52 protein-coding genes, 1 tRNA gene, 2 pseudogenes and 1 riboswitch (2 of these 56 only partly in view) are annotated in these 57,228 nt (G+C 63.9%); of the genes and pseudogenes, 27 read left to right on the top strand and 28 right to left on the bottom strand.

Annotated features, from left to right (window positions below):
- Positions 1–596 carry the 5' end (the start) of a UbiA family prenyltransferase gene (locus EN851_RS01955; RefSeq protein ID WP_135928415.1) on the bottom strand. 838 nt of this gene lie to the left of the window's left edge, so 596 of the gene's 1,434 nt are visible here — the first part of the coding sequence; the start codon lies at positions 594–596; its stop codon lies beyond the left edge, outside the window.
- Positions 597–821: 225 nt separating this feature from the next.
- Positions 822–1,085, bottom strand: a complete 264-nt coding sequence (locus EN851_RS01950; RefSeq protein WP_127277681.1) for a hypothetical protein — start codon at positions 1,083–1,085, stop codon at positions 822–824.
- A 76-nt stretch (positions 1,086–1,161) separates the two neighbouring features.
- On the opposite strand from EN851_RS01950, the gene EN851_RS36125 reads away from it, so the two are divergent.
- Entirely contained in the window at positions 1,162–1,305 is a 144-nt protein-coding gene (locus EN851_RS36125) for a hypothetical protein (RefSeq protein WP_189343742.1), read from the top strand.
- On the opposite strand, the gene EN851_RS01945 is transcribed toward EN851_RS36125, so the two are convergent.
- Entirely contained in the window at positions 1,302–3,788 is a 2,487-nt protein-coding gene (locus EN851_RS01945; RefSeq protein ID WP_135928414.1) for a mechanosensitive ion channel family protein, read from the bottom strand. The two genes, EN851_RS36125 and EN851_RS01945, sit on opposite strands and share 4 nt — an antisense overlap.
- A gap of 189 nt (positions 3,789–3,977) precedes the next feature.
- Between EN851_RS01945 and EN851_RS01940 the strand changes: the two genes are divergently transcribed.
- The 5 genes from EN851_RS01940 to EN851_RS01920 all read left to right on the top strand — a co-directional run bounded on the left by EN851_RS01940 (position 3,978) and on the right by EN851_RS01920 (position 10,725).
- Positions 3,978–5,237, top strand: coding sequence for a sarcosine oxidase subunit beta (locus EN851_RS01940; RefSeq protein WP_135915698.1), 1,260 nt, complete (start codon positions 3,978–3,980; stop codon positions 5,235–5,237).
- A 9-nt stretch (positions 5,238–5,246) separates the two neighbouring features.
- Positions 5,247–5,543: a sarcosine oxidase subunit delta gene (locus EN851_RS01935; RefSeq protein WP_027145874.1), complete on the top strand. Its 297-nt coding sequence runs from the start codon at positions 5,247–5,249 to the stop codon at positions 5,541–5,543.
- Positions 5,540–8,533 carry a sarcosine oxidase subunit alpha gene (locus tag EN851_RS01930; RefSeq protein ID WP_135928413.1) on the top strand — a complete coding sequence of 998 codons (2,994 nt, stop codon included), beginning with the start codon at positions 5,540–5,542 and terminating at the stop codon, positions 8,531–8,533. Before EN851_RS01935 ends, EN851_RS01930 begins: the two co-directional genes overlap by 4 nt.
- Complete coding sequence (locus tag EN851_RS01925; protein ID WP_135928412.1) at positions 8,526–9,113, top strand: sarcosine oxidase subunit gamma; 588 nt, start codon at positions 8,526–8,528, stop codon at positions 9,111–9,113. The genes EN851_RS01930 and EN851_RS01925 overlap by 8 nt, the downstream gene beginning before the upstream one ends.
- Before the next feature lie 169 nt (positions 9,114–9,282).
- Positions 9,283–10,725 carry an MFS transporter gene (locus EN851_RS01920; protein WP_135928411.1) on the top strand — a complete coding sequence of 481 codons (1,443 nt, stop codon included), beginning with the start codon at positions 9,283–9,285 and terminating at the stop codon, positions 10,723–10,725.
- Positions 10,726–10,753: 28 nt separating this feature from the next.
- On the opposite strand, the gene EN851_RS01915 is transcribed toward EN851_RS01920, so the two are convergent.
- Positions 10,754–11,458, bottom strand: coding sequence for a nitroreductase (locus EN851_RS01915; protein ID WP_189521744.1), 705 nt, complete (start codon positions 11,456–11,458; stop codon positions 10,754–10,756).
- Positions 11,459–11,629: 171 nt separating this feature from the next.
- Here EN851_RS01915 and EN851_RS01910 point away from each other — a divergent pair, with 171 nt between their 5' ends.
- From EN851_RS01910 to EN851_RS01890, 5 genes are all read left to right on the top strand, one after another.
- Positions 11,630–12,226, top strand: coding sequence for an XRE family transcriptional regulator (locus EN851_RS01910; RefSeq protein ID WP_189521743.1), 597 nt, complete (start codon positions 11,630–11,632; stop codon positions 12,224–12,226).
- Between the two features lie 103 nt (positions 12,227–12,329).
- Entirely contained in the window at positions 12,330–14,783 is a 2,454-nt protein-coding gene (locus EN851_RS01905) for an FAD-dependent oxidoreductase (RefSeq protein WP_135928409.1), read from the top strand.
- Positions 14,780–15,685: a homocysteine S-methyltransferase family protein gene (locus EN851_RS01900; RefSeq protein WP_135928408.1), complete on the top strand. Its 906-nt coding sequence runs from the start codon at positions 14,780–14,782 to the stop codon at positions 15,683–15,685. The genes EN851_RS01905 and EN851_RS01900 overlap by 4 nt, the downstream gene beginning before the upstream one ends.
- Positions 15,678–16,859, top strand: coding sequence for a pyridoxal phosphate-dependent aminotransferase (locus EN851_RS01895; protein WP_127871551.1), 1,182 nt, complete (start codon positions 15,678–15,680; stop codon positions 16,857–16,859). The genes EN851_RS01900 and EN851_RS01895 overlap by 8 nt, the downstream gene beginning before the upstream one ends.
- A complete protein-coding gene (locus tag EN851_RS01890) occupies positions 16,856–19,306 on the top strand; it encodes an FAD-dependent oxidoreductase (RefSeq protein ID WP_127871552.1) in 2,451 nt (816 codons plus the stop codon). The genes EN851_RS01895 and EN851_RS01890 overlap by 4 nt, the downstream gene beginning before the upstream one ends.
- Positions 19,307–19,479: 173 nt before the next feature.
- Here the strand turns inward: EN851_RS01890 and EN851_RS01880 are convergent, their stop codons facing one another.
- Genes EN851_RS01880 through EN851_RS01850 form a run of 7 tightly spaced genes read right to left on the bottom strand, consistent with a single transcriptional unit; the run spans position 19,480 to position 26,033 of the window.
- A complete protein-coding gene (locus EN851_RS01880) occupies positions 19,480–20,067 on the bottom strand; it encodes an NAD(P)H-dependent oxidoreductase (protein ID WP_135928407.1) in 588 nt (195 codons plus the stop codon).
- Complete coding sequence (locus tag EN851_RS01875) at positions 20,067–20,648, bottom strand: NAD(P)H-dependent oxidoreductase (protein ID WP_167531380.1); 582 nt, start codon at positions 20,646–20,648, stop codon at positions 20,067–20,069. Before EN851_RS01875 ends, EN851_RS01880 begins: the two co-directional genes overlap by 1 nt.
- Positions 20,648–22,051, bottom strand: coding sequence for an FAD-binding oxidoreductase (locus tag EN851_RS01870; RefSeq protein WP_135929132.1), 1,404 nt, complete (start codon positions 22,049–22,051; stop codon positions 20,648–20,650). The genes EN851_RS01875 and EN851_RS01870 overlap by 1 nt, the downstream gene beginning before the upstream one ends.
- A complete protein-coding gene (locus EN851_RS01865) occupies positions 22,051–23,352 on the bottom strand; it encodes a cytosine deaminase (RefSeq protein WP_135928406.1) in 1,302 nt (433 codons plus the stop codon). The genes EN851_RS01870 and EN851_RS01865 overlap by 1 nt, the downstream gene beginning before the upstream one ends.
- 4 nt (positions 23,353–23,356) lie before the next feature.
- Positions 23,357–24,205, bottom strand: coding sequence for an ABC transporter permease (locus EN851_RS01860; protein ID WP_127871556.1), 849 nt, complete (start codon positions 24,203–24,205; stop codon positions 23,357–23,359).
- Entirely contained in the window at positions 24,192–25,016 is an 825-nt protein-coding gene (locus EN851_RS01855) for an ABC transporter ATP-binding protein (protein WP_135915686.1), read from the bottom strand. Before EN851_RS01855 ends, EN851_RS01860 begins: the two co-directional genes overlap by 14 nt.
- Positions 25,017–25,028: 12 nt before the next feature.
- The gene (locus EN851_RS01850; protein WP_127277990.1) at positions 25,029–26,033 is read right to left on the bottom strand and encodes an ABC transporter substrate-binding protein; all 1,005 of its coding nucleotides are present in this window, start codon (positions 26,031–26,033) and stop codon (positions 25,029–25,031) included.
- A gap of 267 nt (positions 26,034–26,300) precedes the next feature.
- Between EN851_RS01850 and EN851_RS01845 the strand changes: the two genes are divergently transcribed.
- On the top strand, positions 26,301–26,684 hold the full coding sequence (locus EN851_RS01845) for a RidA family protein (RefSeq protein ID WP_127277991.1): 384 nt from the start codon (positions 26,301–26,303) through the stop codon (positions 26,682–26,684).
- Positions 26,685–26,901: 217 nt separating this feature from the next.
- The gene (locus tag EN851_RS01840) at positions 26,902–27,705 is read left to right on the top strand and encodes a creatininase family protein (protein WP_135928405.1); all 804 of its coding nucleotides are present in this window, start codon (positions 26,902–26,904) and stop codon (positions 27,703–27,705) included.
- A 4-nt stretch (positions 27,706–27,709) separates the two neighbouring features.
- On the opposite strand, the gene EN851_RS01835 is transcribed toward EN851_RS01840, so the two are convergent.
- Together EN851_RS01835 and cobD are read right to left on the bottom strand one after the other, a co-directional pair.
- Positions 27,710–28,219, bottom strand: coding sequence for a tyrosine phosphatase family protein (locus EN851_RS01835; protein ID WP_127277993.1), 510 nt, complete (start codon positions 28,217–28,219; stop codon positions 27,710–27,712).
- Between the two features lie 5 nt (positions 28,220–28,224).
- On the bottom strand, positions 28,225–29,262 hold the full coding sequence (cobD, locus tag EN851_RS01830) for a threonine-phosphate decarboxylase CobD (RefSeq protein WP_135928404.1): 1,038 nt from the start codon (positions 29,260–29,262) through the stop codon (positions 28,225–28,227).
- On the opposite strand from cobD, the gene cbiB reads away from it, so the two are divergent.
- Positions 29,261–30,235, top strand: coding sequence for an adenosylcobinamide-phosphate synthase CbiB (gene cbiB / locus EN851_RS01825; RefSeq protein ID WP_135866615.1), 975 nt, complete (start codon positions 29,261–29,263; stop codon positions 30,233–30,235). The two genes, cobD and cbiB, sit on opposite strands and share 2 nt — an antisense overlap.
- Here the strand turns inward: cbiB and cobO are convergent.
- From cobO to EN851_RS01805, 4 genes are read right to left on the bottom strand one after another with little or no spacing between them, the layout of a single operon-like run.
- Positions 30,232–30,855: a cob(I)yrinic acid a,c-diamide adenosyltransferase gene (gene cobO / locus EN851_RS01820; RefSeq protein ID WP_127871562.1), complete on the bottom strand. Its 624-nt coding sequence runs from the start codon at positions 30,853–30,855 to the stop codon at positions 30,232–30,234. The two genes, cbiB and cobO, sit on opposite strands and share 4 nt — an antisense overlap.
- Position 30,856: 1 nt before the next feature.
- Positions 30,857–31,372 carry a bifunctional adenosylcobinamide kinase/adenosylcobinamide-phosphate guanylyltransferase gene (gene cobU / locus EN851_RS01815; protein ID WP_135928403.1) on the bottom strand — a complete coding sequence of 172 codons (516 nt, stop codon included), beginning with the start codon at positions 31,370–31,372 and terminating at the stop codon, positions 30,857–30,859.
- Positions 31,365–32,168 (bottom strand): CbtA family protein, encoded by an 804-nt coding sequence (locus tag EN851_RS01810; RefSeq protein WP_135928402.1) that lies wholly within the window; start codon positions 32,166–32,168, stop codon positions 31,365–31,367. Before EN851_RS01810 ends, cobU begins: the two co-directional genes overlap by 8 nt.
- A 15-nt stretch (positions 32,169–32,183) precedes the next feature.
- The gene (locus EN851_RS01805; protein ID WP_127280551.1) at positions 32,184–32,363 is read right to left on the bottom strand and encodes a CbtB domain-containing protein; all 180 of its coding nucleotides are present in this window, start codon (positions 32,361–32,363) and stop codon (positions 32,184–32,186) included.
- Between the two features lie 35 nt (positions 32,364–32,398).
- Positions 32,399–32,597: riboswitch (cobalamin riboswitch) on the bottom strand.
- 143 nt (positions 32,598–32,740) lie between these two features.
- Between EN851_RS01805 and EN851_RS01800 the strand changes: the two genes are divergently transcribed.
- The gene (locus EN851_RS01800; protein ID WP_135928401.1) at positions 32,741–33,907 is read left to right on the top strand and encodes an aromatic ring-hydroxylating dioxygenase subunit alpha; all 1,167 of its coding nucleotides are present in this window, start codon (positions 32,741–32,743) and stop codon (positions 33,905–33,907) included.
- A gap of 50 nt (positions 33,908–33,957) precedes the next feature.
- Here EN851_RS01800 and EN851_RS01795 read toward each other — a convergent pair whose 3' ends face one another.
- Entirely contained in the window at positions 33,958–35,157 is a 1,200-nt protein-coding gene (locus tag EN851_RS01795) for an MFS transporter (protein WP_135928400.1), read from the bottom strand.
- Positions 35,158–35,391: 234 nt separating this feature from the next.
- Between EN851_RS01795 and EN851_RS01790 the strand changes: the two genes are divergently transcribed.
- Positions 35,392–36,390: a DUF1624 domain-containing protein gene (locus EN851_RS01790; RefSeq protein ID WP_135928399.1), complete on the top strand. Its 999-nt coding sequence runs from the start codon at positions 35,392–35,394 to the stop codon at positions 36,388–36,390.
- Positions 36,387–36,857: an isoprenylcysteine carboxylmethyltransferase family protein gene (locus EN851_RS01785; protein ID WP_127280835.1), complete on the top strand. Its 471-nt coding sequence runs from the start codon at positions 36,387–36,389 to the stop codon at positions 36,855–36,857. The genes EN851_RS01790 and EN851_RS01785 overlap by 4 nt, the downstream gene beginning before the upstream one ends.
- 12 nt (positions 36,858–36,869) lie before the next feature.
- Here EN851_RS01785 and EN851_RS01780 read toward each other — a convergent pair whose 3' ends face one another.
- The 3 genes from EN851_RS01780 to mgtE all read right to left on the bottom strand — a co-directional run bounded on the left by EN851_RS01780 (position 36,870) and on the right by mgtE (position 39,396).
- Positions 36,870–37,382 carry an HXXEE domain-containing protein gene (locus tag EN851_RS01780; protein ID WP_127280836.1) on the bottom strand — a complete coding sequence of 171 codons (513 nt, stop codon included), beginning with the start codon at positions 37,380–37,382 and terminating at the stop codon, positions 36,870–36,872.
- A gap of 67 nt (positions 37,383–37,449) precedes the next feature.
- A complete protein-coding gene (locus tag EN851_RS01775) occupies positions 37,450–37,836 on the bottom strand; it encodes a MerR family DNA-binding transcriptional regulator (RefSeq protein ID WP_006203215.1) in 387 nt (128 codons plus the stop codon).
- A 141-nt stretch (positions 37,837–37,977) separates the two neighbouring features.
- Positions 37,978–39,396, bottom strand: coding sequence for a magnesium transporter (mgtE, locus tag EN851_RS01770; protein ID WP_135919208.1), 1,419 nt, complete (start codon positions 39,394–39,396; stop codon positions 37,978–37,980).
- 391 nt (positions 39,397–39,787) lie between these two features.
- On the opposite strand from mgtE, the gene EN851_RS01765 reads away from it, so the two are divergent.
- The 8 genes and pseudogenes from EN851_RS01765 to EN851_RS01730 all read left to right on the top strand — a co-directional run.
- Positions 39,788–40,459 (top strand): response regulator transcription factor, encoded by a 672-nt coding sequence (locus EN851_RS01765; RefSeq protein WP_135866598.1) that lies wholly within the window; start codon positions 39,788–39,790, stop codon positions 40,457–40,459.
- A 121-nt stretch (positions 40,460–40,580) separates the two neighbouring features.
- Complete coding sequence (locus tag EN851_RS01760) at positions 40,581–41,771, top strand: aminotransferase class V-fold PLP-dependent enzyme (protein ID WP_135928398.1); 1,191 nt, start codon at positions 40,581–40,583, stop codon at positions 41,769–41,771.
- A 10-nt stretch (positions 41,772–41,781) separates the two neighbouring features.
- The gene (locus tag EN851_RS01755) at positions 41,782–42,732 is read left to right on the top strand and encodes a CoA ester lyase (RefSeq protein ID WP_135928397.1); all 951 of its coding nucleotides are present in this window, start codon (positions 41,782–41,784) and stop codon (positions 42,730–42,732) included.
- A gap of 51 nt (positions 42,733–42,783) precedes the next feature.
- Positions 42,784–43,968 (top strand): malate--CoA ligase subunit beta, encoded by a 1,185-nt coding sequence (locus tag EN851_RS01750; protein ID WP_135928396.1) that lies wholly within the window; start codon positions 42,784–42,786, stop codon positions 43,966–43,968.
- Between the two features lie 14 nt (positions 43,969–43,982).
- On the top strand, positions 43,983–44,882 hold the full coding sequence (gene sucD / locus EN851_RS01745) for a succinate--CoA ligase subunit alpha (RefSeq protein ID WP_127871573.1): 900 nt from the start codon (positions 43,983–43,985) through the stop codon (positions 44,880–44,882).
- The gene (locus EN851_RS01740) at positions 44,879–47,563 is read left to right on the top strand and encodes a phosphoenolpyruvate carboxylase (protein WP_245520675.1); all 2,685 of its coding nucleotides are present in this window, start codon (positions 44,879–44,881) and stop codon (positions 47,561–47,563) included. The genes sucD and EN851_RS01740 overlap by 4 nt, the downstream gene beginning before the upstream one ends.
- A 59-nt stretch (positions 47,564–47,622) precedes the next feature.
- Positions 47,623–47,757 (top strand): annotated as a pseudogene (locus EN851_RS01735) (succinate--CoA ligase subunit alpha); the annotation flags it as partial.
- A 620-nt stretch (positions 47,758–48,377) separates the two neighbouring features.
- Positions 48,378–48,605 (top strand): annotated as a pseudogene (locus EN851_RS01730) (HAMP domain-containing sensor histidine kinase); the annotation flags it as partial.
- 86 nt (positions 48,606–48,691) lie between these two features.
- Here EN851_RS01730 and EN851_RS01725 read toward each other — a convergent pair.
- Positions 48,692–48,776 (bottom strand) — tRNA-Leu (locus tag EN851_RS01725).
- A 233-nt stretch (positions 48,777–49,009) separates the two neighbouring features.
- Between EN851_RS01725 and lipB the strand changes: the two genes are divergently transcribed.
- The gene (gene lipB / locus EN851_RS01720; protein ID WP_135928395.1) at positions 49,010–49,753 is read left to right on the top strand and encodes a lipoyl(octanoyl) transferase LipB; all 744 of its coding nucleotides are present in this window, start codon (positions 49,010–49,012) and stop codon (positions 49,751–49,753) included.
- Positions 49,754–49,832: 79 nt separating this feature from the next.
- Here the strand turns inward: lipB and EN851_RS01715 are convergent, their stop codons facing one another.
- From EN851_RS01715 to mce, 6 genes are all read right to left on the bottom strand, one after another.
- Positions 49,833–51,083, bottom strand: coding sequence for a site-2 protease family protein (locus EN851_RS01715; protein WP_135928394.1), 1,251 nt, complete (start codon positions 51,081–51,083; stop codon positions 49,833–49,835).
- 649 nt (positions 51,084–51,732) lie between these two features.
- Positions 51,733–52,413 carry an ABC transporter ATP-binding protein gene (locus EN851_RS01705; RefSeq protein WP_127279562.1) on the bottom strand — a complete coding sequence of 227 codons (681 nt, stop codon included), beginning with the start codon at positions 52,411–52,413 and terminating at the stop codon, positions 51,733–51,735.
- Positions 52,413–53,699: a lipoprotein-releasing ABC transporter permease subunit gene (locus EN851_RS01700; RefSeq protein ID WP_135928392.1), complete on the bottom strand. Its 1,287-nt coding sequence runs from the start codon at positions 53,697–53,699 to the stop codon at positions 52,413–52,415. Before EN851_RS01700 ends, EN851_RS01705 begins: the two co-directional genes overlap by 1 nt.
- Positions 53,696–55,024 carry a proline--tRNA ligase gene (gene proS, locus EN851_RS01695; RefSeq protein WP_135928391.1) on the bottom strand — a complete coding sequence of 443 codons (1,329 nt, stop codon included), beginning with the start codon at positions 55,022–55,024 and terminating at the stop codon, positions 53,696–53,698. The genes EN851_RS01700 and proS overlap by 4 nt, the downstream gene beginning before the upstream one ends.
- Positions 55,025–55,674: 650 nt before the next feature.
- Entirely contained in the window at positions 55,675–55,959 is a 285-nt protein-coding gene (locus tag EN851_RS01690) for a DUF1467 family protein (RefSeq protein WP_127276486.1), read from the bottom strand.
- Positions 55,956–56,360, bottom strand: coding sequence for a methylmalonyl-CoA epimerase (gene mce / locus EN851_RS01685; protein ID WP_127276488.1), 405 nt, complete (start codon positions 56,358–56,360; stop codon positions 55,956–55,958). The genes EN851_RS01690 and mce overlap by 4 nt, the downstream gene beginning before the upstream one ends.
- Between mce and EN851_RS01680 the strand changes: the two genes are divergently transcribed.
- Positions 56,359–57,228, top strand: partial view of an MBL fold metallo-hydrolase gene (locus EN851_RS01680; RefSeq protein WP_245520674.1) — the 5' portion only. 123 nt of this gene lie beyond the right edge of the window; 870 of the gene's 993 nt are visible here — the first part of the coding sequence; the start codon lies at positions 56,359–56,361; its stop codon lies off the right edge, out of view. The two genes, mce and EN851_RS01680, sit on opposite strands and share 2 nt — an antisense overlap.

Below are 57,228 nucleotides of genomic sequence, written 5' to 3'. Positions count from 1 at the left end.
TGGTGGACGCGCAGCATCTTGATGATGGTCCGCAATGTCGGCTTCGGAGCCGGCATCGTTTCGGCGCCATGCGCCGCCTGCCAGCGCGCGGCATGGCGGTCCGGCGCCACCACGATCGCGCTGCGCGCCGCGTCGAAGACCTGGAGGTCATGGCGGCTGTTGCCGGCATAGTCGAAACCGGCATCGCCATAGGCTGCGAGGAGCGAGGCGCGCTTCTTGCCCGAAGTGAGATTGTCGAGGCCGTCGGTGGCCAGCACCCGGTCGAAGATGCCGAGATGGACGGCAATGGCATCGGCGAACTTGCGCGGCGTGCCGGTGGCCAGCACGAGCTTGCGGCCTTCGGCGTGCTCGGTGCGGAGCCGGTCGAGCAGCGGCGCCCGATAGGGCAGCATGGCGGGGTCGATGTCGACGCGCTGGGCGATCGCCTGCTTCAGCCGCGCCGGTCCCCCGGCCGCCCAGAAAGGCACCAGGAAAAGATAGAGCGGGTTCTTCTTGAGGAGGATGAACAGTCCTTCCCACAACAGGTCGGTCGCGATCAGCGTGCCGTCGAGATCGACCGCAAGCGGTATTGCGTTCCTGTCCGACCGCGCGTCCATGCCCGTCCTGCCCTGCCAGCATATGATCCGGAAACCGGAACCCGTTGAGCGCCGTATTTCGGCGTCTTGGACAGTGGTATAGCGGGGGATCGCCTAGCGAACGTTAAAACGTACGGTTGCAGACGGCTGCCGCGGCGGTATTTCAGGCGTCACTGTTAAGCAACAGCTACCGGAAACGATAAAAGGCCGGACAAATGCCCGGCCTTTCCAACCATGCCACGGAGATTACTTGATGCGGGCGACGCCGCCGGAAATCTCGATGGTTTCCGAACCGGTCAGGGCTTCGAGGTCACCGTTCGGCAAGGTGACGAAGCAGCCGTTCTGGCAGAACTCGACGGTTTCACCGCCGGCCAGGGCAAGCTCGGTCTTGCTGCCGCCCTCGGTCACGACCAGCGTGCGGGTCTCGGCGTCCTTGTTGACCGCGCTGGCGGCATGGGCCGAGCCGCTCACGGCGAGCAAAGCCACGGCAGCGACGAGAGACTTCCACATTTGCAGTATCGGTGTTCCCACCGCCTCTGTTGCATTTCACAAGGCATTTTCGCCTTTGCATGGGAGCTTATATGAGATGAAAGCTGAACCGCAACTGAATGCCGCATTCATGCCGCAATTGGCTTTGGCTTTTGCCTACCCCGTTAATCTGGCCGCCCGGCACGAAATGAGCCGAAAGGCAGCGACGGGCGCCGCCCGGCAGGCCGGATCCCGGGCCTAGTCCGGATCGGGCTTCTTGGACTTGCGCGGCTTCGGCAGCTTTTTCGACTCCTCCTCGGCTTGCGCCTTGGCCTCTTCCTGCTCCGCGAAATCGGCCTCGATCTTGTCGTCATCGGTTGGCCAAGCCTGGTGCTTCTTGGCCTCGACGACCGCGCGCGGCGTGGAAGGGATTTCGATGTGCTGGTCGTCGAACTTCTCCAGCACGGTGAAGCGGACGTCGTTCTGCACGATGTTGCCGTTCATCACATCGGCCAGGAACACACGAATCTCGAATTCGAGCGCGGCGGGTCCGAAATTGGAAAACAGCACGAAAGGCTCGGGATTCTTCAACACCAGCGGATGGCTGCGCGCGATATCCAGCAGCACGGCGTGGACCTGCTTGACGTCGCTGCCATAGGCGACGCCGACCTTGATGTCGATGCGGCCGAGCTTGTTGCGGTGCGTCCAGTTGCCGACGGCGTTGTTGATCAGGTTGGAATTGGGCAGGATCACCGACTGCCGCTGGAAGGTCTCGATCTCCGTGGCGCGCACGCTGATCTTCTTGACCGTGCCGCTGACGTCGCCGGCCACGATCCAGTCGCCGACCTTGAAAGGGCGCTCGGCCAAAAGGATCAGGCCGGAGACGAAATTAGACACCACATTCTGCAGGCCGAAACCGATACCGAGGGAGAGAGCACCGGCGACCAGCGCCAGGCTGGAGAGGTCGATACCGGCGGCCGAGATGCCGACCAGCGCCGCCAAGGCGACGCCGGCATAGCCGACCGCCAGCCGGATCGAGTTGCGCACCCCGGTGTCGACCTTGCCGCGCGCCATGACCGAGCCGTCGAGCCAGCCCTGGAACCAGCGCGTCAGGAAATAGCCTATGACGAAGACGACGATGCCCGACAGGATGCCGGTGACCGAAATCGTCACCGAACCGATATTGATGCCGGTTGCGAGCTTATATGCCCACGCCTCGATATCGCCGGGCTGGAAGCCCCACATCAAGAGGATCAGCGGCAGGAACACCAGCACGATCATCAGGTTGATGGCGATGCTGACGACAAGGCCGAGCTGGTCGAGTGCGGTGTCCTCGTAGCTGGAATTGGCCGACAGCCAGCGCCCGACCGACGTGTTGGCGAAAGCGCCCTCCTCGCCGATCGCCTGCGCCGACAGGAAGCCGATATAGGCTGTTATCAGCGCGGTGCCGGTGACCACGACCTGCAGCGATACGAACAGAGCAAGGCCGATATAACCGAGCAGCGCCGCGATGATGGTGAAAAGCCCGAGCCCGAGCGAGGTGTAGCGCAACCATGCCGGCCATGGGCGCCAGCTGCCATCACGCGCCTTGAACGGCCTCAGCATCGCCATCAGGATCAGGATGACGCCGACGATGATGGTGGCGACGAAACTGCGCGCGATGGTCAGCGACAGCGGCGACCCCATCTTGTCGTTCACGATCGACAGGAAGGTGTTGAAGCTGATGACCACGGCCATGGCGGTGGTCAAGCGCACCAGCCAGCGCGCCGGCCCGGTTTCGACGGGGATGAGGCGCCAGTTGGGCAAACGCGGCTCGAGTGCCGCGTTGGTCAGCCGGTTGACGCAGAACACCACGCCGATGACGGCGGCCAACGCATTGAGGAAGAGGCCAATGTCGCCGCGCAAGACGTTGTAATAGTTGAAAAAGAAGATAGTCGAGCCGAGAAAGGCGGCGACCGCCAGCGTCGGCAGCAAGGTCGACCAGAAGGCGACCGAAAGACGGCTGAGATAGGATGGGTCCTCATTGCTGGGATCGGCCTCGAACACCCGCCCGAACAGGCGTCGCCCGCCGACCAGCAGCACCAGCGCCAGGCCGAGCGCCACGAAGGTTGCCGCCAGGATGGCCTGGAACTTGAACTTGATGGCGAAGCTCAGCCAGGACGACACAGCCTTGTAGAAATTGCCGAACTCGTCGCGCGCATCGGAAAACACCTGCGGACTCAAGGCGTCCGAGAGTACGTAGCGCTTGGTCAAAAGATTGCGGAACAGCGCGCTGCGCATGTTGCCGATCTTGTCGATCAGCCCGCTGATGCGGATCGACAGGTTCTGTGCGCTGGCGACGACCGCGTTGATCTCGGCCTTCTCCGACGCCAGCGCCTGGCGTTCGCCGGTCACTATGTCGGGCTCCTGCGGCTGGCCTGCCGCCGGCGGCGGGCCCAGCACCTCGATGCGATTGTTGATGTCGGTGAGGCGCGAACGGAATGCCAGCGCACTGGTGAGTGCCGACCGCGACAGATCCTCCAGTTGCAGACGGATATCCACGAGCGAGGCATCGTCCTCACCGTCCTGCTGTAATTTCTTCTCGAGATCATCGGTTTTGGCTGTCAGGCCCTGGATGACCTTCTGCTGATCGGTAACCAATCCGGCGGCGCCCTGGCCGAGCGCTTGCGCCATCGCCTCAAACGAAGGCGGCGCCGAAACGACAAGCGCGAGGATCAGGATGAGGCGAAGCAATCGAAAAAGCATGATCTGTTGGCGACTCACGGAGCGCAAAGGCAATTCAAAAAAAGCCTGTCCTTGATAAAGACGGCCATATCATGGGGCAAGCCGTCGCATCGAGGCGTCGGCCAGTCGAAAGGCCATGGCGCAATATTGGCTTTGCCGATGCGGCCTGCTCTATAGTCTGCCGCATCGCCCGCAACGGACACCTTACACATGGCAGAGTACTCGGCCCTTTCGCTGCTCGCGAACGCGCTCAAGGGAAACAAGGACTGGAAGCCGGCCTGGCGCAAGCCGGATCCGAAGGCCTCCTACGACGTCATCATCATCGGCGGCGGCGGTCACGGCCTGGCGACCGCCTACTATCTGGCCAAGGAACACGGCATCACCAATGTCGCGGTACTGGAGAAAGGCTGGCTGGGATCCGGCAATGTCGGCCGCAACACCACGGCCGTGCGCTCGAACTATCTGCTGCCGGCCAATACCCGCTTCTACGAGCATTCGATGAAGCTTTGGGAGGGCCTGTCGCACGAGCTCAATTACAACGTCATGTTCTCGCAGCGCGGCTGCCTGAACCTGGCGCACACGCCGGCTCAGTTCGACGACTACGCGAGGCGCGGCAACGCCATGCGCCATCTCGGCGTCGACGCGGAATTGATGACGCCAGCCGAGATCAAGCGCCTGATCCCGGCGCTCGATATCTCCAATGATGCACGCTTTCCCGTGGTTGGCGGCCTGATGCAGCGGCGCGCCGGCACCGCCCGGCACGATGCGGTTGCCTGGGGCTATGCGCGCGGCGCCGACCGCCGCGGCGTCGACATCATCGAGAATTGCGAGGTCACCGGCTTTCTGCGCGACGGCGACCGCATCACCGGCGTCACCACCTCGCGCGGCGATATCAGGGCCAAGAAAGTGGCGGTCGCGGTGGCCGGCAGCACCGGCCGCGTCATGCAACTGGCCGGCGTCGAGACGATGCCGATCGAAAGCCATGTGCTGCAGGCCTTCGTCACCGAATCGCTGAAACCTTTCATCGACACCGTCGTGACCTTCGGCATGGGCCATTTCTACATGTCGCAGTCCGACAAGGGCGGCCTTGTCTATGGCGGCGACATCGACGGCTACAACAGCTACGCCCAGCGCGGCAATCTGCCCATCGTCGACGAGGTGATGAGCGAGATGCTGGCGCTTTTCCCAGGCCTTGCCCGCGTGCGCATGCTGCGCTCCTGGGGCGGCGTCTGCGACATGTCGATGGATGGCTCGCCGATCATCGCCATCGGCCCCCTGCCCGGCATGTATCTCAATTGCGGCTGGTGCTATGGCGGCTTCAAGGCGACTCCTGCTTCCGGCTGGTGCTTTGCCTGGACCATCGCCAAGGACCAGCCGCACGATTTCAACGCCCCTTTCACGCTCGACCGCTTTCATCGCGGCCTGGTGATCGACGACAAGGGTCAGGGCGCGAACCCGCGGCTTCATTAGGAACATTCCGTGCTGATCACTTGCCCCTACTGCGGCCCGCGCGACGTCATCGAGTTCACCTATCAGGGCGACGGAAACCGCGAGCGTCCCGACCCCGCCTCGCAGAATTTCGAGGCCTGGAACGCCTATGTCTACGACCGGCTGAATCCGGCCGGCGACCACAACGAGATCTGGCAGCATTCCGGCGGCTGCCGGGCGCATCTGAGGGTTGTGCGCAACACGCTGACGCATGAGATTTCCAGTGTCGCCTTCGTGCGCGGCGATCACAGCTCGGCCGCGCGCCGCAAGGCGGAGGACAAGCCATGAGCCCGCGCCGCACCGACACCGGCGGCCGCATAGACCGGCTGAAGACGATCCGCTTCACTTTCGACGGCGTTGCCTATACCGGGCATGGCGGCGACACGCTGGCGTCCGCGCTGCTGGCCAATGGCGTCACGCTGTTCGGACGTTCCTTCAAATACCATCGGCCGCGCGGCCTGCTGAGCGCGGGCGTCGAGGAGCCCAACGCGCTGGTAACGGTGCTGAAGGGCGAAGTGCGCGAACCCAACATCCCGGCGACCATGGTCGAGATCCATGACGGGCTGAGTGCCGTCAGCCAGAACCGTTTCCCCTCGCTCACCTGGGACATCCATGCCGTCAACCAGCTCGGCGGCAAGATCCTGTCGGCCGGCTTCTACTACAAGACCTTCATGGGTCCGGTTATCGGCCCGCTGAAAGGCACGCGGTTCTGGATGTTCTGCGAGCATTTCATCCGCCGCGCCGCCGGCCTTGGCAGCGCCGGATCGGCAAAGGACCCGGCCCGCTATGAACGCATGAACGGTTTTTGCGACGTGCTTGTGGTCGGCTCCGGCCCGGGCGGGCTGATGGCCGCCAAGGCTGCCGCCGATCAAGGCGCACGCGTTGTCCTGGCCGATCTCGAGCCGCGTTTCGGCGGTTCGGGCAACTGGTCGGGCGAAACCATCGATGGCGCACCGGCGGCTGAATGGGTGCGGCGCACCGTCGCCCAGCTCGAGGCCCGCGACAATGTCCGGCTTCTGCCGCGCACCACGGTCTGGGGTTACTACGACAACAACACGCTTGCCGCGCTCGAGCGGGTCAGCGACCACAAGGCGCAGCCCGCCAAGGGTGAGCCGCGCCATCGCTACTGGGCGATCCGCGCCCGTTCCGTGGTGCTGGCCACCGGCGCCTTCGAAAGGCCACTGGTGTTTCCCGGCAATGACCGGCCCGGCGTGATGCTGGCGCACGCGGCGGAGCGCTACGCCAGCGAATTCGGCGTGCTGCCGGGGCAGCGGGTCGTGGTGTTCACCAACAATGACAGCGCCTACCGGTCGGCGCTGGCGCTGAAGCAGGCTGGTGCTACGATCGTTGCCATCGTCGACGTGCGCCCGCAACCGTCCGCCGAGATGAGCTCCCTGGCCGGCGAAGCCGAGGCGGAATTGCTATCCGGTCATGCGGTGGTCGCCACGGAAGGTGGCAAGGCCATGTCCGGCCTCAAGGTCCAGCGGTTCGACATGGTCGCCGGTGCGCTGAGCGGCGATGCGCGCAGCGTCCATGCCGATTGCCTGCTGATGTCGGGCGGCTGGTCGCCGACCATCCATCTGGCCAGCCAGGCCGGCGCCAAAGCGGAATGGAACGCCGCCCGGCAGGCCTTCCTGCCGCCCAAGCCGACACAAAACTGGATTGGCGCCGGCGCCTTCACCGGCAGCTTTTCGACGGTCGAGGCGATCGCCGAAGGCCGCGCCGCAGGCCTTGCCGCGGCCGGAGGAACAGGCACGCCGGCGGCGCTGCCCACTGTCGAGGCAACTCCTGGAGACCAGGATCCCGCGCCTGTGTTCGAGATCAAGGGCAGCGGCAAGAGCTTTGTCGACTTCCAGCACGACGTCACGGCGGAGGATGTCCGCCTGGCGCATCGCGAAGGCTTCGTCTCAGTCGAGCACCTGAAGCGCTACACCACGCTCGGCATGGCCACCGACCAGGGCAAGAGCTCCAATGTTCCCGGCCTTGCCATCATGGCGGAAGCGCTCGGCAAGCCGATCCCGGAAGTCGGCACGACCCGCTTCCGGCCACCCTTCGCGCCGGTGTCGATCGGCTCGCTGGCAGCCGAACGTTTCGGTGATCTCAAGCCCGAGCGGCTGACGCCGATGCATGACTGGCATCTCGCCAATGGCGCGACCATGTACTCCGCCGGCCTCTGGTACCGGCCGATGATCTACGGGCTTTCAGGCGAGACTGTCGAACAGGCCTATGTGCGAGAAGCCAAGGCGACGCGCGAAAGTGCGGGCATGGTCGATGTCTCGACACTGGGCAAGATCGCCGTGCAGGGCCCCGACGCGGCCGCGTTCCTCGACCGCGTCTATACCAACCTGTTCTCGACGCTCGCCGTCGGCAAGGCACGCTACGGGCTGATGCTGCGCGAGGACGGTTTTGCCTTCGACGACGGCACCACCTGGCGGCTCGGCGAACAGGATTTCCTGATGACCACCACCACGGCCAATGCCGGCAAGGTGATGCAGCATCTGGAATATTTCCTCGACGTGATCTGGCCGGAACTCAAGGTCCATGTCACCTCGGTGACCGACGAATGGGCGGGAGCCGCGATCGGCGGTCCGAAAGCGAGGCAGATTCTGGCCGCCTGCGTCACCGGCACGGATGTCGACAATGCGACCCTGCCCTTCATGGGCATCGTGCACGGTGAGATATCAGGTGTGCCGGTGATGATTTGCCGGCTATCCTTCTCCGGCGAAATGGCCTTCGAAGTCTATTCCGGCGCCGGCCACGGCACCCATGTCTGGGAAGCCTTGGTCGAGGCCGGCAAGCCGTTCGGGCTGGTGACCTACGGGCTCGAGGCGCTGGGCACGATGCGCATCGAGAAGGGTCATGTCACCGGCGCCGAGATCGATGGCCGCACCACGGCGCGCGACCTGCATCTCGACTGGATGCTGTCGAAGAAGAAGCCGTTCATCGGCTCCGCGATGATGGACCGGGAAGGCCTCGTCGCGTCCGAGCGGCTGGAACTGGTCGGCCTGATCGCGCTCGACAACCGGCCGCTCAATGGCGGCGCGCATATTGTCGAGGAAGTCGACGAAGCCAATCCGCACGGCTCGATCGGGCACATCACCGCCTGCTGTTATTCGCCGGCGCTCGGCAAGCATATCGCGCTGGCGCTGGTCAAGGGCGGCAAGGCCAGGCACGGCACGCGTGCCCATGTCTCCGACCCCTTGCGCAACCGCTTCGGGCCCGTGGAGATCGTCTCCAACCACTTCTACGATCCGGAAGGGACCCGCATGCATGGCTGAGCGTCAATCGCCCCTCGAGCCTGAATTCCAAGTCGGCTCGCACGGCAATTTCGAACATGGCGTCGAGATCCTGCTCACCGAAACCAGGCCGGGCTCGATCGTGCAACTCGCGGCATGGCCTGGCGAAGAGAAGAAACTGATGGCAGCGATCCGCGCCGTCAGCGGGCTCGCTCTGCCGGACGGCGCCGGCGGCGGCTTGAGCGACGGCGCGAAGTCGGTGTTCGGTTTCGCACCGGGAAAATTCACCGTGGCCGATGAGGCCGAAGGATTGGCCGCGGCCTTCGCCAAGACGGTGACGCCGGCCATCGGCACGGTGACGGATCTGTCGCATGGCCGCACCGCCATCCGCATTGCCGGGCCGAAAGCCGAATGGGTGCTGTCGAAATTCTTCGCCATCGATTTCGCCCTGCCCGCCTTTCCGGTCGGCGCCGGCCGCTCGACAACGCATCACGATGTCTTCGCCCAGATCCAGCGCACCGGCACCGACCAGTTCGACATCTATGTCTTCCGCTCTTTCGCCCGCTCGTTCTGGAAGGCGCTCTGCCATGCCAGCGAGGAAGTCGGCTACGAGGTGCAGTAGGCAGTGCGGCCGGATGTGCCCATTGCCGCTGCTTCTGGCCTCAATACCGGCCGGTTCTGCCGCTAGAGAATCCTGCCGCGGGCGCCCATGATGCAAAACATGGCCGCCCACGGTCCAAGGGATATGAAAATCCCGTCTCAAAGTCGGCATATTTGGTTCGAACATCCCCATGACCGCTGAACTATCCGCCGGCGCCACCGATCGCGCCGATGTGCCGGCCAGAGCCTTGCTCCTGCTGCCGCTGACGGTCGCCTGCGGCGTGTTCATGACCAGCCTCGACCAGAATGTCGTGGTGACGGCGCTGCCGGGCATCAGCCAAAGCCTTGGCCGTCCGCCGAGCCAGCTCGGCCTGCTGATCACCGTCTACGTCGCCAGCCTGATCATCTCCATGCCGCTCGGCGGCTGGGCGGCCGATCGTTTCGGCCTGCGCAACGTCTATTGCTTCGCCTTGCTGGTGTTTGCCGCTTCATCGGCTCTGTGCGGGCTCTCGAACGACATCTGGATGCTGGTCGGCGCCCGCGCGCTGCAGGGTTTCGGTGGCGCACTGATGGGCACGCTCGGCCAGGTCGTCATCCTGTCGACCTTCCCGCGCAGCCGGACCTTGAAGATCAACATGTATATCTCGCTGGCCGGCCAGTCCGGGCCGCTGGTCGGTCCGCTCGTCGGCGGCGCGCTGACCACCTACATCTCCTGGCGCTGGATTTTCTTCATCAACGTGCCGTTCGCGCTCGCCGCCGCAATCCTTGCCGCCTCACTGTTCCCGACAATGACCAAGCCCGTGCGCACGCGGTTCGATTTTCCAGGCTTTGTGCTGGTCGGCAGCGGCATGGTGCTGCTGGTCTTCGGCATGGACTCCCTTGCGGCGAAAGACGCCGCCACCGGCATGATCGCGGCCGAGCTTGCGCTGGCGCTCATCATCCTGACGGCCGCCTCCTTCTACTGCCTGCGCGTGCGCAATCCCCTGCTCGATCTCAAGCTCCTGCGCATCCGCACCTTCCGCATCTCCTTCCTTACCGGAGGCGGCCTCGACACGATCGGTCTCAGCTCCGTCGTCTTCCTGCTGCCGCTGATGTTTCAGCTCGGCTTCGGCATGAGCGCGGTGCAGGCAGGATCGCTGACCTTCGTGGCGGCGGTCGGCTCGGTGGGTATGCGTTTCTTCATGCCACGCCTTCTCAACCGTTTCGGTTTTCGCCGCGTGCTGGTCTTCAACACGCCCGTGGTTGCCGCCATGGTCGCGGGCTTCGCCTTGATCCAAGCAACGACCCCGGTCTGGATCACGCTCACCTACATCTTCGTCTTTGGCGTCTTCCGCTCGGTGCAATGGGCTTCGACCGGCAATCTAGCCTATTCCGACATCGCGCCCGAGCAGCTCGCCCGCTTCAGCGCGCTCTATTACATCCTGTGGCAGCTGGCGGTCGCCATCAGCGTCGGCCTCGCGGCCGCGATGCTGTCGTTTCTCGCCGGCGGCGGGCCGGCCGTCGCCAGCGATTTCCGGATCCTGTTCGTGATCGAGGGCATCATCACGCTCTGCGCGCTGCTTGCCTATCTCAAGCTGACGCCGCAGGATGGCGCCCATGTCAGCGGCCACGGCGCGCACATGAATACGGAATAGCGGCCCTGCCCCGGTTGGCGGCCGAGACCTATTCGCTGAACGTCACCCATTCCTCGAGCGGCTCACGATCGGTGCGGAAGGCGTTCTCGGGCTTGGAAGTGTCTTCATAGCCGAGCGCCATGCCGCAGACGACGATCTCCTCGTCGGGAATGCCGAGCACCGGCCGGATCTGCCGGTGATAGGGCGCGAAGGCCGCTTGCGGACAGGTATGCAGACCCCTGCCCCGCGCCGCGACCATGATGTTTTGCAGGAACATGCCGTAATCGATCCACGAACCCTGGTTGAGCCGGCGGTCGATGGTGAAGATCATGCCGATCGGCGCATCGAAGAAGACGAAGTTGCGGTCGTGCTGGGCGCGCATCTTGTCGACCTCCCGGCGGCCTATGCCGAGTGCGCCATAAAGGCCGAACCCGTTGGCACGGCGGCGGGTGAGATAAGGCTCGAAGAACTGGGTGGGATAATAGCGATATTCGTCCCAGTCGGCTTTTTCCGCGCGGATGCCGGAATTCATGATGGCATCCGTGATCCGCCGCTTGGTCCCGCCCTTGGTAACGTAGACTCGCCACGGCTGCATATTGGTGCCGGAGGGAGCGCGCGCCGCAACAGTCAGTATGTCACGGATCGTCTCGTCATCGATCATGTCGGGCAGAAATGCACGCACCGAACGGCGCGACATGATCGCGTCGTCGACGATCTCGGCATCAACCGTGATTCGAGCCTTCTTTTCCAGCATGGGCCGTCCCTTAGCCGTTGTGTCGATCGGACGTCCCCACTCGCCGCTCGCGGCGGAGCCTTTGCATGAACCGTCAAAATCCTGCAAGCAAATCTTGAGCATTGGTGAAAATCTACTTGATTTTTTCATGAGCTTGATTTCTCATGAAATTCGGCTGAAAATTTTCATGAAGTGAGCGATTTGGTCTCCCCTAGCGCACGAACATTACAGGGACCTGACGAGCGCGTCCTGGCCGGCGATATCAGGGCCTTGCGCCGGGTGCGCGGACTGACGCTGGCCGAGATCGCGCTGAAGCTCGGCCGTTCGGTCGGCTGGGTCAGCCAGGTCGAACGCGGCCTGTCGACGCCATCGCTCAGTGATCTCCGGGCCTTTGCCGACCTGTTCGGCGTGCCGATCAGCCTGTTCTTCAGCCATGACGTGCCCGTGGAGAGCGAGCGCGGCGTGGTGGTGCGCGCCGGCAAGCGCCGCACGCTTGGCACCAGCGAATCCGGTCTTGTGGAGGAGCTTCTGTCACCGGACCTCGGTGGTAGCTTCGAGATGGTGCGGTCGGTCTTCGCGCCGGGAGCGGAGTTGAAGAACGAGGCCCGCCGGCCGACCGAGGAGGCCGGATACATCGCGTCCGGCCAGTTCGACATCGAAATAGCCGGGGTCTGGCACCGGCTTGGCGAAGGCGACTCCTTCCGCTTCGAAGGCAAGCCTTACCGCTGGCGCAATCCGGGTAGCGAACCGGCTGTTGTCATCTGGGTGGTTTCGCCACCGGTCTATTGATTGATGAATGCATGTCGTCCGGAACCGTGCAGCGGTTTTGCGATAGCGACACGCATAAAAACAAAAAGAAAAGCGCGGCGCGCTTGAAGATTGGGAGAAGAACATGGCGGGTTTGCCAAGCACGGCGAGCGTGGTGATCATCGGAGGTGGCGTTGTCGGCACCTCCTCGCTCTATCATCTGGCCAAGGCCGGCTGGACCGACTGCGTGCTCCTGGAAAAGAACGAGCTGACCTCCGGCTCGACCTGGCATGCCGCCGGCAATGTGCCGACCTTCTCCTCCTCCTGGTCGCTGATGAACATGCAGCGCTATTCGACCGAGCTCTATCGTGGCCTCGCCGACGCGGTCGACTATCCCATGAACTACCATGTCACCGGTTCGCTCAGGCTCGCCCACACAAAGGAGCGCATGCAGGAGTTCCAGCGCGCCAAGGGCATGGGCCGCTATCAGGGCATGGACATCGACGTGGTCGGGCTCGACGAGATCAAGCGCCGCTATCCATTCCTCGAAACGCATGAATTGAAGGGCGCGCTCTACGATCCGAGCGACGGCGACATCGACCCGGCGCAGTTGACGCAGGCGCTGGCCAAGGGCGCGCGTGACATGGGCGCGAAAATCATCCGCTTCTGCCCTGTCACCGGCGTGCGCCGTGAGAAGGACGAATGGGTGGTCGAGACGCCGCAGGGCGAGATCCGCTGCGAGATCGTCGTCAATGCTGCCGGCTACCGTGCCGCCGAAGTCGGCAGGATGTTCGGCCGCGAAGTGCCGATGATGGTGATGAGCCACCAGTACATATTGTTCGAGGAAATCCCCGAACTTGCCGCCTGGTCGAAGGAACAGGGCAAGAAGTTGCCGCTGCTGCGCGACGTCGACACTTCATATTATTTGCGCCAGGAAAAGGCCGGCATGAATCTCGGCCCCTATGAGCGTAATTGCCGCGCGCATTGGGCCACCCACAACGATCCCATGCCGGACGACTTTTCGTTCCAGCTCTTCCCCGACGATCTCGATCGGCTGGAGCATTATCTGGCCGACGCGGTCGCCCGCGTGCCGATCCTGGGCACCGCCGGCCTGTCCAAGGTCATCAACGGACCGATCCCCTATGCGCCCGACGGCAATCCGCTGATCGGGCCGATGCCGGGCGTTCCCAACGCCTTCGAGGCTTGCGTCTTCACCTTCGGCATCGCCCAGGGCGGCGGCGCCGGCAAGGTGTTGGCCGAATGGGTGACGCAAGGCCAGACCGAATGGGACATGTGGTCGTGCGATCCGCGCCGCTTCACCTCCTTTGCTTCCGCGCCGGACTATTGCGTGGCCAAGGGCATGGAAATCTACGGCAACGAATACGCCATCCAGTTCCCGCGTCACGCCTGGCCGGAAGGCCGCGACAGGAAACTGTCGCCGATCCACGATCGCATCAAGGCGCTGGGCGCCCGCTTCGATGCCTATAATGGCTGGGAACGCGCCACCTGGTACGCGCAGGACGGCGACGACATCTCCGAGGAAGCCACGCTGACCTTCCGCCGCGAGGGGCCCTGGCAGCAACGAGTCCGCGAAGAGTGTCTCGCGGTCCGCGACGCCGCCGGCATCCTCGACCTGCCCGGCTTCTCGCGCTTCAATCTCGAAGGCCCTGGCGCCGCCGAATGGCTGAGCCGGCAGGTAACCGGCCTGGTGCCGAAGCCCGGTCGCATCGGCCTGGTCTATTTCTCCGACGACAAGGGCCGCATCGTCACCGAAATGTCGGTGGTGCGCCATGGCGAGGAGTCCATGACGCTGATCACCGCGGCGGTGGCGCAGTGGCACGACTTCGAATGGCTGAAGTCGCACATGCCCGGGGATGCCGCGTTCAAGCTGATCGACCGGACAGAGGAATTCTCCACGCAGATCCTGGCCGGCCCCAATTCGCGAAAAATCCTTGCCGATGTCTGTGAGGCCGACCTGACCTTGCCATGGCTGACGCATCAGGAGACCAGGATCGCCGGCCGCTGGGCCAAGCTGGTTCGCGTCTCCTTCGCGGGCGAGCTCGGCTGGGAGATCCACACCAGGGTCGACGACACCGCCGCCATCTTCGATGCGATCTGTGCCGCCGGGCAGCACCACGGACTGAAGCCGTTCGGCATGTACGCGCTGGATTCGCTGCGCCTGGAAAAGGGCTACCGCACCTGGAAAGGCGACCTGTCGACCGACTATTCGATCCTGCAGGGCGGGCTCGAGCGCTTCGTCAAATGGGAAAAGCCCGACTTCCGCGGCAAGGCGGCACTCCAGAACGAGAACCAGCAAGGCGTGAAGAAGCGCTTCGTCACGCTGGTGGTCGAAAATCCCGGCGATTGCGACGCGCCCTACATGTCGACGCTCTGGCACGACGGCCAGATCGTCGGTGAGACGACATCGGGTGGCTGGGGTCATCGTGTCGACAAATCGATCGCGCTCGGCATGCTGCGCGCCGACCTGAGCGAACCCGGCACCTCTGTCGAGGTCGAGATCTTCGGCGACCGTTTCAAGGCGGTCGTGCAGCAGGACGAGCCGTTGTGGGATCCCAAGAACGAAAGGCTGCGCGCATGAAGCCGGTTATCCTCACCGATGGCGGCATGGGCCAGGAGCTGGTGCGGCGCAGCAAGTCCGAGCCGACGCCGCTGTGGTCGGCCAGGGTGCTGATCGACGAACCGGACCTCGTGCGCGGCCTGCATGCCGAATTCATCCGCGCCGGCGCCCGGGTCATCACCATCAACACCTATTCGGCGACGCCCGAACGCCTGGCGCGCGAGGGCGCGGAAGACCTGTTCAAGCCGTTGCAGAAGCGCGGCATCGACCTCGCCAGGCAAGCCCGCGACGAGGCCGGCGACGCTGCGATCGCCGGCTGCCTGTCACCGCTTTTCGGCAGCTACGCGCCGGCGCTGACGATCTCTTACCGGGACACACTCGACATCTACCGCCGCATCGTCGCCGAGCAGGCTGATGGCGTCGACCTGTTCCTGTGCGAGACCATGGCCTCTGCCGAAGAGGCACGCGCGGCGGTCACCGCCGCATCGGAAAGCGGCAAGCCCGTCTGGGTGTCATGGACGCTGGCCGATCACGGCACGCCACGCTTGCGCAGCGGCGAGACGATTGCGTCGGCAGCGGATGCGCTCGGAGGTCTGCCGGTGGCGGCGCGGCTGCTCAACTGCTGTCGCCCGGAAGCCATCGCGGCGGCCTTGCCGGAACTGGTCGAGCTCGGCGGCCCGGTCGGCGCCTATGCCAATGGCTTCACCTCCACCGAAGCACTCAAGCATGGCGGCACCGTGGACGTGCTGCATGCCCGCCACGACCTCGGTCCGGATGCTTACGCCGATCAGGCTGTCGGCTGGGTGGAAGCTGGAGCGGACATCGTCGGCGGTTGCTGCGAGGTCGGTCCCGCCCATATCGCCGCCTTGCGCGACCGGCTGCAACAGAACGGTTACGCGATCACGGGAGTCTTACATGCCTAAACCATCATCGCGCATTACCGGCATCGTGCCATCGGGCAAGGATGGCTGGGAGGTCCATTTCGCCGCCTGGAACCGCAAGGAGGCCGGCGAGGACATCATCATGCTGTCGGTCGGCGACCACGATTTCGACACGCCGTCGCAGACGATCGAAGCTTGTGTGGCAGCGGTCCGTGGCAGCAACCATCACTACACGCCGCTGCCCGGCCTGCCGCGCCTGCGCAAGGCCATGGCGGCGGCCTCCAGCGCCTGCACCGGCGTCGAGACGAGGCCGGAAGAGGTCATCGCCACGCCGGGCGGCCAGGCAGCACTTTACGCTGCCGTGCAAGCCGTGCTCGATCAGGGCGACCACGCCATCGTGGTGGCGCCCTACTATGCCACCTACCCCAACACGTTCAGTGCCGCCGGCGCCAGTTTCACCGTGGTCGAGACGCCGGCCGAGGATGGGTTCCAACCCCGCACGGACATGATCCGTGCGGCACTCAAGCCCAACACGCGCGCCATCCTGATCAACACGCCGAACAATCCGACCGGAGCGGTCTACTCGCGCGAGCGGCTGGAACAACTGGCAGAACTCTGCCGCGAGCACGACCTCTGGCTGCTTTCCGACGAGGTTTACTGGACTCTGGGCGGCGGCGAGCATGTCTCGCCGCGCTCGCTGCCCGGCATGGCCGAGCGCACGCTGGTCATCAATTCGATGTCCAAGAGCCACGGCATGACCGGCTGGCGCATGGGCTGGCTGACGGGTCCGGAGGAGATGATCACGCTGCTGACCAACCTCAACCTGGTGACAACCTACGGCCTGCCGGCCTTCATCTCGATCGCTTGCGCCGAGGCGCTGGAGCAGCACTATGGCGTCAAGGACATCGCCGAACGCTACGCCGCACGCCGCACCGTCCTGCTCGACGCGGTGCGCGGCATGAACGATGTCACCGTGCGCGGTTCCGAAGGCGGCATGTATGTCATGCTCGACATATCGGATGTCGAACCCGACGACGAGAAGTTCGCCTTCGCCTTTCTCGACAAGGAGAAGGTCGGCGTCATGCCCGGTTCCAGCTTCGGCGAAGCCGCGGCCGGCCATATCAGGATAAGCCTGTGCCAGCCCGAACCGGTACTGCGGGAAGCAGCCGCCCGGCTGCGCCGTTTTGTTTCCAGCTACCGTCGTGAGGCCGCATGACCGTCAAGACCATTCCCACCAAGGCGCGGGCCGTCATCATCGGCGGCGGCGTCTCCGGCTGCTCGGTCGCCTACCACCTGGCCAAGCTCGGCTGGACCGACATCGTGCTTTTGGAGCGCAAGCAGCTGACCTCGGGCACGACATGGCATGCCGCCGGCCTGATCGGACAGTTGCGCGGTTCGCAGAACATGACCCGGCTGGCGAAATATTCGGCCGACCTCTACGTGAAGCTGGAGGCCGAGACCGAGGTCGGCACCGGCATGCGCCAGGTCGGCTCGATCACCGTCGCGCTGACCGAGGAGCGCAAGCACGAGATCTACCGGCAGGCATCGCTCGCCCGCGCCTTCGATGTCGATGTGCGCGAGATTTCTCCCAATGAAGTCAAGCAGATGTATCCGCATCTCAACGTCTCCGACGTGGTCGGCGCCGTGCATCTGCCGCTCGACGGTCAATGCGACCCGGCCAACATCGCCATGGCGCTGGCCAAGGGCGCGCGCCAGCGCGGCGCCACCATTGTCGAGAATGTGAAGGTGACGAAGGTCCATACAAAAAATGGCCGCGTCACCGGCGTGTCCTGGGCGCAGGGCGAAGAGCAAGGCACCATCGAGGCCGACATCGTCGTCAACTGCGCCGGCATGTGGGCGCGCGAACTCGGTGCCCGGAACGGCGTCACCATCCCGCTGCATGCCTGCGAGCATTTCTATCTCGTCACCGAACCGATCCCCGGCCTCGGCAGGCTGCCGGTGCTGCGCGTGCCCGACGAATGCGCCTACTACAAGGAAGACGCCGGCAAGATGATGCTCGGCGCCTTCGAGCCAGTGGCCAAGCCATGGGGCATGGACGGCATACGCGAAGACTTCTGCTTCGACCAGTTGCCGGAGGACATGGACCATTTCGAGCCGATCCTCGAAATGGGCGTCAACCGCATGCCGATGCTGGCCACCGCCGGCATCCACACTTTCTTCAACGGCCCCGAAAGTTTCACCCCCGACGACCGCTACTATCTAGGCGAGGCGCCGGAGCTGCGCGGCTACTGGATGGCGACCGGCTACAACTCGATCGGCATCGTCTCGTCCGGCGGCGCCGGCATGGCGCTGGCGCAGTGGATCAACGATGGCGAAGCGCCGTTCGACCTGTGGGAAGTCGACATCCGCCGCACCCAGCCGTTCCAGAAGAACCGCCGCTATCTCAAGGAGCGCGTCTCCGAAACGCTCGGCCTGCTCTATGCCGACCATTTTCCCTACCGGCAGATGGCGACATCGCGTGGCGTGCGCCGCTCGCCCTTGCATGAACATCTGAAGGCGCGTGGCGCCGTGTTCGGCGAGGTTGCCGGCTGGGAGCGCGCCAACTGGTTCGCGCGCGAAGGCCAGGAGCGCGAATATCGCTATTCCTGGAAGCGGCAGAACTGGTTCGACAATCAGCGTGAGGAGCATCTGGCGGTCCGCAACAAGGTCGGTCTGTTCGACATGACCTCGTTCGGCAAGATCCGAGTCGAGGGTCGCGACGCTCAGCGTTTCCTGCAAAGGCTCTGCGCCAACGACATGGATGTGGCGCCGGGCAAGATCGTCTACACGCAAATGCTCAACCAGCGCGGCGGCATCGAGAGCGACCTCACCGTCTCTCGCCTCTCAGATACGGCCTATTTCCTCGTCGTGCCAGGGGCCACGCTGCAACGCGACCTCGCCTGGCTGCGCCGGCATGTCGGTGAGGCGTTCGTCGTCATCACCGATGTCACCGCGGCCGAAAGCGTGCTCTGCCTGATGGGTCCGGATGCGCGAAAACTGATCCAGAAGGTCAGCCCCAACGACTTCTCCAACGAGAACAATCCGTTCGGCACCTTCCAGGAGATCGAGATTGGCATGGGGCTCGCCCGGGCGCACCGCGTCACCTATGTCGGCGAACTCGGCTGGGAACTCTACGTCTCGACCGAACAGGCCGCGCATGTCTTCGAGGCGATCGACGAGGCCGGCGCGGATGTCGGGCTAAAGCTGTGCGGCCTGCACACGCTGGATTCCTGCCGCATCGAAAAGGCTTTCCGCCATTTCGGTCACGATATCACCGATGAGGACAATGTGCTGGAAGCAGGCCTTGGCTTCGCGGTGAAGACAGCCAAGGGCGATTTCATCGGCCGCGACGCCGTGCTGAAGAAGAAGGAGGCCGGGTTGAACCGCCGGCTGGTCCAGTTCCGGCTGAAGGACCCGCAGCCGCTGCTCTTCCATAACGAGGCGATCCTGCGCGACGGCAAGATCGTCGGTCCGGTCACCTCCGGCAATTACGGCCATCATCTCGGCGGCGCCATCGGCCTTGGCTATGTGCCATGCCAGGGCGAAAGCGAGGCGGATGTGCTCGCTTCATCTTATGAGATCGAGATCGCCGGCGAACGGTTTGCCGCCGAATCATCGCTGAAGCCGATGTATGATCCGAGGTCGGAACGGGTGAGGATGTAGCGCGGCGCCTCTTCCTTCTCCCCTTGTGGGAGAAGGTGGATCGGCGCGCAGCGCCGAGACGGATGAGGGGTGTTCCAGCGGAGTGAGGCGTTGGCGTTCCCTGGAGCACCCCTCATCCGACCTCGCTTCGCGAGGCCACCTTCTCCCACAAGGGGAGAAGGCAAGTGCTGCTCTCAAAAACGCTCCAGCTTCGCCCGCACCTTGACCAGAAACGCCGCTCTCGTCGCCGGCGTCGAGGCATCCATCAAATAATGCGCCAGGAAAAACGTCTTGCAGCGTCTGGCGCACAGCGCCCGCATGCCGCGCAGCAAGGTCTTGCGTCCGGGCTGGCCGACGACGACGCTCCACCAGGTTGGCGCACCACAGGTGGTGATGACGCCGACCTTGGTGACATGCGTCATCAGCGACTTGATCCTGCCCTTGCCCGCCGGCAGCTTGAAGGCGATGTCGGTCGCCCACACCCGGTCGAGCCAGCCTTTCAGCATCGCCGGCAGCCCATACCACCAGGTCGGATAGACGAATAGGATCGCCTCGGCCCAATTGAGCAGTTCGAAATGCGGCTTCAGCGCCGGATCCTGCGGCGCATGGTCGTTGTAACTGCGCCGCTCCTCGCAGCTCATCACCGGATCGAATTTCTCGGCATAGAGGTCGAGCAGCCGCACGTCCCAGCCTCGACGCGTCAGCACGTCCACGGCGGTGTCGCGGATCGCGGCGCAAAAGCTCTCCGGCACCGGATGGCAATAGACGACAAGCGCACGCATCAGAAGGCATCCATGCTGGCCGCGACCTTCGTCATGAAGGACTTGCGCGTTTCGTCGGTCGACAGGTTCATCGCATAATGGGCGAGATAGGAGACGGGAGCGCCGGGCTTGATCGTGGCGCGCAGCATGCGCTTCACGACCTTGCGCGGCGGATCGCCCATCACCATCGCCCGGAACCGGCTGCCGCCATAGGTGGTGACAGCCGCCAGCTTGCGGATGTTGTGCAGCGTCGGCTGCACTTTGCCATCGACCAACTTGAACGACACGCCGGGCAGGAAGACGCGGTCGAAAAATCCTTTCAGGATCGCCGGATAGCCGTAGTTCCAGACCGGAAATGACAGCACCAGGGCCTCGGCCGCCTGCAGCCTCTGAATGTAGCCGGCAACCGCATCCCCTGGTCCACGCGGGTCGTGATAGCCAAGCCGTTCCGCCCGCGTCAGGCGCGGGTCGAAATTCTCTGCGTAGAGGTCGCAGTTGTCGACTGTATGACCCGCCGCCGTCAGCCGCTCGACGATCATCCGGTGCAGGCCGGCATTGAAGCTGGTCTCGACCGGATGGGCGTAGAGCACGAGGATGTTCATCAGCCTGCCTTTTGCAGCCCCTTGAACAGAAAAGTCCGGCCCGAACGGTAGTCGTAGTCCGGGTTTTCCCAGGCGATCATCTTGCCGGGATTGAGCAGGCCTTGCGGATCGGTCTCGCGCTTGAAGGCCAACTGCACGGCGTCGGTCTGCTTCATGCCGCCCTCTTCCAGTGTGTAGCGGTGCGGGTTGAAGATCGGGCAGCCATTGTCCTCATGCAGGCGGATGATTTCGTCGAGCCTCGCCTCGGTGGTGAACTTGACCAGCGGCAGCCCGAAGCAGGTGATGTTGCCGTCCAGCCGGACGAATTCGAGATGCGAGAACACCTCGCCAGGGAACATTGCATCCATCTTCTCGACCAGCGCCAACTGGTCGGGAAAGGGATAGAGCGATTGCAGATAGGTAATCGACGGATCGACCCGCAGTGCCCTGAGCGTGGTGTGGTTCCAGGCCAGCTCGTAGGCCGGCGGCAGGCCCTTTTTCACCTCCGGCGCGGCAAGGGCAGCGTTGAAGATCACGTCGCCCCCGGCGCGGCGCGTAAAGGCCAGGAAGGCGTCCAGCCCATGCCGAGCCACCATGACGACGCAGATGCTTTGCCCTTCCCTGAAAAATTTCTGGTGCCGCTTGAAGTAGAGTTGCGGCACGGGTGCCGCGATCGGCGTGATCAGCTTGGTCAGGATGCCGTCCTGGCAGGCGAGCGCGTTTCCATAACGGGCTGCTTCCATGAAGGCGTCGAAACCGACGATGACATCGATCCAGTCATAGGCTGCCGTCAGCGGCATCTCGACCTCGGATATGATGCCATTGGTGCCATAGGCGTGGGTCACCTTGTGCAGGTTCTCGCCTGTCAGTTCGAGCACCTTCGGCTCGGCCTCCATCGTCACCACGCGCAGCCGCAGCACGTTGCCGAAGTCGCGCAATCCGCCGAAATTGATCGAGCCGACACCGCCAGAACCACCGGCGATGAAGCCGCCGATGGAGGCGGTGTTGTAGGTCGAGGGCGACAGCCTCAGTTCCTGGCCGGAATGCGCCCGCGTCGCCTTGTCGATGTCGGCCAGCACCGCGCCGGGTCCGGTCACCACGCGGCCTGGGCCGATCAACTTGATCTCGTTCACCTCGGCGAGGTTGAGTACCACCCCGCCCGACAGCGGCATTGCCTGGCCGTAATTGCCGGTGCCGCTGCCGCGCGGCGTCACCGGCACGCCACGGCGGTGACAGGCGGCAAGCACGCGGATCAGTTCGGCCTCGGTCTTCGGCGTCACGATGAGGTCGCCGGTGACGTGGTCGAGCTGCCGTTTCAGCACCGGGCTGTACCAGTAAAAGTCGCGGCTCTTCTGCTGGACGATCGCCGGATTGTCGTCGAGTTTTATTCCGTCGAGATCGCGTTTGAGCGCCGAAACATCCATCATTCCACCATCAGCTCGTCGAGTTCGGCATAGTCGGGCAATCGCCGGTCGATCGCGCGTCCGGCGCGCACGACGATGCGATCCGATTCGGGCCGCGACAGCAATTCCGTCCAGCTTCGACCTTTGAACAGGATGAAGTCGGCGTCGCCGCCGGCGGCAAGCATGCCGAAGCCATCGAGCCGCATCACCTTGGCCGGTGTCGCGGTCACCGCCTGCGGCCAGTCGGCGACCGGATGATCGAAATGCAGGATGCGCGTCGCCATGCGATAGACTTCCAGCATGTCGAGATCACCATAGGCGTAGAAGGGGTCGCGGGTGTTGTCGGAAGCGACGGCCACCGGAATGCCCCTCGCCTTCATCTCGTGCAGCAGAGTCACGCCACGCCAGCGCGGCGTGGTGCCGTCGCTCCGTCGATCCTGCAAATAAAGATTGCACATCGGCAGCGACACGATGGCGAGCCCGGCCTTCGCCACCTTGTCCAGCGTGTCCAGCACCTCGAGATCTGGCTGCCGCGCCAGCGAGCAGCAATGGCCGACGAGGATCTTGCCCTCGAATCCGTTCCACAGGGCTGCCTCGGCGATCTTCTTCAGCGAGATCGCGGCGACATCGTTGGTCTCGTCGGCGTGAAAATCGAGGTCGAGCCCGTGCTTGGTCGCCTGCGCGAAGACGTGGTCGAGCAGTTCCTCCAGGTCCGGCACCATATAGGTGACCACACCCAGCACGCCCCTGGCGGCGGCCACTCGTTTGGCCAGCCTGTCGAACCATTTTCTGTCGCGCACGCCCTCGATGCCGAGCAGGCAGGCACCCTGCAATTCGATGCGGCCGCGCCATGCCTCGCGCATCGTCTCGAACACTGGCCAGGAGATTTCCTCCTGAGGGGCGACGCTGTCGATATGGGTTCTCAGCGCCCTGGTGCCATGCGCGTAGGCCGAGCGCAGCGAGAAATCCATGCGCTTCGCCACGTCCTCGGCGCTCCAGCGCGCCATGCGGTCGGCGCCGGTGGCGTTCAGCGCACCCATGAAGCTGCCGTCGGGATTGGGCTTTCGCGGCCAAATATGGCCCTTGTCGATATGCGTGTGGCAATCGACGAAACACGGCAGCACGATACGGCCGCCAAGATCGATGGCGCCGGCCGGCACTTTCGATGCGGCATGCGCCGCGATGCTGGAAATCTTGCCATCGGCGACGGTGATGTCGGCCAGCGCAAAACCATCTCTGTCGAAGACCGAGGCAAAGCCCGGCGTCAGCGACGCGTGAAGCCGGACATTGGTTAAGTGGTAGGGACCTGAGGCTGGTATCAAGGCACTAGCGCTCCTGCTTCAACGCGCTCTCGTGCCAGCGCCGCAATATAAGATGCGAAATCAGCGACAGCACGAGGAAGATCAGAATGCCGGTGAGCGAAATCAAAAACAGCGCCGCGAACAGCCTTGGCGCATTCAGCCGGTAGCCGGCTTCGATGATGCGCGAGGCGAGCCCCGACGACTGGCCGGTGGCGCCGGCGACGAACTCGGCCACCACCGCGCCGATCAGCGACAGGCCGCCGGCAATCTTCAGCCCGCCGAGAAAATACGGCATCGCCGCCGGCAGTCTGAGATAGCGCAGCTGCTGCCAACGCGTCGCGCCATTGAGCTTGAACAGGTCGCGCAGATTGCGGTCGACGGAGTTGAGGCCGAGCGTGGTGTTGGACAGGATCGGAAAAAAGGCGACGATCCAGGCGCAGAGCAGAAGCTTGGTCGTCTGGTTGTCGACATAGATGTTGATCAGCGGAAAGATCGCCACGATCGGCGTCACCTGCAGCACGATGGCGAAGGGGAAGAACGACATCTCCACCCATTTCGACTGCGCGAACAAGACCGCCAGGCCGACGCCGCCGACAACCGCGAGGAGCAGGCTGAGGAAGGTGATGCGCAGGGTGACCAGCAGCGCGGAGAACAGCAGGCCGGCATCGTTGTAGAGCGTCCACAGCACCACGCCGGGTCGCGGCAGGATGTACTGCGGAATCTCGTTCCAGACGCAGATGCGGTCCCACAGCCAGATCGCCAGGATCATGATCGCCAGCGGCAGCACCCAGCGGCCGATCCGCTCGAGCCGCTCCTGGCGCACGCGCCGCGCTTCCTCGGGGTCGAGTTTCAACGTGCCGTCAATGACCGTCATGATGCGAGCCCGCCGTTGAGTTGATGGCATTGACCAGAACGTCGGAGGCCTGCCGGCACAGGGCTGCATAATCCGGCGACGTGCGGAAAGCCTCGTCGCGCGGATAGGATGCCTCGATGGCGAGTTCGTCGAACACCCTGCCCGGCCGCGCCGCCATGACGACGACGCGGTTGGACAGAAACACGCTTTCGAACACACTGTGGGTGACGAAGACGACGGTGAAGCGCTCGTCCTGCCACAGTTCCAGCAGGTCGTTGTTGAGCTTGAAGCGAGTGATCTCGTCAAGCGCGGCGAACGGCTCGTCCATCAACAGCACGCGCGGCTTGGTCACCATGGCGCGTGCGATCGAGACACGCATCTTCATCCCGCCGGACAGCTCGCGCGGCACCGCGTCCTCGAACCCGGTGAGGTGAACCCGCGCCAGCATTTCCGTTATTGCCGGTGCGGCCTTGGCGCGAGAAATGCCTTTCAGCCTGAGCGGCAGCCAGACATTGTCGAAGACGCTGGCCCAGGGCAGCAGCGTCGGCTCCTGGAAGACGAAGCCGATATTGGCGCGGTCGAGCGAGCCCCCGCCGCGCCAGTCGAGCACGCCGGAGGTCGGCGTCGACAGGCCGGCGATCAGCCGCAACGCCGTCGACTTGCCGCAGCCCGATGGCCCGAGCAGGCTAAGGAAGTCGCCTTCCCGGATCGTCAGGTCGACATCGCTGAGCGCCGTCACGCCATTGGAAAACACCTTGCCGACGCCACGCAGCGCCAACAAGGTCGGAGCGACGTCCAAGGCCGGCGCTTGCGCCACCTTCTCCCTCTTCATGCCGGGACCGGCCTATTTCTTCAGCTCGAGCCCGACGCCCTTGTTGACGAAGGCCAGCGTGTAGGCCTTCGTGATGTCGATGCCTGCAGGCGTGACCTTGGCCTTGACCATCTTGTCGTAGAAACTCTTGATCCGCGCATCGGTCATGGCGCCGATGCCGAGCTTCTCGGTGTCGCCGGAATCGGCAAGGCCGAACTTCTTCATCTGCTCGATCGAGAAGGCGATCTGCTCGTCGCTCATGTCGGGATTATCTTTCTTGATCATGTCGTTGGCGGCCTTGTTGTCGCCGTAGAGGTATTTGTACCAGCCCTTGGCCGAGCCATCGACGAAGCACTGGACCACCTCGGGCTTCTTGTCGATCGTGTCCTGCATCACCTCGATCGTGGTCGAATAGGTGTCCCAGCCATAGTCGGCGAGCAGGAACTGGTTCGGCACGAAGCCGCCTTCCTTCTTGACCGCGAACGGCTCCGAGGTGACGTAGCCCTGCTGGATCGACTTCTTGTTGGCGAGGAAAGGAGCGGTGTTGTAGGTGTAGGGCGCGCGCTTTGAAGCATCGAAGCCGAGCTCGATGACCATCCACTGGAAGAAGGTCTGCGCACCTTCATCGCCCAGAATGTACTGCTCGGCGTTCTTCAGGTCTTCCCATTTATCGAGCCCCTCGCCGGGGTGGGACATGATGACCTGTGGATCCTTCTGGAAATCCGCCGCCACCACGCGCATCGGAATGCCTTGCTGGACGGCATCGAAGGCCGACAGCAAATTGCCGCCCATGTAGAAATCGATCTTGCCGGCGAGCAGCATCGGCCGGCCGCTGACCTGCGGGCCGCCCTGCATGATCGTGACATCGAGGCCGCAGGCGGCATAGGTGCCATCCGCCACGGCCTGGTAATAGCCGCCATGCTCCGGCTCGGCGAGCCAGTTGGTGCCGAAAGTGACTTTTTCATTCGCCGCCGCGCCCAGCGTGCTGGCCGCAAGCAGAGCCACGACAGCCACCGAAATCTTCTGTTTCACGTACATTGACACCGCCCTTTATTTGCACCGGCGCGTTGCGCGCCGTGCTTGACACCAAAGATTCAAGAAGCAAGACACATGCCACCGGCGTCGCGCGCCGGGACCCGCCCGCCTGCACCACAGCCATCTGCGAAAGCCGGAAAGGTCGTGCTGCACCGAAGGGCATCGTGCCTATTTTTTGAACGCCTGTCCACAATCGCACGGGCGACATGCACCGCCATCTTGATGGTGCAATGCATCCGGCCTTAGGCTGACGATATCCAGGAGATTGCCATGTTCAAGTTTCTCACCCCGAAGTCGATCAAGCCGCCCTTTGCCCGTTACAGCCACGGCGTCGAGGTGCCGGCCGGCAAGCGCCTGGTGCTGTGCTCGGGCCAGGTCGCCATCACGGCGGACGACCAGATACCGGAAGACGCCGGCGCGCAGGCCGAACTCTGCTTCAAGAACATCGCGGCGATCCTGGGCGAAGCCGGGCTGGGGTTGCCTGATATCGTTCGCATCAACGCTTACGTCACCGACCGTGCGCATCTGCGGCCCTATATGGAGGTCCGTGACCGTATGTTCTCCAGCCCGGCGCCGGCCTCGACGCTGATGATCGTTTCCGGCTTTGCCAGGCCCGAATTCAAGGTCGAGGTCGAGGTCATCGCGGCCGGGTAAGAAGCGCCAGTGAAACCCTACGAATCGACAGTCCAATCGTCTAAAGTCACGCGAAGTTGGCGCTGCCCCTCATCCGCCTGCCGGCACCTTCTCCCCGTATAGAGACGGGGAGAAGGGAAGCGCTCCGAGGCTGGCGATCCCCTCTCCCCGTCCTTACGGGGAGAGGGTAAGGGTGAGGGGCAGCGCCGACGCCAAATCAGTTCCGTTGAGGCACAAAATGAACGAGACAAAAAGACGCGTCTGGTGGGGCGACTACCGGACATCAGAATATGCCTCGATCGATCCCGAGGCGACGATAGCGGTGTTGCCGCTGGGGGCGATCGAGCAGCATGGGCCGCATCTTCCTGTGTCGACCGACACCTCGATCATGAACGGCATGCTCGACACGGTGATCGCACGCCTGCCCGAGGACCTCGACATCCGTATCCTGCCGGTCCAGGCGGTGGGCAAGTCGAATGAGCATCTCCATGCGCCGGGCACATTGACCCTGCCGGCAACGACACTGATCGAGGCGTGGACCGAGCTTGGCCTGTCGATCGCGCGCGCCGGCGTGCGCAAGCTCATCGTCGTCAACTCGCATGGCGGCAATGAGGAGATCATGGGCATCGTCACGCGCGAACTGCGCGTGCGCGAAAAGATGCTGGCGGTGAAGACCAGCTGGCAGCGCTTTGGCCGCCCGGCCGGCATGTACACCGAGCTCGAGGACCGTCACGGCATCCATGGCGGCGATGTCGAGACCTCTTTGATGCTGCATTTCCGGCCGGATCTCGTCGACATGGGCAAGGCCGACAATTTCATTTCCAACGTCGCCAAGGCCGAGAAGGACTTCACGCTGCTGCGTCACACCGGCACGCATGCCTTCGCCTGGATCGCTGGGGATCTCAACCCCAACGGCGTGGTCGGCGACGCCAGCATTGCAACGGCAGAGAAAGGCCGATTGACTGCGCAATATCAGGCCGACGGCTTCATCAACCTGCTGCGGGACATGCGCAAGGCAAAGCTCGCGGAGTGGCTGAAATAGCCGCCTAAATATCGATCTTGAGCGCGAACGGCGTGCCTTCGAAGGCGTCGGCCCCTCGCCCGATCGACTCGATCGCCTCAATCATGCGGCCCTTGCGCTCGAGCAGCGTGTCGGCCACCGCGATCAGTCGCGGATTGGGCGTCGCCGAAGGAGACAGCGCGCGCAACGTCTGCGCCAGTTCCAGCTCATTGCGCTTAGGCGCCAGCGCCGCGGTGATGATGTAGGCCGAAGCCGTCGAACGGCTGATGCCGGCATAGCAGTGAACCACCATCGGCCTTGCCCGGTCCCAGCGGCGCGCGAAATCGAGCAGACTGCGCACATGCTCCTCGCCAGGCATGGTCATGCCGTCCTGCGCCACCGCAATGTCATGCATGACCAGATGCAGGTGGTTTTCCCTAGGGATCGAGGCCGGACGCACCACATCCGTCCCGGCCGCAAGCAGCGATAGCATGCGGTCGGCGCCTGTCCTGGCCACCGTTTCCTCGATCTTCGCCAGCGAGCAGACATGGATCATTGTTTCTAACCTTTCGACCGATCCTCGCGCCGCGACGCCCAATCGGCAAGCGCGGATTCGAGCCTGCGCCATTCCACCTCGCTCCCCGGCAGGCCGGCGCGCAGGACATGCGGCCGGCCGGAGAAATGCCGGAGCAGAATGCCGCTCTCGCCAAGCGCGGAAAACAGGCCGCCGGCATCGGGGAGGCTGAGATAGCGGAACAATGTGGTGCCGCCAGCGACGCGAACGCCGAAACGGCCGAACAGCGCATCGAGGCGCGCCGACGCATCCACCAGCGACGCCCGCATCGCATCCTGCCACCCGAGATCGGCGAGCGCGCGGATGCCATATTCCAACGCCGGTCCGGCGACGGCCCACGGCCCGAACTGCGTGTCCAACCGTTCAGCCGTTGGCGCATCGGCAAGCGCGAACCCAAGCCGCAGTCCGGCCAGACCAAAGAACTTGCCGAACGAACGCAGCACAACGATGCCGCCCTGGCCGACATCGCCGGCGAGACTGTGTTCGCGCGGGCCGACATCCATGAACGCCTCGTCGACGACCAGCAACCCGCCCCTGGCGCGCAACCTGGCGGCCAGCGCCAGCAGCCGGTCGCGCTCGATGATGCGCCCATCCGGATTGTTCGGATTGACGATGATGGCGAGGTCGGCTTCGGCCAGCGCGGCGAAATCGCCGACCCCGGCCACCACGTGCCCGGCGATTGCCGCCGCCCTGGCGTGTTCCGCATAGGTCGGCGCCAGCACCAATGCCTTGCCGGGCCGCACCAGCGATGCCACGCGCGGCAGCAGAATCTGCGTACCAGGCGCCGCCACGACGTTGCCCGCTGAAGGCGCGCCATAGGTTTGGGCCGCAATCTCTATCAGCTCGCACCCACGCGCGGCCTCCGGCAATCGCCACAGGGCGGTGGCGGGCAGGTCGAAAAGCGGGTAGGAGTGCGGATTGATACCGGTCGAGAGGTCGACGAACGGCAGCACGGCATTGGGGAAAAGCGCCCTTGCCCGGCCAAGACTTCCACCATGGTCCACCGCTCCTTCAAGAAGCTTCATGTCAGTCCTGATCGCTTTCCTGTCATTGGTTGTCGAATTCGCCCTCGGTTATCCCGACTGGCTGTTTCGCGCCATCGGCCATCCGGTGACGTGGTTCGGAAGGCTGATATCCTTTCTCGACTTGAGGCTCAACCGCGCCACTGATCCCGACGCGCTGCGTCGCCAACGTGGTGTCCAGGCGCTTCTCGTCATCGTGCTGGTGCCGGCGGCAGCAGGTCTTTGCGTGCAGCTTGTCCTGCTCTGGTTCGTCCCCTTGGGATTGATCATTGCCGTCCTTCTGGCGACATCGCTTCTGTCGCAGAAAAGCCTTTACGAACACGTCGAAGCCGTCGCCGACGCGCTCGACAGCGGAGGCCTCGACATGGGCCGAGCCGCCGTCTCGCGAATCGTTGGCCGCGATCCCGAAACGCTGGACCGCGCCGGCGTCTGCCGGGCGGCGATCGAGAGCCTGGCGGAGAATTTCTCCGACGGCATCGTCGCCCCCGCCTTCTGGACCGGTGTCGGCGGGCTGGCCGGCGGCGCCGCCTACAAGGCCGCCAACACCGCCGATTCGATGATCGGCCACCGCACCCCACGCCATGAGGCCTTCGGCTGGGCGGCGGCACGCTTCGACGATTGGATCAACCTGCCGGCATCACGGCTGACGGCGGTGCTGATTGTGCTGGCCGCTTTCCTGGTCAAGGGCACCGACCCCGGCAATGCCTGGCAGGCGGTACGGCGCGACGCGAAAAAACACCGCTCGCCCAATGCCGGCTGGCCGGAAGCGGCCATGGCCGGCGCACTTGGCCTCGCGCTCGCCGGGCCGCGCAGCTATGGCGGCGTCGTGGTCGACGACGTCTTCATGGGCGAAGGCGGACGACGCGATGTCGACAGCGGCGACATCCGGCGGGCGCTCCAACTTTATCGTGTCGCCGACTATTTGCTGATTGGCCTGTTTGGGCTGATCGCGGTGATCGCAATCCTGGTGTTCTAGAACTCGATGCCCTGCTGCGCTTTTACGCCGGCGGAAAAATGGTGTTTCGTCAGCCCCATCTCGGTGACCAGGTCCGCCGCCTCGACCAGCGCCGGCTTCGCGTTGCGACCGGTGACGACAACGTGCAGGCCCTCGCGGCGAGCCTTGAGCGCGGCAACCACCTTGTCGAGATCGAGATAATCGTAGCGCAGCGCGATGTTGAGTTCATCGAGCACGACAAGGCTGATCGAGGGGTCGCCAATCAATTCCACGGCCTTGGCCCAGGCGGCTTCGGCGGCCGCGATGTCGCGCTTCAGATCCTGCGTTTCCCAGGTGAACCCCTCGCCCATCGCATGCCAGACGACCCGGTCGCCGAAGGCGGCGAAAGCGTCCTTCTCGCCGGTGTGCCATTTGCCTTTGATGAACTGGACGACGCCGACGCGCTTGCCGTAGCCGAGCATCCGCAGTGCGAGACCGAAGGCGGCCGTGGTCTTGCCCTTGCCGGGGCCGGTGTTGACGATCAGCAACCCCTTCTCGATCGTCTTGCCCGCGACCTCGGCGTCCTGCACCGCCTTGCGCTTGGCCATCTTGGCGCGATGGCGTTCTTCATCCCGGTCTTTGGAGCCCTTGTCTTCGGTCATTTCATTTCACCTTGAGCGGTAGCCCCGCCACCATCAGGAGCACCGTATCGGCGACCGCGGCGACCCGCTGGTTGAGCCGACCGGCGTCGTCGCGAAAACGCCGCGCCAGCGCATTGTCGGGCACGATGCCTTGCCCGACCTCGTTCGACACCACGAACCACGGCCCGCGCGGCCGCGACAGAACGTCCGCCAGCCGTCGGCACACGGCCTCGACGTCGTGATCCGCCAGCATGTGATTGGTCAGCCACAGCGTCAGGCAGTCGACAAGCACCGGTTGACCATCCGGCAACGCCTCTAGCACTTCGGCAAGGTCGAGTGGCACATCGATGGTCGACCAGCCCTCGCCGCGCCGCGAACGATGCAGCGCGATGCGCTCGTGCATCTCGTCGTCATAGGCTTGCGCCGTGGCGATATAGGCCCATGGCGGGGGCAATGCCGTCACCAGGGTTTCGGCGTGCGCGCTCTTGCCGGAGCGCGCACCACCGATGATGAAGGTCAGCTTGCCCAGATCAGGCAAAGCTGTCGCGCAGGCTGGTCGCCGGGCCGGTGAAGCGCCCGCGAACCACGCCGACGACCGCGCCGAGCAACAGCCAGAACACCAGATTTGTCACCGTCACCGCCACCACGAACTGATGATGCAGGCCTTCCGGGATCGGTGTCTCGAAGCTGTCGGGCTGCGGCGCGCCGACAATGTGCGGCGCGACGATCAGCAAGACCGCGAGGATGGTCAACGGCAGCGATCTGCGAAACACGATCAGGCCAAGGCCGATAGCGGTTGCCGCCACCGTTGCCGACCACCAGATCTGGCGCGGCAGGAGATCGGCCGCCGGCATTGCAGGCAACTCCGGCTGCAGGCCGAGGCCAGGCGCCAGTGTGAACACGGCAAAGCCGGCCAGACCCCAGAAAACGCCCTGGCGCCAGTTGCCGACGCCGCCTGCGAATTCCGAAACCGCGACCAGGACCAATGCGAAGCCGATGCCGGTGACGATATTGGCAAGCACGCTGAAGGCGAAACGCTCGAAGCCGTCGGCCGGCGCCCAGCCTTCATCCTCCGCTGCCGGAGCAGCTGCTTCCGCTGCCGGCGCGGCGGAACTCATGGCATTGCCTGCCGGAGCGGCCGTGCTCACGGCGCTGGTATCGGTCGCGGCGGGTGCCGCGCCATGATCGTGGTGATGGCCGCCGCCGGCCTGTTCGTAGACTTCCGCTTTCAGGATCAGCGGAACGGTCGCATAGGCCTGCATGCAGGCAAGAACGACACCGGCCACGAGCCCCGCGATCGCCGCGACGAACACGACGTTGCGAAAAAGGTTCATGATGTCAGATCCCAGTTAGTGGCAGGGAAACGCCATCGAGTGGCGATAGTCGTGGGCGGCGTTGTGGACCGCATCGATGTGTGAGAAGCCGACAAAACCAACGACGAAGATGCCGAGCAGCGCCGCGAGCGCGAGCTGCATGAAGCGCGACTGCGAGGAGACGGAGGCGCCGAGGGAGACGGTAGCGGTAGTCATGTCTTGTCCTTTCACCCTCCACCCGAGGGCATCGAAGTCAGTTTCCTGTCGCCGGCAGGTCTCCTGGCTCGCGGATAAGCGCCCTTCCCCACCTTCCCGAAGGAAAACCTTCAGTGGCATATGGAGAGGACTACCGCACACAGTTGCGGGGGCAGCCACGGCATTGGGCGAAACCTCGCCCGCACCGCATTCCCTCTTGGCTCCCAAAAAGGAACCGACGACGTTGGTGACTATAGGGAAATTCGCCGCGCGCGGCAAACCAAATTCCGACAGCCGCCAGCGCAGGAGCGTCGTGTCGGCAAAGCCGCTCCCATCCCGTCCTGATTGACAAAGTTCATGGCCGGGTGTCGGCTGGCAAGCCTCACAGGAAGCCAGCCATGCAGCCCAATGCCAGCGAGCGCGATCCTTATAACGGGCTGACCCGTACCGAGCCGACGCTGCCCTCATCGGCATATTGGGACCAGGAGAGCTATAAGCGTGATCTCGACGCCATCTGGTACAGAGACTGGCTGCTCGTCTGCCGCGAGGCCGATCTGGCGCAGCCGCTAGCCTTCCGCCGATTCCGCATCGGCACGCAGGACATCCTCGTGCTGCGCGACGACACAGGTGAGCTGCGCGCCTTCCACAACACCTGCCGCCATCGCGGCTCGCAGCTTTGCCAGGAGAGCGAGGGCCGCCTGAAAGCGCGGCTGATAACCTGCCCGTATCACGCCTGGTCCTACTCGCTGCGCGGCGAGCTGGTGCGCGTGCCGTCGAAATCACTGCCTGACGGCTTCGACAAGGCCGATCACCCGCTTTATCGCGTCGCGCTCTCGGTGTGGCGGGGCTTCGTCTTCGTCAATCTTGCTGAAGATGCCGCCGGCTCGGCGCAATCCTCCTTCGATCCCGCGTCCGGCAACCTCGGCAACTGGCCGCTCGAAACGCTGGTATCGGGCCATATGCTGCGCAAGGTCATGAACTGCAACTGGAAGATCTTTTGGGAAAACTTCAACGAGTGCCTGCACTGTCCGGGCGTCCACAAGGATTTGTCGCGGCTGGTGCCGATCTATGGCCGCGGCCTGATGAGCCGGCATGACGATCCCGAATGGCTCCGCCACGCCGACAATGACGCGCCGGAATTTTCCGGCGGCTTGCGCGCAGGCGCCCAGACCTGGTCGCGCGACGGCCAGACGCACGGCCCGGTCTTCTCAGGGCTGAAGCCGGCGGAACGCAGCGCCGGCCAGACTTATGCCACCAGCCTGCCCTCGATGTTCATCGTCGGCCATGTCGACTATGTCAGGACCGTGCACCTGGTGCCGCTCGGTCCCGAACAGACCGAGCTTGTCGCGGAGTGGCTGTTCGCGCCCGAGGCCCTCGCCGAGACCGATATCGACAACATCATCGCCTTTGGCACACAGGTGCTGGAGGAGGACGCCGCCATCTGCGAGGTCAACCAGAAGGGCTTGCGCTCGATGCGCCACACAGCCGGCGTGCTGATGCCCGAGGAATATGATCTGCACCGCTTCCACAATTGGGTGCGCGAGCGCCATGCGGCGGTGACATGAGGGTATGTCGAGATTCAGGTCAGGCCGGCATCACCTGAATATCGACATACCTACAGGGACTTCGGCAGGTAGCGCCAGGTCATGAAGCCGCAAAACGCCGCCAGCAGGCTGAGGGTGACGAACACCGATCCCAGGCCGAAGAACGCCAGCACCACCGAATAGACCAGCGGCGGCGTCAGTTCGGAAAAATCGAGATAGGTGCGGTAGACCGCCGCCATCTGCGCCCGCTCATAGGAGCGTACCGAGCGCATGAAGGCGGTCGAACCCAGGGCGTCGAGCGCGATGGTGAAGAAGGCGCCGCACAACAGGAAGGCGCCGGTCAGCAACGGTGCTGTCGCTCCGATCGTGCCGGCGGCCAGCAGCGATGCCGACATGGCGAAATAGGCAAACGTCATGGTGCGCCGGCCGCCAAAGCGCTTTCCTGCCTTGCCCCAGAAGATAGCCATGAACAAAAGCGCGTTGCCGGCCGAGACCAGCAGGCCGCCGGCGATATCGCCCTGCCCGGTGATGACCATGAACAGCGGCCCATAGACGAAGAACGTCGTCCAGAAGCAGCAGCGGCCGAAGGCGATCAGCCAGGCGAGTCTGAGCCTCGGCTGCGCCACGAAGCGGCCGATATTGGCGAGCGGATTGGCCGGCCGCGTCTTACCCGGGCGGATCGACGGGTTGTCACCCAGCCGGTAGGTCCAGAACAGCGCCAGCAAGGCCAGGGCGAACACCGCCACCGCACCATGCGCGGCGTAGATGCCGAAATGCGCGTAAAGAAAGATGCCCAGCGTCGGCCCACAGGTCCAGGCAACCATCGACCACGCCATGCGCAGCGATTCGGCCTGCATGAAATCGGTCTTGCGGATGTGGTCCATGATGTAGAGGTTGAGCGTGATCGACAGCGCGCTGGCGCCCATGACGCGGCACAGCATGCCGGCCAGTTGCCCGGCGAGCGTATGGGTAACGAAGAACAGCGAGCCGAGGGCAAGCAGGCAGGCGCCGGCCGTGTACACCCAGCGCCGCGCGAAGCGGCGGATCAGCATCGGCATGAACAGGGTCACCGACAGGCCGAGCAGCGACACGACGGTGTAGAGGATCGAGACGATCTGCTCGTTGTGCAGGATTTCGTAGGCCTGGATCGGGATGACGCTCGACACCATGGCGCGGGCGAAGGATTCGACCGCGTAGAGCGAGGCGAAGGTGCGCGCATCCGCGGCCTTGAGGGCCGGAAGCCAGATCGGATGGCGCACATGGGTGGACATTGCTTCCCCAAACAGAATCGCGGCGCCAAATCTGGCGTGGACATTTCAGGCCCATTAAGAGGAAACCGACGCCCACCCGGCAAAAAGCGAAGCCGGTCAAAGGCTTTCCCGCGCTGGCCCAACCCGGCGGCTGGTGCGGGCTCAGCCGCGCGACCCGGCCCAGGACGGCCGGCCTTCTTCTATCCGGTGCAACCGTGATAGTCGTCTTGGAGGGCTGAATCAGATCGCGAGACCATGACCATCCATACGCCGACCGCACCCGTTCCTGAGCCATCGAAGCGCATCGTCGCCATCGACATCGTGCGCGGCATCGCGTTGATCGCGATGGCGAGCTACCACTTCACCTGGGACCTGGAATTCTTCGGTTACACCGACCCTGGTCTCACCGCCTTCGGCTGGTGGAAGTTCTACGCCCGCTGCATCGCTTCGACTTTCCTGTTCCTGGTCGGCGTCAGCCTCTATCTCGCCCATGGCCGACAGATCCGCTGGAACGGTTTCTGGAAGCGGTTCGCCATGGTTGCGGGCGCGGCGGTCGCCATATCGGTCGTTACCCGCATCGCCACGCCCGACGGATTCATTTTCTTCGGCATCCTGCACGAGATCGCGCTGGCGAGCCTGCTTGGCCTCGCGTTCCTGCGCCTGCCGGCGCTGCTGACGCTTGTCGTCGCCGCGCTCGTCATCGCGGCGCCAGCCTACCTGCGCTTCGAGGCCCTCGATCACCCCTGGCTGTGGTGGATCGGCCTGTCGGCGATCAATCCGCGCTCCAACGACTATGTGCCGCTGTTTCCATGGTTCGGCGCCGTGCTTCTCGGCCTCGGGGTGACGAAACTCGCGTCCGCTTCCGGTATACGGGCACGTCTGGCGAGCCTCGTGCCAGGCCGCTGGGCCAATCCGCTGGTCTTCATCGGCCGCCACAGCCTGGCCTTCTACCTGATCCACCAGCCGCTGCTGATCGGTTGCGTCTGGCTGTTCTCGCAAGTGATGCCGGCGCAGGTCGACCCCCCGCGGGTCAATTTCTTGAAAACCTGCCAGCGCTCGTGCGAGCAGATGCGCAACGCAACCTTCTGTTCGAGCTATTGCGGCTGTATGCTCGAGACTCTCGAAGGTGAAGGCTCTCTTGATCGGCTCTACAACAACGACCAGACTGCGGACTTCAGGGCGCATCTGTCCGATCTTGCCGCAACGTGTACCGCCAAGACCGAGGACAAGATGACGGAGGGAGGGACGCAATGACGGAGCCGAAGCCTGGGCTGATACCGTGGCCGCCGGTGATCTACGTCGCCGCAATCGCCCTCAGCATCATCCTCGGCCTGCTCTATCCCCTGCCCTGGATCGGCGACCTGCTGGGCGATATCCTGTTCGCCGCCGGTTGGGTGGCTTTGTTCGCTGTCGCCGTCCTCTGGTTCACCGCGATCCGCACCATGATACGGGCCAGGACAACGCTCAATCCCAACGCCGTGCCCGATCATCTCGTCACGACCGGTCCCTTCGGCGTCACCCGCAATCCGATGTACCTGGCCAACACGCTGATGCTGATCGGCGTTGCCTTCGTCTCGGGCATCGCCTGGTTCTTCCTGCTTGCCTTCGTCGCCGCCTTCGTCACCCAGAAGGTCGCGATCGAGCGCGAGGAAAAGATGTTGGCGGCGAAATTCGGCAAGAAATATCGCGACTATGCAAAAAGAGTGCGGCGCTGGATCTGAGGTCCGGCGGGATCAGTCAGAAGCCTTGCCTGGAGCGCCTGCCGTGTCCGGAAGCAGTTTCCGGCCGACATAAAACAGCACCGGGAGCAGAAGCACGATGGCCAGGACAATGGCGGGCGCCGTCAAGGCGAAGCCGGTCGCCGAAATATATCCCTCGCGAAATGCCTGATGCAGCAGAGCCGCGGTGACCGGCAGGTTCAATGCGAGAGCGGTCGCGGTCCCCGGCATATAGCGGCGCGTGACCATTGTGACGAGGAGATGTGGAAAAGCCACGTTGAGCAGCATCGCAAGCGCATAGCCCGACAGGACGTAGGCGCCGAAACTCTCCCGTCCCTGCACGGTGGCGAGCAAAGCCGCAACGCCAGCAAGAACAACCAGCACGAACACCGCGAACCGGAATTCGTTGGCCGCGAGGGGACGGTGCCAGCGCCCCGCCTGCTCGGACCAGGCAGGCAGGAAAACCGCCTCCTCCAGATTGTGGACGGTGACAGCGGCGACAAACAGCCAAGCGAGAGTGATGAACATGACGTGATCGACCGCCGGTTCAGCCTTCACAGTTCCTGGCGGCGAGGCATCGGAGCAACCGCACAGGTCAGGTATTGACGCCGAGCTCGACCAGCCGCTCGACGCAGGACTCTTCGGCCTGGTCGAGTTCGGCCAGCGTCTCCTCGAGGTCGCGGCGCTTCTGCCTGAGATCCTCGCGCTTTTCCTCGATGCGCTTGATCATCAGCTTGAGCTGCCCGACCTCGCCCGGCGGCTCCTTGTACATCTGGATGATCTCGCGGATCTCGTTGATCGAGAAGCCGAGCCGTTTTCCACGCATGATCTGCCGGATGAGATGGCGATCGGAAGGGCGAAACAGACGCGTGCGGCCGCGACGCACCGGCTGCACCAGCCCCTCGTCTTCGTAGAAACGCAGCGTCCGCGTCGACACGTCGAATTCGCGGGTCAGTTCGGTGATCGAATAATATTCCCGCATTGTCACTCCATGCCGGAATTCCGGGTGATCGCCATGCGGCGTCGCCCATCTGTCCCGAACCAAACCCTTGCCCGCCGGAATCGAACCCGGCACCCCCGCACGAGCCTCGCACGGCATTTACGTAAAAGTCAATTGAGACACTTACCGGACGCCGAACCACCAGGTCGCGAGGCCGAGGAAGGCAAAGAATCCAATGACATCGGTGACCGTGGTGACGAAAACCGCCGAAGCGACCGCGGGATCGACCTTGAAGCGGTCGAGCAGCAGCGGGATCAGGATGCCGGCAAGGGCCGCCACGAACATGTTGATGATCATCGCCGCGGCGATGATGCCGCCCAGATTAGGATCGCGAAACCACGCCGCCGCGACGATGCCGATCAGGATGGCGAAGACGATGCCGTTGATGAAGCCGACGCCCATTTCACGGCGGATGATGCGGCCGGCATTGTAGATGTCGAGATCCCTGGTCGCCAGCGCCCGCACGGTGACGGTCATGGTCTGCGACCCGGCATTGCCGCCCATGCCGGCCACGATCGGCATCAGCACGGCGAGCGCCACGATCCGTTCGATCGTGTGGTCGAACAGGCCGATCACCGATGCCGCCAGAAATGCGGTCAAGAGATTGACGAGCAGCCAGGGAACGCGCGAGCGCGAGGTCGCCAGAATGCTGTCGGAGAGCTCTTCGTCACCGACGCCGCCCATGCGCAGCAGGTCTTCCTCCGCTTCCTGCTGGATGACGTCGACGACGTCGTCGATGGTCAGCACGCCGACCAGCCGCTCGTTCTCGTCGACCACGGCGGCCGACAAAAGGTCGTATTGTTCGAATTCCCGCGCCGCCTCTTCCTGGTCCATGGTGGCCGGGATGGCGTGCCGCGTCTCATGCATGACTTCCTCGACCTTGACCGCGCGCTTGGTGCGCAGGATCTGGTCGAGATCGATGGCGCCCAGCAGCTTGAAGGTCGGATCGATGACGAAGATCTGGCTGAAGCGCTCGGGAAGGTTCTTGTCCTCGCGCATGTAGTCGATGGTCTGGCCGATGGTCCAGAAGGGCGGCACCGCGACGAACTCGGTCTGCATGCGCCTTCCGGCGGTCTCTTCCGGGTAGTCGAGCGAACGGCGCAGCCTGATCCGCTCGGTGAACGGCAGTTGCGACAGGATCTCGTCCTGGTCTTCCGGCTCGAGGTCTTCGAGGATGTAGACCGCATCGTCGGAATCGAGCTCCTGCACGGCCTGCGCGATCTGCGCATTGGGCAGATTGTCGACGATATCCATGCGGATCGCCTCGTCGACTTCGGTCAAAGCGGAGAAGTCGAAGTCGGCGCCCAGCAGATCGACCAAGGCAAGCCGTTGTTCGGGGTGCAGCGCCTCGATGAGGTCGCCAAGTTCCGACTGATGCAGGTCGTCGACTTCACGCTTGAGGGTCAGCGTGTCGCGGTCGGCGATCGCCGCACCAATCCGGGCGAGGAAGGACGAAAGGACGGCACCGTCCTCGCCATAGATGTCGGCGTGGTGCTCGTCGGCGGCCCTGGCGCCCGTCGTCCGTTCGTCCTGGCCTTCCACCAGCGCCTCCCGCCATCAGAATCCCGGAAAAGGTGCAAATCAGGTCTAGACCATGAGTCCGCAAAGTGGAAACCGGTTTTTCGGCCCGGTGCCTGTGCAAAAGCGAAGTCGGCCCAACACGCTTCAACTTCGCAACATGGCCTTCTAACGCTCGGGAATCTCAGGTCAAACGCATGCTTGCCCGCTCACGTCGGGCTTCCCCGATGCCGTGTTGTCATGCGCGCGCGGACTATCGATTTCATCAAAAGAAGGGCGCCCTTCGGCTTCCGGCGGCGCGACAGCTGATGTCGCTGGGGAAAGAGCACCCTCGCGCCATTGGGGCAGAATTACCATGACGCAGGTCCAGGCATCGCCAGGACCCGCCAGGCCGCAACAAAAAAGCCGGAAGCCCTTGAAGATCAGGTCACGGACAGAGAACAAGGCAATCGAAGAGCGGCGCGTTCGCGTGGTCGTCGCCGAACGCAATCCGCTCGTCATATCGGCTCTGCGCGAAATGCTGGAATGCGACGGGCGGTTCGAACTTTTGGCCTCGGTACGAAGCGGCAGGCATTTCCTGGAGCTTGCCACGGCACAGGAGTTCGATGTCGCCGTGATCGGTTGGAAGCTCTCTGACATGGACGGCGCGGACGTCCTGGCCGAGGTCCAGGGCAGCAAGCTCAACGTTCGCATCGCCGTCTTTTCAAACGACCATGACATCGGCATCCTGAAACAGTGCGTGCGCCTGGGGGCGCAGGGCTACTGCTTCCAGTTCGACGATCCCGCCATCATCTTCGACACGATCCTGGCGGTCGCGCACGGCCGCATCTGCATCCCCTATATCGACATCAACAAGGTCAACGACACGCCTCTGTCTCGACTGACCGTGCGCGAGCGTGAACTGCTGGCGGTGCTGTCCGACGGCTGGACCAATTTGCAGATCGCGACCCGGACCGGCATCTCCGAGAATACGGTGAAATATCACCTCAAGAATCTCTACGACAAGCTGGATGTCCGCAACCGCGCCATGGCGGTAGCGCTCTATTCGAGCGAGAAGCGCCGAAGCCCCAAGTCACCTATCGGGTAGGCCAACCGGGTAGGAGCACCCCACCCGCGCGGGCCAACTACTTACCCGGCAAGGTGTTGTTGGCCGGCCGTATCGACGCGACACTTCCTCCACAATCCAAAACGATCGGAGGAGTTCGCGCATGGCTGGGTTCACTCATCTCTTCATCCCAGGACCCACAAACATTCCCGAGCAGGTGCGGCAGGCGATGAACCTGCCGATGGAGGACATGCGCGCGGCCACCTTCCCCGATCTCACCCTGCCGCTGTTCGAGGATATCAAACGCGTCTTCAAGAACGAGACCGGCCGCGTCTTCATCTACCCGTCCTCCGGTACCGGTGCCTGGGAAGCGGCGATGACCAATGTGCTCAGCCCTGGCGACCGCGTTTTGATGTCGCGCTTCGGCCAGTTCTCGCATCTGTGGGTCGACATGGCCGAGCGGCTCGGCTTCGAGGTCGACGTGATCGACTGCGAATGGGGAACCGGCGTTCCGCTCGAGCTCTATGCGGAGCGGCTGAAGGCGGACAAGACGCACCGCATCAAGGCCATCTTCTGCACCCAGAACGAGACGGCGACGGGCGTCACCAGCGACGTCGCCGGCTGCCGCGCGGCGCTCGACGATGCGAACCACCCTGCCCTGCTTTTCGTCGACGGCGTCTCGTCGATCGGCTCCATCGACTTCCGCCAGGAGGAATGGGGCGTCGACTGCGCCGTCAGCGGTTCGCAGAAAGGCTTCATGCTGCCGGCCGGCCTCGGCTTCCTGTCGGTCAGCAAGAAGGCTCTCATCGCTTCGAGAACCGCCACCCACCGGCGCTGCTTCTTCTCCTTCGAGGACATGATCCGCGCCAACGATGCCGGCTATTTTCCCTACACGCCGGCAACGCAGCTGCTGCGCGGCCTGCGTGCCTCGCTCGACCTGATCGCCGATGAAGGGCTTGAGAATATCTTTGCGCGCCACCATCGCCTCGGCGAAGGCGTGCGCAAGGCGGTCGACGCCTGGGGCCTGAAGCTCTGCGCCAAGGCGCCGAAATGGCACTCCGACACGGTCAGCGCCATCCTGGTGCCCGAAGGCATCGACAGCGCTGAAATCGTCAAAAAGGCCTACCAGAAGTACCAGACGTCGCTTGGCGGCGGCCTCAACAAGGTGGCTGGCAAGGTCTTCCGTATCGGCCATCTCGGCTGGCTGAACGAGGTGATGGTGCTGGCCTCGCTGTCGGCGGCCGAAATGGCGTTGCTCGATTGCGGCGTGCGGCTGGCGCCGGGTTCCGGAGTCGGCGCCGCCATCCAGCATTTCCGCGCCTCGGCCGCGGTGCCGGTCGCCGAAGCCGCTTGAGGATGAGAAGATGAGCCACACCATCAACCATCTCAAGAAGCTCAGGCTGCAGCGCAGCGAGCTGGCGGTTCCCGGCTCCAGCCCGGAGATGATCGACAAGGCGGCCAACAGCGCCGCCGATTTCGTCTTCCTCGACATCGAGGACGCTGTCGCTCCGCCCGACAAGGAACGCGCCCGCAAGAACATCATCCAGGCACTCAACGACATCGACTGGCGCGCAAAGGGCAAGACAGTCTCGGTGCGCATCAACGGCCTCGACACGCACTATATGTACCGCGACGTCGTCGACGTGATGGAACAGGCCGGCGACCGGCTGGACACGATCCTGGTGCCGAAGGTCGGCGTGCCGGCCGATCTCTACATGGTCGAGGCCATGGTCAACCAGATCGAGATGGCCAAGGGATTCACGACCCGTGTCGGCTTGGAAGCGCTGATCGAGACCGCGCTCGGCATGGCCAATGTCGAGGCCATTGCCGCGACGCCCGGCCGGCTGGAAGCGATGCATTTCGGCGTCGCCGACTATGCTGCCTCAAACAAGGCGCGCACCGTCAACATTGGCGGCCTCAACCCCGACTATCCCGGCGACCAGTGGCATTTCGCCCTGTCGCGAATGACGGTTGCCTGCCGCGCCTATGGCCTGCGCGCCATTGACGGGCCGTTCGGCGATTTCTCCGATCCGGAAGGCTACAAGGCGGCCGCCCGGCGCGCCGCCGCACTCGGCATCGAAGGCAAATGGGCGATCCATCCCTCGCAGATTGCTTTGGCCAACGACGTGTTCTCGCCGCCGGAGAAGGAAGTCACGCGCGCCCGCCGCATCCTGGAGGTGCTGAAGGAAGCCGAGGCGCAAGGCAAAGGCGCCGCCGCACTCGACGGCAAGATGATCGACGCCGCTTCGGAACGCATGGCGCGCAACGTGCTGGTGGTCAACGACGCCATCGAACGCGCCGGCCAGCTTAATTAGCCAACGAGGGCCGCGCGTCGCGGCACTTTGACGATTTGCGGAGGAGAAAAAATGGACATCCACGAATATCAGGCCAAGGAGCTGCTCGCCCGGCATGGAGTGCATGTGCCGCGCGGCGGCCTGGCTTACAGCCCCGAGCAGGCCACCTACCGGGCGCGCGAAATCGGCGGCGGCAAATGGGTGCTGAAAGCGCAGGTTCATTCCGGCGCGCGCGGCAAGGCCGGCGGCATCAAGCTCTGCGCCAATGACGAGGAGATTTCCAGCGCCGCCGAAGCCATGCTCGGGCGCAAGCTGGTGACCCACCAGACCGGCCCGCGCGGCAAGCTGATCTCGCGCCTCTATCTGGAGGAAGCCGTCGACATCGCGCAGGAACTCTATCTCGGCTTCGTGCTCGACCGCAAGGAAGAGCGCGTCATGATCGTCGCCTCGGCCGCCGGCGGCATGGAGATCGAGGAGATCGCCGAAAGAGCGCCGGATTCCATCATCCGCGCCACCGTCGACCCGGGCGTCGGCATGCAGCGCTTCCAGGCGCGCGAGATCGCCTTCGGGCTCGGGCTGGAGGACAGCCTGATCGGCAAGGCGACCGAGACCATCTTCAGCTGCTACCAGGTGTTTCGCGACTACGACGCCTCGATGCTGGAGATCAATCCGCTGGTGGTGACCCGCGACGGCAGCCTGGTGGCGCTCGACGCCAAGATGTCGTTCGATGAGAACGCGCTGTTCCGGCGGCCGGAAATCTCCGAATTGCGCGACAAGAGCCAGGAAGACCCGCGCGAAACCTTCGCCAGCGACCGCGGCCTGTCCTATGTCGGCCTCGACGGAAATATCGGCTGCATCATCAACGGCGCCGGGCTCGCCATGGCGACGATGGACATGATCAAGATCGCCGGCGGCGAACCGGCCAACTTCCTCGACATCGGCGGCGGCGCTTCGCCCGAGCGGGTGGCGAAATCCTTCCGCGCCGTGCTCGGCGACAAGAATGTCGAAACCATCCTGGTCAACATCTTCGCCGGCATCAACCGCTGCGACTGGGTTGCCGAGGGCGTCATCAAGGCGATCCGCGAGGTCGGCGTCAGCGTGCCGCTGGTGGTGCGGCTGTCCGGCACCAGGGCCGAGGAAGGACGCAAGATCCTGGCCGATTCCGGCGAGGCGGTGATTGTCGCCGACACGCTCGCCGAAGCCGCCGAAAAAGCCGTCGCCGCATGGCGCGCGGCCACCAAGAAAAAAGCAGCCTGAGGGAGGACAGAAAAATGGCAATCCTGCTCAACCGCAGCACGCGCGTCATCGTGCAAGGTTTCACAGGCAAGATCGGCAGCTTCCATGCCGAGGACATGAAGCGCTACGGCACCAAGCTCGTCGGCGGCGTCACCCCCGGCAAGGGCGGCCAGACGCATCTTGGCCTGCCGATCTTCAACACCGTCAAGGGCGCGGTGCGCGAAACCCGTGCCGAGGCCAGCATCGTCTTCGTGCCGCCGCCCTTCGCCGCCGATTCAATCATGGAGGCGGCGGATGCGGGAATAAAACTCTGCGTCTGCATCACCGACGGCATCCCCTCGCAGGACATGATGCAGGTCAAGCGCTACATGCGTCGCTACCGCTTCGAGGACCGCATGCGGCTGGTCGGGCCGAATTGCGCCGGCATCATCACGCCGGGACAGGCGCTGATGGGCATCATGCCCGGCTCGATCTACCTTCCCGGCCGCGTCGGCATCGTCGGGCGGTCGGGCACGCTGGGCTACGAGGCCGCCTCGCAGATGAAGGCGCTCGGCATCGGCGTCTCGACCAGCGTCGGCATCGGCGGCGATCCGATCAACGGCTCCTCCTTCAAGGACGTTCTGAAGCTGTTCGAGCAGGACGACGAGACCGACGCCGTGGTGATGATTGGCGAGATCGGCGGGCCGCAGGAAGCCGAAGCCGCGATCTGGGCGCGCGACAATATGAGGAAGCCGCTGATCGCCTACATTGCCGGGCTTTCCGCCCCGAAAGGCCGCCGCATGGGCCATGCCGGCGCCATCATCTCGGCTTTCGGTGAGTCCGCGCAGGAGAAGGTCGAGATCCTGAAAGAGGCCGGCGTCATCATCGTGCCGACGCCGTCGTCCTTCGGCGACGTCGTGGCCGAGACTTTGGAGCGAACGAAGAAGGCGGCTTGAAGCGTTTGGAACAGAGCAGACGCATCAAATTTCGGGAGGACGAGCGCAGCCTCTTGTTGCGCCTGCTGCTTCAGGTCGCAAGCGCGCGGGAGCCGGAGATCGCCGCCGTTCTGACCGGACGTCGGTCGCTTGTCTCGCTTGCCGCGGAGCAGCGCATCCCGGCGCTTCAGGCGAGCGGCGTCTGGTTCCAGCTGCTCGCCATTGCCGACGAGTTGCTCGCCATGCGGGCGCGCCGCGAACTCGAACAAGGCACCGGTGTCGACGACGTGCCCGGCTCCTTCGCTAGCGTGATCGCGCGGATGGCGGCGAACGGCCATTCGGCGGAGCAGGTCCAGGCCAGGCTCGACGAACTCTGCGTCGGCCCGACCATGACCGCGCACCCGACGGAGGCCAAACGCGTCACGGTGCTGGAGATCCATCGCCGTATCTACCGCAAGCTGACCGAACTCGACCAGCCGCGCTGGGCGCCGCGCGAACGCGACCTGCTGGTCGCCGATCTGGAAAGCGAGATCGAGCTTCTGTGGATGACGGGCGAGCTGCGGCTGGAGCGCCCGACGGTCGAACGCGAAATCGCCTGGGGCCTGCATTTCTTTCGTGAAGTCATCTTCGAGGCAACGCCGCAGCTCTATGGCAAGCTGGAAGGCGCCCTCGAGCGCCATTATCCGGCAGCGCCGATCAGAATCCCCTCCTTCATGCGCTATGCCTCGTGGATCGGCGGCGATCGCGACGGCAACCCGAATGTGACGGCCGCCGTCACCGCCCATGCCCTGGCCGAATACCGCGATACGGCCATAGGCTGGTATCTGGCGCAGATGCAGCGGCTGGTGACGGTGCTGAGCGCCAGCTCAAACGTCATCGACCTGCCGGCGAGCTTCAAGCCGGTGCTGCAAACGGCGCTTGATAAAAGCCGACAGGCCGATGGGATCACCACCCGCAACCCTGACGAACCGCTCCGCCAATTCGCTTCGGCCCTGCTTGCCCGGCTGGAGGCGACACGGGACGGCGGTGCGGCGGCGTACCCGTCGGCGGGCGCGTTTCGTGCCGATCTGGAGGGGCTGTCGAGCGTTCTCGAAGCAATCGGCGGGCGCGCGGTGGCCAGGCGTTTCGTCCAGCCTCTGCTCTGGCAGGTCGGCAGCTTCGGCTTCCGCACCGTCTCGCTCGACCTCAGGCAGAACTCCACGGTCGTCAACCGCGTGCTGGCCGAACTGTTTGCGCTGACGAACCCCGCCGATCCGGTCGCGGCTGGCACGCCGCAATGGTCGGCGCGCATTCGCAAAGCCATCAGCGAGGGCGAGCGGCTGGAGATAGACGCTGGGCGGCTCTCGGCTGAAGCAGGCGAACTGCTTTCGACATTCTCCGTCATCGCCAGGCACATCTCCAGCTCTGATCCCGACGCTGTCGGCTCTTTCGTTCTCTCGATGACCCGCTCCGCCGACGATCTGCTCGCGGTCTATCTGCTGGCGCAATATTGCGGACTTTCGACCGCGCCCGCCGGCGGCACAATCAGGCTGCGGATCGTGCCCTTGTTCGAGACCATCGCCGACCTGCAGGCCGCCCCTGGCATATTGAACGGATTGCTCGACGTCTCGCTGGTGAGGCGCACGGTGCGCGATTTCGGCGCGCGCCAGGAAATCATGCTCGGCTATTCCGATTCCAACAAGGACGGCGGCTTCCTCGCCTCCAATTGGGAACTGGCCAAAGCGCAGAAGCGGCTCGCTGCCGTCGGGCGCAAGCACAAGGTTGGGATCAGTTTCTTTCACGGCCGCGGCGGCTCCGTCAGCCGTGGCGGCGCGCCGACCGGCCGGGCGATCGCGGCGCAGCCGCAAGGCACCGTCGCCGGCACCATGCGGGTGACCGAGCAAGGCGAGGTTGTATCGTCGAAATTCGCCAATCGCGGCACCGGCCTCAACCAGCTCGAGATCCTCGCCGCCGCCGTTCTGGTCCACAGCGTCGGATCGCCGGGCGATGCCGAGACGAAGGAGACGCCGGAGTTCGACGAAGCGCTCGAGGCGCTCGCCGGCATGTCGCAGGCATCCTATGCCACGCTGATGGCCGAGCCCGGCTTCCTCGATTATTTCAACCAGGCGAGCCCGGTCGCGGAACTGGCGCTCCTGAAAATGGGCTCCCGGCCGGACCGCCGTTTCGGCGCCAACGGCATCGCCGACCTGCGCGCCATTCCATGGGTGTTCGCCTGGAGCCAGAACCGTCATCTGTTGACCGGCTGGTATGGCATCGGCAGCGCGCTGAGCGCCTTCGTCGCGGTGCGCGGCGAGGTCGGGCGCGACCTTCTGGCCCGCATGTTCGAGCACTCGCGCTTTTTCCGCCTGATCGTCGACGAAGCCGAGAAGACGCTCTACCAGGCCGACATGGAGATCGCGCGGCGCTACGCCGGCCTTGTGTCCGACAGCGATGCCGCCAAACGAATCTATGCCCGCATCGCCGGGGAGTACGAGTTGACGCGACGCCTGATCGGCGACCTCACAGGGGGTGATCTTTCCGAGCGCTTTCCGATGTTCAAGCGGCGTTTCGACAGCCTGCGGCGGCAGATGGACGACATCCACCGGCTGCAGGTCGATCTGCTGCGTGATGTCAGGGCAAGGACGACGGATCAAAAGCGGGCAACTGACGCCTTGCTGGTGTCGATTAATTGCATCTCGGCTGGGCTGGGGTGGACGGGGTAGCTCGCCGGCTGGCCGAGTTACGTTAGTCACCTTGCTTCATCATTCTGGGCTGATTGCCGATCGCCCAGATCATCGGCCTGCCTGCCCCGAAAGGCCGCCGCATGGGCCATGCCGGCGTCAACATCGTGCCGACGCCGTCGTCCTTCGGCGAGGAGGTGGCCGATACGCTGGCACGGATGAAGAAGGCTGCATAAGCTCTGGCAACAGGCTGCCTAAGGGCAGTTCCCGGAGCACGGGGCAGCGCGATCTGAATGCGCGGCCCAGCGGTCCCTTCCAAACAGTCGAAAAGCTCACGCCACGATGGAAGCCCACCCACTTTCGACGGCGGGCGATCTGGCAGAAGCCGGTCCAGCCCTTAGGTCGGGCAGCCGAAGCTAGGACAAGCTATCGCCGTCACGGCGGACAGCTTTTCGCGCCTTACGAACATCGGCTTCACATAAGTCTTCTTCATGGTATCTCCCCTTTGCCAAAACCCACGAAGCGATTCGTGCCGTGGTCTGGATCGCTTTGTCAAGCGAGCTGAGAGCAATAACAAAACAGCGACAGCCTTGTTTAGCAGCTCAGCTGAGGAAGCGGCCCGCCGCTGGTGAACTTTAGTTGGCCGACAAAAAATCCCTCTCGGCAGCGGTCAGGCCGGCCCAACGTCCTGACGAGCGGGACTATCAAACACTCCCGAGTCTGACGCTTTGCCGTTCCAGAGGCGCGCACGGAGCCAAGATCAAGCCAAGATTGCGCAACAAAACTTAAGATCACTTCATGCATGCAGCCATTTTCACCTGAAATAGTCCAGGCATCGGGGCTCTTACTGCCTCCCGATGGGCCGGGCATTTCAATGACAGCGCGCTCGCGCGTGTTCGAACCGTTCTTCAAGGAGGACATGTCACGCGGCGTTGCCTCGAAGCACGGCTTCGGGCTCGGCCTTTCCATCGTAGCGGGTATCATCCAGGGGCACGGCGGCAAGATCGAGTTGCACGACAACCAGCCAAGCGGCCTCGTCGTGACCTTTGATCTGCCGAGTGGAACCGAGATCCGCCCCTTATAGCAGGCCGGCGCCATACTCAGGATCTGATGATCGCCAGATTGCAGGAGGTCATTTCAAGACGTCCGAAGCCTTGCCTCAGGAAATACTGGTGCGGTCGAGAAGACTCGAACTTCCACGGGTTGCCCCACAGCGACCTCAACGCTGCGCGTCTACCAATTCCGCCACGACCGCACGTGGTAGGAGCCGGAACCGACCGGCTCGCGGCGTGTAGCAAATCGTTTCCGGCGAAACAAGTGCGTGGCGAGCAATAATGTCGGGCAATTGGCATAACGTTCCACAGGATTGCAATGAGCGTCGCGAACTGGACGTTTGCGCCCAATATCGCCATATGGAGGCCAAGGCATGTCGCCCAAAATCGCAAGGCGGTTTTGGGACCACGACATTTATAAGCAAAGCGATACGTCATGACTGAACGCAGCCAGATCGCCACGTCATTCCTGCCCTTGCCCGGTTCGGCGCCGGTCGAATGGCTGGTCGAGCCCGGCCTTACCGCCTATCCCGACGCGCTTGCCTTCATGGAGGCGCGCGCCGAGGCGATCCGCAGCGGAGCTGCCGGCGAGATGGTCTGGCTGGTCGAACATCCACCACTCTACACCGCCGGCACCAGCGCCCACACCGAGGACCTGATCGAGCCGGACCGCTTTCCGGTCTTCGCGGCCGGACGCGGCGGCGAATACACCTATCATGGGCCCGGCCAGCGGGTTGCCTATGTCATGCTCGACCTGAAGCGCCGGCGCGAGGACGTGCGCGCCTTCGTCGCCGCGCTCGAACAATGGATCATCGGCACACTCGCCACCTTCAACGTGCGCGGCGAGCGCCGCGAGGACCGTGTCGGTGTCTGGGTGGTGCGGCCGGAGCGCCCTGCTTTGCCTGACGGCTCGCCAGCCGAGGACAAGATCGCGGCGATCGGCATCCGGCTGCGTCGCTGGGTGAGTTTTCACGGCATCGCCATCAATGTCGAGCCGGAGCTTGGCCATTTCAGCGGCATCGTGCCTTGCGGTGTCTCGGACTACGGCGTCACCAGCCTCGTCGACCTCGGCCTGCCCCTGACCATGGCCGATCTCGACCTGGCACTGAAATCCGCTTTCGAGGACGTGTTCGGTCCCGCGACGGCCTTGCCCGCCGAAGCTTCGCGCAAGGCCGGCTGACACTGTCGGCCTGGGAACTGCATAAGGTGTATTGAGATTCAGGTCAGGCCGTGTCGAAAACTGTGGGTTCCGAGCACCCTTAGATCAGTTGGGCGGAAGCCCATAGCACGCCGCAGCCATGGATGGCGAACACCGCCAGCAAGGCGCCTGCGATGACGAACCGGTCGAGGGTGCCGATCGGCTCCAGTTCGTGACGCGGCTTCACCCCGCTGCCGACGGTGAGCAGGCTGAGGATCGAAAACACCGCACCGGCCGCCAGCAGGAAGCCCGAGGAAAAACCAGCCCGCCAGCCAAGCGCCAGAAAGGCGGAAAGCAGCGAGAAGGACGCCAGCGCCAGGACCACCGGCCCCGGGCAGATCTGGCGCAGCACCTGGCCGCCGTCGAATTTCCACACCGGCACCAGATTGGCGATGTTGAACAGGGCAGCACAACCTGCGAGGGCGGCCAGCAGCGCGGCGGCAGCCTTGTGACCCTCGTTGCCGGCAAGCACGCTGGCGGCGATGACGATCGGCACCAGGAAGGCGGAGAACCCCGCCCCCATCAACGCCACGAAGGCCACTTCGAAACGGCTGTTGTAGGGTCGTCCGCCAATGGCGATGCCGCCAAGCAGCGGGATGAAGATCATCCGCGCCCTGCGATGGCCCGTCAACCGGAACGCCGCCATGTGGCCGAGTTCGTGCAATGCCACCACCGACGTTAGGATCGCGGCCAGCGCCAGCCCGCCGAGGTGAAGGCCGAAGAACGGCCACAGCATCAATGCCGACAGCACGGCAAAGCCGACCTGGCTCAGCGGATGCTCGAACCAGCCGCCCTTGCGGTATTGCCCGGTCCTTGCCCAATGCTGCAGCTTGGAAAGCTCGCGGCGCATGGCGAAGTAGCGGAACACCAGGAAGGCGACGCCGCGATACCGGTCGATCCGGCTGAGCGTCACGCGTGTGCCGCTGCCCTCCGAAACCAGCTCGGCGGTCTCGCCATAATCCTTCCAGAACGAGCCATCGAGCGCGGTGTCCTCGATCACCCGCATCGAGAAGCGGCTGCCCTCGACGACATCTTCAAACCGCGCCCTGCGCTCTATCGGCTTGCCGTCGCGGCCTTCCCACGACAGCATGATGCGGGCCACGCCCTCTTCGTCCAGCGGCTGCGCCGACAGGATCTCGCCGGACCAGCCGGCATCGCTGCCAAGCGGCCACAGCGCCTGCCACAGGCGCTGCCGGTCCATTGCCACAATGCGGCTGGACCGGACCGTGCGCAAACCAAGCGGCACGGTCATCAAGAGAAAGATCAGTCCGAGATTGCTGGCCACGAGAATGGCCGTGACGATGGGCGACACCTGGACGCTGCTCCCTGCCTGGAGACGCACCCTAACGTCGCGGCGGCAAGAAAAGCTTAACGGCGGAGCGGCTTAGGGCCATCGGGAAACAGCGATGGCAGACGCCGCCAACTCACATGGCTCCGATCCAGATCGCCATGGAAACAAGAAACGCACTCATGCAAACCAGCGAGATGACATCCTGAACCAGATCGGTCATAACTCTCTCCTGTTGTGGATATGTTTCCAATTTGTTCTAATTTTGTTCCAATGTCAATCGCTAGGGGATAGAGCGATAGGCGGGGAATTTTGCACGGTTAGCGAAAGGTTAATCGTTCGCCACGAGACGATGCTGAAAGCGCGGCGGCGTAGGCTTCCAGTCCTGGAGATCAGGATTAGCGCGCGCTTGTATTAAAGCGTGGCCGAAGCAATAATTCTTGGGCTGGGGCACTGCCGGGCGATGGATATGGGGAAGTACGGAGGCGCGAATCAAGGTGACCGTTGGCGAAAGCGCATGCGACAAGGCCGCCGGCGACGCCTCTCTCGCAACCTTATAATCTGGTTGTTCATCCTGGCGACGAGCGCGATATCGTCCACTCTGATCGCAATGAACGCTCACTGGCGATTCTAAGCTACCCCCGCGCGGTACATTCCAGGCGAGAACCGTTCCTTACAGCGGCACCACCTTGCCGTCGGCCAGCGTGACACGCCGGTCCATGCGCGATGCCAGTTCATGATTGTGGGTAGCGATCAGCGCGGCGAGCCCCGATTGCCGCACCAGCGCCTCCAGCGCCTCGAAGACGTAGGAAGCGGTGACCGGGTCGAGGTTGCCGGTCGGCTCGTCGGCGAGCAGCACCAGCGGCGCATTGGCGACCGCGCGTGCAATGGCGACGCGCTGCTGCTCGCCGCCGGACAGCTCGGATGGCCGGTGCGACGCCCGCTTGCCGATCTGCATGTAGTCGAGCAGTTGCGCCGCGCGCTCGCCCGCTTCCTTGCGCGGCAGCCCCTTGATGAGCTGCGGCATCATGATGTTTTCCAGCGCGGAAAACTCCGGCAACAGATGATGGAACTGGTAGACGAAGCCGACATCGTTGCGGCGGATCGAGGTGCGCTCGTCATCGGACAGCCGGCCACAGGCGCGTCCGGACAGGATCACGTCTCCGGCGTCAGGACGCTCCAGCAGCCCCGCCGTGTGCAGCAGCGTCGACTTGCCGGAGCCCGAAGGGGCCACCAGCGCCACCATCTCACCGCGCCGCAGCGAGAAGTCGGCGCCGTTCAGGATGGTGAGCTTGCGCGGCCCCTGGACGTAGTGCCGCTCGACGCTCTTCAGCTCGATAATGACCTCGGCCACTACTCGTACCTCAAGGCTTCGACCGGATCGAGGCGGGCCGCCCGCCACGCTGGAAACACCGTTGCCAGGAAGGACAGCGCCAGCGCCATGATGATGACATAGGTCGTCTCGCGTGGATCCATCTTGGCCGGCAACTGGCTGAGGAAATAGAGCTCCGGATTGAACAGCACCTTGCCGGTCATCCAGGAGAAGAACTGGCGGATCGATTCGATGTTGGTGCAGATCAAGACGCCGAGCAGCACGCCGGCGAGCGTGCCCGTCACGCCGATCGCCGCACCCGTCATCAGGAAGATGCGCAGGATGGCGCCGCGCGAGGCGCCCATGGTGCGCAGGATGGCGATATCATGCCCCTTGTCCTTCACCAGCATGATCAGTCCGGAAATGATGTTGAGCGCCGCCACCAGCACGATCAGCGTCAGGATCATGAACATCACGTTGCGCTCGACCTGCAGGGCGGAAAAGAAGGTCTCGTTGCGCTGGCGCCAGTCGACCAGGTCGATGGGGCGTTGTGCCGCCTCCTCCACCTTCGGCTTCAGCGCGTCGACATCATCGGGATTGTCGACATAGATCTCGATGGTCTGCGCCCGGCCGTCCATGTTGAAATAGAGCTGCGCCTCGGAGAACGGCATGTAGACGATGGAGCTGTCATACTCCGACATGCCGACTTCGAAGATCGCCGCGATCTTGTAACCCTTCATGCGCGGCGTGGTGCCGAGCGGCGTCACATCGCCGTCCGGCGAGATCAAGGTGATGGTATCGCCGAGCGTCAGGCCAAGATTCTCGGCCATCCGCTTGCCGATGGCGACACCGTCGCCCGTATCGAAGCCGTCGAGCGAGCCTTGTTTGATGTTGCTGGCAACGATGGAGATCTTGCCGAGGTCTTCACCCCGGATGCCGCGAACCAGCGCGCCGCTGCCGCCGCCGACATTGCCTTGCGCCAGCACCTGGCCATCGATCAGCGGAATGGCGTATTTGACCCCGGCCACACCGTTGATGCGGCTGGCGACCTGGGCATAGTCCTCAAGCGGCGAATCGAGCGGCTGCACGATCAGATGGCCATTGACGCCGAGAATGCGCGTCAAAAGCTCGGCGCGGAACCCGTTCATCACGGCCATCACCACGATCAGCGTGGCAACGCCCAGCATGATGCCGAGGAAGGAGATCGAGGCGATCACCGAGATCACCGTCTCCTTGCGCCGCGAACGCAAATAGCGCCACGCAACCGTGCGTTCGAAGATGGAAAAAGGGCCGGCGCCGGCCGATCTCGCTGCCGCCGCCTCGCTCATGCGGCGACACCGAAGCGTTTTTTCGCGTCGGCGATCGGCAGCGTCACGCGCTCGCCGCTCTTGCGATTCTTGATCTCGATCTCGCCGGCGGCCACGCCGCGCGGTCCGACGATCACTTGCCAGGGCAGGCCGATCAGGTCGGCGGTGGCGAATTTGCCGCCCGGCCGCTGGTCGGTATCGTCGTAAAGCACATCCTTGCCGGCGGCGGTGAAGGCGGCATTGAGTTCGTCGCAGACGCGATCGCAGTCGGCGTCGCCCGCCTTCATGTTGATCAGGCCGATATCGAACGGCGCCACCGCTTCGGGCCAGATGATGCCATTCTCGTCGTGGCTGGCCTCGATGATCGCCGCGACCAGCCGCGACGGGCCGATGCCGTAGGAGCCGCCCGAGGCGAAATGATCCTTGCCGTCGGGCCCGGTCACCTTGGCGCCCATCGGCTTGGAGTATTTCTCGCCGAAGTGGAAGATATGGCCGACCTCGATGCCGCGCGCCGAGACCCGGTCGCCTGTCGGAACCTTCTCCCAGGCCGCCTCGTCATGCATCTCGTCGGTCGCGGCGTAAGGCGTCGTCCACGTCTTGACGATATCGGCAATTTCGCCGTCATTGGCGAAGTCCGTGTTCGCGCCGGGCACGGCAAGCGACAGATAATCGCGATGGCAGAAGACCTGGCTCTCGCCTGTGTCGGCCAGGATGATGAATTCGTGGCTGAGATCGCCGCCGATCGGCCCGGTGTCGGCCCGCATCGGGATTGCCTGCAGGCCCATGCGGGTGAAGGTCCGGAGATAGGAGACGAACATCCTGTTATAGGCGGCTCGCGCGCCCTCGAAGTCGAGATCGAAGGAATAGGCGTCCTTCATCAGGAATTCGCGCGAACGCATCACGCCGAAGCGCGGCCGCACCTCGTCACGGAACTTCCACTGGATATGGTAGAGGTTGAGCGGCAGGTCCTTGTAGGACTTGACGTAAGCGCGAAAAATCTCGGTGACCATCTCCTCGTTGGTCGGTCCGTAGAGCATGTCGCGGTCCTGGCGGTCCTTGATGCGCAGCATCTCCTTGCCATAGTCGTTGTAGCGCCCGCTCTCGCGCCACAGATCGGCCGACTGGATGGTCGGCATGAGAATCTCCAGCGCGCCGGCGCGGTTCTGCTCCTCGCGGATGATCATGCAGACCTTGTCCAGCACCCGCTTGCCCAGCGGCAGCCAGGAAAAACTGCCCTGCCCCTGCTGGCGGATCATGCCGGCGCGTAGCATCAACCGATGCGAGACGATTTCGGCCTCGCGCGGATTTTCTTTGAGGATAGGCAGGAAATAGCGCGACAAACGCATGGACTGGTCCGTGAATGAGAATGGCCACGCCAGAATCGGCGCGGCGCAGGCTTGCTTGCCCCGGCTTCATAGCGATTTCATGACGGAATGGAAACCCGGCCATCCCTATACATCACCCCCTTCCGGCCCGGAATCCCTCGCTTCCGGATCAGTCGGCGCCGACAATGGAACGCGCCGAACGTCTTCGGGTCTAGCCGCCAATTCTTTGCGCGCGTCAATTGCGAACATGCCGCAAAGGCTCTGTCGAACTCGCCTGTTCGTTTCAAAAGCAAAGCCTGCCGCACTATTGTGCAGTGCAACACGAGAATGCCCGTTTCAAGGCAAAATTCTTCGTGACATTTTCATTTCCGTTGGGCTAATGTGCCCCGATAACCGAGAGGGCGGAGAAAAATCTGCCCTCCTACGCGGTCAAAGTCTTGGGAGGATGCGATCTAGGCGCGGTTACTCGCTGCCGCCGGATAACGGAAACAGATCGGACGCGTTTAATTGCAAGGCCTCGTGCCTTGCATTTTTTTTGTGCAATCATCTGGTTAGCGCCGCAAGTTGCAAGGTTGCGTGACCTTACGTCACCAGACGTTCGGCGGCGAAAACGCGGCAGCATCCCAATCAGCATTCGATGCTCGATGTGGTCGAAAGGACTTGCCGGCTCTCTACTTCGCTGGGGTCTGGCCGAAATCCGGCACGATGTGCGGGATGTCGTTGAGGCTGTATCCCAGCCCGTGCGTCAGACCGTAGAAAATGCCCATCAGGATCGCCGTCGCGATGGTGGTGCGGATCACGGCACGCAACATATGCGGCCCGCGCGGCGCGCTCGGAACCGTGCCCAGCGTCACGTCGTGATCATCGTCCTGCGTCTTGACGCTGAACGGCAGAACGGCAAACAGCACCACCCACCAGGTCGCGAAAAACAGGGCGGTGAACGAGACCCAGCTCATGATTGCTCCAGTTCGATCAGCGTACCGAAGAAATCCTTCGGATGCAGGAACAACACCGGCTTGCCATGCGCACCGATCTTGGGATTGCCGTCGCCAAGCACGCGGGCGCCGGCGGCCTTGAGCTGGTCGCGCGCCGCCAGGATGTCGTCGACCTCGTAGCAGAGATGATGCATGCCGCCTGACGGGTTCTTTGCCAGGAATGCCGCGATCGGCGAGCCCTCGCCAAGCGGCTCCAGCAATTCGATCTTGGTGTTGCCGACATTGACGAACACCACGGTGACACCATGCTCCGACAAAGCCTGCGGCTCGGTCAGTTCGGCGCCGAGCGTGTTGCGGTAAGCTGCAATGGCGGCAGCCAGATCCGGCACCGCAAGCGCGACATGGTTCAGCCGTCCGAGCATGTGCGAGCTTCTTTCTCCCAGATCCAATGACTGGCGTCATACGTTAAATCAGCCGCGATCAACAGCCATTCGGGAAGCGCGCACTGTCGCACCTGTTCCAACCGATATCGGCGAAGTACAAACGGCAATGTCTGGAATCAGCTCTGCCCGCCCCCGTGTTTTTACCTTCGATCTCGGGTCGTTCAAAGTTGCCGCCTTGCTCGATGCCGTCGACATCAGAGACGAGCTCGCATCGGCCTTCGCGGCCGGACAGCCGCCGGCGGCGGTGCTCGAACTCGCGGCCTCGAACTTCATCGACCAGGATCGCTACGAGCATTGCTTCATCCCGACGCTGATCGACACCGGTTCTGAAAAGATCCTGTTCGACACTGGCTGCGGAGATGACGGCGGTTCACTCCCGGACTGCCTGCAAACCCTCGGGCTCGGCTCCGATGACATCGACGTGGTGGTCATCACGCACGGGCATCCGGACCACATTGGCGGGCTGGTCAGGAATGACCAACCTGTCTTCAGCCGAGCGCGATACGTATTCGGCGCGGCCGAATTCGCCTTCTGGACCGAAGGAAATGCGGTGCGCCCGGCCAGGTTGGCCAACCGTGATCTGTTCAGGCGGATTTGCACCGGCCTGGCCGACCGCGCGACATTCATCGCGCCTGGAGACGTAGTGGTGCCGGGCATCACTGCCATCGACGCGGCCGGTCACTCTCCCGGGCTCTTGGCATTCCTGGTCGAAAGCAGCGGACAGCAATTGCTGATCTGGTCGGACGCTTTCCTGCACTATGTCGTGTCCATCCAGCGTCCGGAGTGGCATGCGGATTTCGACGACGACAAGGAAAAGGCAATCGAGACCCGCAAGCGGCTGCTGAGC

The organism is Mesorhizobium sp. M8A.F.Ca.ET.208.01.1.1 (assembly GCF_004791315.1).
In the GTDB taxonomy this organism is placed as follows: Bacteria; Pseudomonadota; Alphaproteobacteria; order Rhizobiales; family Rhizobiaceae; genus Mesorhizobium.
This window is presented reverse-complemented; position numbering and strand designations above follow the sequence as displayed.

Coding starts and splice junctions, on each gene's coding strand:
- EN851_RS36125 (WP_189343742.1), top strand. CDS start 1,162: ATGAAAGCTGAACCGCAACTGAATGCCGCATTCATGCCGCAATTGGCT.
- lipB (WP_135928395.1), top strand. CDS start 49,010: ATGACTGAACGCAGCCAGATCGCCACGTCATTCCTGCCCTTGCCCGGT.
- EN851_RS01895 (WP_127871551.1), top strand. CDS start 15,678: ATGCCTAAACCATCATCGCGCATTACCGGCATCGTGCCATCGGGCAAG.
- EN851_RS01845 (WP_127277991.1), top strand. CDS start 26,301: ATGTTCAAGTTTCTCACCCCGAAGTCGATCAAGCCGCCCTTTGCCCGT.
- EN851_RS01755 (WP_135928397.1), top strand. CDS start 41,782: ATGAGCCACACCATCAACCATCTCAAGAAGCTCAGGCTGCAGCGCAGC.
- EN851_RS01905 (WP_135928409.1), top strand. CDS start 12,330: ATGGCGGGTTTGCCAAGCACGGCGAGCGTGGTGATCATCGGAGGTGGC.
- EN851_RS01750 (WP_135928396.1), top strand. CDS start 42,784: ATGGACATCCACGAATATCAGGCCAAGGAGCTGCTCGCCCGGCATGGA.
- EN851_RS01940 (WP_135915698.1), top strand. CDS start 3,978: ATGGCAGAGTACTCGGCCCTTTCGCTGCTCGCGAACGCGCTCAAGGGA.
- EN851_RS01840 (WP_135928405.1), top strand. CDS start 26,902: ATGAACGAGACAAAAAGACGCGTCTGGTGGGGCGACTACCGGACATCA.
- EN851_RS01900 (WP_135928408.1), top strand. CDS start 14,780: ATGAAGCCGGTTATCCTCACCGATGGCGGCATGGGCCAGGAGCTGGTG.
- EN851_RS01780 (WP_127280836.1), bottom strand. CDS start 37,382: ATGTTCATCACTCTCGCTTGGCTGTTTGTCGCCGCTGTCACCGTCCAC.
- EN851_RS01915 (WP_189521744.1), bottom strand. CDS start 11,458: ATGCTGGAAAAGAAGGCTCGAATCACGGTTGATGCCGAGATCGTCGAC.
- EN851_RS01880 (WP_135928407.1), bottom strand. CDS start 20,067: ATGCGTGCGCTTGTCGTCTATTGCCATCCGGTGCCGGAGAGCTTTTGC.
- EN851_RS01690 (WP_127276486.1), bottom strand. CDS start 55,959: ATGAGCTGGGTCTCGTTCACCGCCCTGTTTTTCGCGACCTGGTGGGTG.
- EN851_RS01855 (WP_135915686.1), bottom strand. CDS start 25,016: ATGAAGAGGGAGAAGGTGGCGCAAGCGCCGGCCTTGGACGTCGCTCCG.
- EN851_RS01945 (WP_135928414.1), bottom strand. CDS start 3,788: ATGCTTTTTCGATTGCTTCGCCTCATCCTGATCCTCGCGCTTGTCGTT.
- proS (WP_135928391.1), bottom strand. CDS start 55,024: ATGCGTTTGTCGCGCTATTTCCTGCCTATCCTCAAAGAAAATCCGCGC.
- EN851_RS01785 (WP_127280835.1), top strand. CDS start 36,387: ATGACGGAGCCGAAGCCTGGGCTGATACCGTGGCCGCCGGTGATCTAC.
- EN851_RS01860 (WP_127871556.1), bottom strand. CDS start 24,205: ATGACGGTCATTGACGGCACGTTGAAACTCGACCCCGAGGAAGCGCGG.
- EN851_RS01870 (WP_135929132.1), bottom strand. CDS start 22,051: ATGGATGTTTCGGCGCTCAAACGCGATCTCGACGGAATAAAACTCGAC.
- EN851_RS01850 (WP_127277990.1), bottom strand. CDS start 26,033: ATGTACGTGAAACAGAAGATTTCGGTGGCTGTCGTGGCTCTGCTTGCG.
- EN851_RS01810 (WP_135928402.1), bottom strand. CDS start 32,168: ATGAACCTTTTTCGCAACGTCGTGTTCGTCGCGGCGATCGCGGGGCTC.
- EN851_RS01790 (WP_135928399.1), top strand. CDS start 35,392: ATGACCATCCATACGCCGACCGCACCCGTTCCTGAGCCATCGAAGCGC.
- EN851_RS01925 (WP_135928412.1), top strand. CDS start 8,526: ATGGCTGAGCGTCAATCGCCCCTCGAGCCTGAATTCCAAGTCGGCTCG.
- EN851_RS01775 (WP_006203215.1), bottom strand. CDS start 37,836: ATGCGGGAATATTATTCGATCACCGAACTGACCCGCGAATTCGACGTG.
- EN851_RS01800 (WP_135928401.1), top strand. CDS start 32,741: ATGCAGCCCAATGCCAGCGAGCGCGATCCTTATAACGGGCTGACCCGT.
- EN851_RS01950 (WP_127277681.1), bottom strand. CDS start 1,085: ATGTGGAAGTCTCTCGTCGCTGCCGTGGCTTTGCTCGCCGTGAGCGGC.
- EN851_RS01890 (WP_127871552.1), top strand. CDS start 16,856: ATGACCGTCAAGACCATTCCCACCAAGGCGCGGGCCGTCATCATCGGC.
- cbiB (WP_135866615.1), top strand. CDS start 29,261: ATGTCAGTCCTGATCGCTTTCCTGTCATTGGTTGTCGAATTCGCCCTC.
- mce (WP_127276488.1), bottom strand. CDS start 56,360: ATGCTCGGACGGCTGAACCATGTCGCGCTTGCGGTGCCGGATCTGGCT.
- EN851_RS01835 (WP_127277993.1), bottom strand. CDS start 28,219: ATGATCCATGTCTGCTCGCTGGCGAAGATCGAGGAAACGGTGGCCAGG.
- EN851_RS01760 (WP_135928398.1), top strand. CDS start 40,581: ATGGCTGGGTTCACTCATCTCTTCATCCCAGGACCCACAAACATTCCC.
- EN851_RS01875 (WP_167531380.1), bottom strand. CDS start 20,648: ATGAACATCCTCGTGCTCTACGCCCATCCGGTCGAGACCAGCTTCAAT.
- EN851_RS01920 (WP_135928411.1), top strand. CDS start 9,283: ATGACCGCTGAACTATCCGCCGGCGCCACCGATCGCGCCGATGTGCCG.
- sucD (WP_127871573.1), top strand. CDS start 43,983: ATGGCAATCCTGCTCAACCGCAGCACGCGCGTCATCGTGCAAGGTTTC.
- EN851_RS01795 (WP_135928400.1), bottom strand. CDS start 35,157: ATGTCCACCCATGTGCGCCATCCGATCTGGCTTCCGGCCCTCAAGGCC.
- EN851_RS01805 (WP_127280551.1), bottom strand. CDS start 32,363: ATGACTACCGCTACCGTCTCCCTCGGCGCCTCCGTCTCCTCGCAGTCG.
- EN851_RS01930 (WP_135928413.1), top strand. CDS start 5,540: ATGAGCCCGCGCCGCACCGACACCGGCGGCCGCATAGACCGGCTGAAG.
- cobD (WP_135928404.1), bottom strand. CDS start 29,262: ATGAAGCTTCTTGAAGGAGCGGTGGACCATGGTGGAAGTCTTGGCCGG.
- cobO (WP_127871562.1), bottom strand. CDS start 30,855: ATGACCGAAGACAAGGGCTCCAAAGACCGGGATGAAGAACGCCATCGC.
- EN851_RS01700 (WP_135928392.1), bottom strand. CDS start 53,699: ATGAGCGAGGCGGCGGCAGCGAGATCGGCCGGCGCCGGCCCTTTTTCC.